The organism is Planctomonas psychrotolerans, from assembly GCF_008642235.1.
GTDB classification, from domain to species: domain Bacteria; phylum Actinomycetota; class Actinomycetes; order Actinomycetales; family Microbacteriaceae; genus Planctomonas; species Planctomonas psychrotolerans.
In genome coordinates this window covers 1-57,671 of the sequence record NZ_SJEV01000002.1, presented here as the reverse complement: position 1 = coordinate 57,671, position 57,671 = coordinate 1, and the positions used below count along the sequence as shown (strand labels likewise).

General features: G+C 69.4%; 50 protein-coding genes (1 of these 50 running past the window's edge). 6 read left to right on the top strand and 44 right to left on the bottom strand.

Annotated elements, in window-relative coordinates; genetic code table 11:
• The 10 genes from EY822_RS13545 to dusB all read right to left on the bottom strand — a co-directional run.
• A protein-coding gene (locus EY822_RS13545) for a D-isomer specific 2-hydroxyacid dehydrogenase family protein (protein ID WP_406610355.1) crosses the window boundary here: on the bottom strand, positions 1-111 show its 5' portion. It extends 927 nt beyond the left edge of the window; the window shows 111 of its 1,038 coding nt (coding positions 1-111); it begins with the start codon at positions 109-111; its stop codon lies beyond the left edge, outside the window.
• Positions 108-479, bottom strand: coding sequence for a TfoX/Sxy family protein (locus tag EY822_RS13540; RefSeq protein ID WP_227497345.1), 372 nt, complete (start codon positions 477-479; stop codon positions 108-110). Before EY822_RS13540 ends, EY822_RS13545 begins: the two co-directional genes overlap by 4 nt.
• On the bottom strand, positions 469-1,455 hold the full coding sequence (locus EY822_RS13535) for an ATP-binding cassette domain-containing protein (RefSeq protein WP_227497344.1): 987 nt from the start codon (positions 1,453-1,455) through the stop codon (positions 469-471). The genes EY822_RS13540 and EY822_RS13535 overlap by 11 nt, the downstream gene beginning before the upstream one ends.
• A gap of 48 nt (positions 1,456-1,503) precedes the next feature.
• The gene (locus EY822_RS13530; protein WP_150308999.1) at positions 1,504-3,180 is read right to left on the bottom strand and encodes a dipeptide ABC transporter ATP-binding protein; all 1,677 of its coding nucleotides are present in this window, start codon (positions 3,178-3,180) and stop codon (positions 1,504-1,506) included.
• Positions 3,177-4,157 (bottom strand): ABC transporter permease, encoded by a 981-nt coding sequence (locus EY822_RS13525; RefSeq protein WP_150308998.1) that lies wholly within the window; start codon positions 4,155-4,157, stop codon positions 3,177-3,179. Before EY822_RS13525 ends, EY822_RS13530 begins: the two co-directional genes overlap by 4 nt.
• 1 nt (position 4,158) lies before the next feature.
• On the bottom strand, positions 4,159-5,178 hold the full coding sequence (locus tag EY822_RS13520; RefSeq protein WP_227497387.1) for an ABC transporter permease: 1,020 nt from the start codon (positions 5,176-5,178) through the stop codon (positions 4,159-4,161).
• Between the two features lie 183 nt (positions 5,179-5,361).
• Positions 5,362-6,996 (bottom strand): ABC transporter substrate-binding protein, encoded by a 1,635-nt coding sequence (locus EY822_RS13515; protein WP_150308996.1) that lies wholly within the window; start codon positions 6,994-6,996, stop codon positions 5,362-5,364.
• A gap of 174 nt (positions 6,997-7,170) precedes the next feature.
• Positions 7,171-9,120 (bottom strand): DNA primase, encoded by a 1,950-nt coding sequence (dnaG, locus tag EY822_RS13510; RefSeq protein WP_150308995.1) that lies wholly within the window; start codon positions 9,118-9,120, stop codon positions 7,171-7,173.
• 96 nt (positions 9,121-9,216) lie between these two features.
• The gene (locus tag EY822_RS13505) at positions 9,217-10,476 is read right to left on the bottom strand and encodes a deoxyguanosinetriphosphate triphosphohydrolase (protein ID WP_150308994.1); all 1,260 of its coding nucleotides are present in this window, start codon (positions 10,474-10,476) and stop codon (positions 9,217-9,219) included.
• Positions 10,466-11,644 carry a tRNA dihydrouridine synthase DusB gene (dusB, locus tag EY822_RS13500; RefSeq protein WP_150308993.1) on the bottom strand — a complete coding sequence of 393 codons (1,179 nt, stop codon included), beginning with the start codon at positions 11,642-11,644 and terminating at the stop codon, positions 10,466-10,468. The genes EY822_RS13505 and dusB overlap by 11 nt, the downstream gene beginning before the upstream one ends.
• 122 nt (positions 11,645-11,766) lie before the next feature.
• On the opposite strand from dusB, the gene EY822_RS13495 reads away from it, so the two are divergent.
• Positions 11,767-12,216 (top strand): aminoacyl-tRNA deacylase, encoded by a 450-nt coding sequence (locus EY822_RS13495; RefSeq protein WP_150308992.1) that lies wholly within the window; start codon positions 11,767-11,769, stop codon positions 12,214-12,216.
• A 4-nt stretch (positions 12,217-12,220) separates the two neighbouring features.
• Here EY822_RS13495 and EY822_RS13490 read toward each other — a convergent pair whose 3' ends face one another.
• The 9 genes from EY822_RS13490 to leuA all read right to left on the bottom strand — a co-directional run bounded on the left by EY822_RS13490 (position 12,221) and on the right by leuA (position 23,939).
• Positions 12,221-13,681: a UDP-glucose dehydrogenase family protein gene (locus tag EY822_RS13490; RefSeq protein WP_150308991.1), complete on the bottom strand. Its 1,461-nt coding sequence runs from the start codon at positions 13,679-13,681 to the stop codon at positions 12,221-12,223.
• A gap of 121 nt (positions 13,682-13,802) precedes the next feature.
• Positions 13,803-14,915: a right-handed parallel beta-helix repeat-containing protein gene (locus EY822_RS13485; protein WP_227497343.1), complete on the bottom strand. Its 1,113-nt coding sequence runs from the start codon at positions 14,913-14,915 to the stop codon at positions 13,803-13,805.
• 2 nt (positions 14,916-14,917) lie between these two features.
• On the bottom strand, positions 14,918-16,849 hold the full coding sequence (locus EY822_RS13480) for a right-handed parallel beta-helix repeat-containing protein (RefSeq protein WP_150308989.1): 1,932 nt from the start codon (positions 16,847-16,849) through the stop codon (positions 14,918-14,920).
• On the bottom strand, positions 16,849-18,126 hold the full coding sequence (locus tag EY822_RS13475; RefSeq protein WP_150308988.1) for a glycosyltransferase: 1,278 nt from the start codon (positions 18,124-18,126) through the stop codon (positions 16,849-16,851). The genes EY822_RS13480 and EY822_RS13475 overlap by 1 nt, the downstream gene beginning before the upstream one ends.
• A 280-nt stretch (positions 18,127-18,406) precedes the next feature.
• Positions 18,407-19,789 carry a glycine--tRNA ligase gene (locus EY822_RS13470; protein WP_150308987.1) on the bottom strand — a complete coding sequence of 461 codons (1,383 nt, stop codon included), beginning with the start codon at positions 19,787-19,789 and terminating at the stop codon, positions 18,407-18,409.
• 262 nt (positions 19,790-20,051) lie between these two features.
• Positions 20,052-20,858, bottom strand: coding sequence for an isoprenyl transferase (locus EY822_RS13465; RefSeq protein ID WP_150308986.1), 807 nt, complete (start codon positions 20,856-20,858; stop codon positions 20,052-20,054).
• Positions 20,855-21,619 carry a DNA repair protein RecO gene (recO, locus tag EY822_RS13460; protein ID WP_150308985.1) on the bottom strand — a complete coding sequence of 255 codons (765 nt, stop codon included), beginning with the start codon at positions 21,617-21,619 and terminating at the stop codon, positions 20,855-20,857. The genes EY822_RS13465 and recO overlap by 4 nt, the downstream gene beginning before the upstream one ends.
• 50 nt (positions 21,620-21,669) lie before the next feature.
• The gene (locus EY822_RS13455) at positions 21,670-22,029 is read right to left on the bottom strand and encodes a hypothetical protein (RefSeq protein ID WP_150308984.1); all 360 of its coding nucleotides are present in this window, start codon (positions 22,027-22,029) and stop codon (positions 21,670-21,672) included.
• A 131-nt stretch (positions 22,030-22,160) separates the two neighbouring features.
• Entirely contained in the window at positions 22,161-23,939 is a 1,779-nt protein-coding gene (leuA, locus tag EY822_RS13450; protein WP_150308983.1) for a 2-isopropylmalate synthase, read from the bottom strand.
• A gap of 256 nt (positions 23,940-24,195) precedes the next feature.
• Here leuA and EY822_RS13445 point away from each other — a divergent pair, with 256 nt between their 5' ends.
• Positions 24,196-24,834: a hypothetical protein gene (locus EY822_RS13445; protein WP_150308982.1), complete on the top strand. Its 639-nt coding sequence runs from the start codon at positions 24,196-24,198 to the stop codon at positions 24,832-24,834.
• A gap of 50 nt (positions 24,835-24,884) precedes the next feature.
• On the opposite strand, the gene EY822_RS13440 is transcribed toward EY822_RS13445, so the two are convergent.
• The 12 genes from EY822_RS13440 to hrcA form a co-directional block, all read right to left on the bottom strand.
• A complete protein-coding gene (locus tag EY822_RS13440) occupies positions 24,885-26,276 on the bottom strand; it encodes an ABC transporter permease (protein ID WP_150308981.1) in 1,392 nt (463 codons plus the stop codon).
• Positions 26,273-27,034, bottom strand: a complete 762-nt coding sequence (locus tag EY822_RS13435; protein WP_150308980.1) for an ABC transporter ATP-binding protein — start codon at positions 27,032-27,034, stop codon at positions 26,273-26,275. The genes EY822_RS13440 and EY822_RS13435 overlap by 4 nt, the downstream gene beginning before the upstream one ends.
• A gap of 110 nt (positions 27,035-27,144) precedes the next feature.
• Positions 27,145-27,825 carry a response regulator gene (locus EY822_RS13430; protein WP_150308979.1) on the bottom strand — a complete coding sequence of 227 codons (681 nt, stop codon included), beginning with the start codon at positions 27,823-27,825 and terminating at the stop codon, positions 27,145-27,147.
• Positions 27,822-29,081 (bottom strand): sensor histidine kinase, encoded by a 1,260-nt coding sequence (locus tag EY822_RS13425; RefSeq protein ID WP_150308978.1) that lies wholly within the window; start codon positions 29,079-29,081, stop codon positions 27,822-27,824. Before EY822_RS13425 ends, EY822_RS13430 begins: the two co-directional genes overlap by 4 nt.
• Before the next feature lie 109 nt (positions 29,082-29,190).
• Positions 29,191-30,117 carry a GTPase Era gene (gene era, locus EY822_RS13420; protein ID WP_150308977.1) on the bottom strand — a complete coding sequence of 309 codons (927 nt, stop codon included), beginning with the start codon at positions 30,115-30,117 and terminating at the stop codon, positions 29,191-29,193.
• The gene (locus EY822_RS13415; RefSeq protein ID WP_150308976.1) at positions 30,107-31,426 is read right to left on the bottom strand and encodes a hemolysin family protein; all 1,320 of its coding nucleotides are present in this window, start codon (positions 31,424-31,426) and stop codon (positions 30,107-30,109) included. The genes era and EY822_RS13415 overlap by 11 nt, the downstream gene beginning before the upstream one ends.
• A gap of 4 nt (positions 31,427-31,430) precedes the next feature.
• Positions 31,431-31,892, bottom strand: a complete 462-nt coding sequence (gene ybeY / locus EY822_RS13410; protein WP_150308975.1) for an rRNA maturation RNase YbeY — start codon at positions 31,890-31,892, stop codon at positions 31,431-31,433.
• Between the two features lie 9 nt (positions 31,893-31,901).
• Positions 31,902-32,966, bottom strand: coding sequence for a PhoH family protein (locus tag EY822_RS13405; RefSeq protein WP_406610438.1), 1,065 nt, complete (start codon positions 32,964-32,966; stop codon positions 31,902-31,904).
• Positions 32,967-33,042: 76 nt separating this feature from the next.
• On the bottom strand, positions 33,043-33,402 hold the full coding sequence (locus EY822_RS13400; RefSeq protein ID WP_150308974.1) for a histidine triad nucleotide-binding protein: 360 nt from the start codon (positions 33,400-33,402) through the stop codon (positions 33,043-33,045).
• Between the two features lie 299 nt (positions 33,403-33,701).
• A complete protein-coding gene (locus EY822_RS13395; protein WP_150308973.1) occupies positions 33,702-34,454 on the bottom strand; it encodes a 16S rRNA (uracil(1498)-N(3))-methyltransferase in 753 nt (250 codons plus the stop codon).
• 3 nt (positions 34,455-34,457) lie between these two features.
• On the bottom strand, positions 34,458-35,570 hold the full coding sequence (gene dnaJ / locus EY822_RS13390; protein WP_150308972.1) for a molecular chaperone DnaJ: 1,113 nt from the start codon (positions 35,568-35,570) through the stop codon (positions 34,458-34,460).
• Positions 35,571-35,592: 22 nt separating this feature from the next.
• Positions 35,593-36,615, bottom strand: a complete 1,023-nt coding sequence (gene hrcA, locus EY822_RS13385; protein ID WP_150308971.1) for a heat-inducible transcriptional repressor HrcA — start codon at positions 36,613-36,615, stop codon at positions 35,593-35,595.
• Positions 36,616-36,813: 198 nt separating this feature from the next.
• On the opposite strand from hrcA, the gene EY822_RS13380 reads away from it, so the two are divergent.
• Positions 36,814-37,236, top strand: a complete 423-nt coding sequence (locus tag EY822_RS13380) for a DUF4870 domain-containing protein (protein WP_150308970.1) — start codon at positions 36,814-36,816, stop codon at positions 37,234-37,236.
• 4 nt (positions 37,237-37,240) lie between these two features.
• On the opposite strand, the gene hemW is transcribed toward EY822_RS13380, so the two are convergent.
• From hemW to EY822_RS13340, 8 genes are all read right to left on the bottom strand, one after another.
• Positions 37,241-38,464 carry a radical SAM family heme chaperone HemW gene (gene hemW / locus EY822_RS13375; protein WP_150308969.1) on the bottom strand — a complete coding sequence of 408 codons (1,224 nt, stop codon included), beginning with the start codon at positions 38,462-38,464 and terminating at the stop codon, positions 37,241-37,243.
• Positions 38,465-38,467: 3 nt separating this feature from the next.
• Entirely contained in the window at positions 38,468-39,118 is a 651-nt protein-coding gene (locus EY822_RS13370; RefSeq protein ID WP_150308968.1) for a DUF1990 family protein, read from the bottom strand.
• 2 nt (positions 39,119-39,120) lie between these two features.
• Positions 39,121-40,971 (bottom strand): translation elongation factor 4, encoded by a 1,851-nt coding sequence (gene lepA / locus EY822_RS13365; RefSeq protein ID WP_150308967.1) that lies wholly within the window; start codon positions 40,969-40,971, stop codon positions 39,121-39,123.
• Positions 40,972-41,070: 99 nt separating this feature from the next.
• Complete coding sequence (locus EY822_RS13360; protein WP_150308966.1) at positions 41,071-41,763, bottom strand: hypothetical protein; 693 nt, start codon at positions 41,761-41,763, stop codon at positions 41,071-41,073.
• A gap of 178 nt (positions 41,764-41,941) precedes the next feature.
• Entirely contained in the window at positions 41,942-42,907 is a 966-nt protein-coding gene (locus tag EY822_RS13355; RefSeq protein ID WP_150308965.1) for an epimerase, read from the bottom strand.
• Positions 42,904-44,184 carry an amidohydrolase gene (locus EY822_RS13350; protein ID WP_150308964.1) on the bottom strand — a complete coding sequence of 427 codons (1,281 nt, stop codon included), beginning with the start codon at positions 44,182-44,184 and terminating at the stop codon, positions 42,904-42,906. The genes EY822_RS13355 and EY822_RS13350 overlap by 4 nt, the downstream gene beginning before the upstream one ends.
• Positions 44,185-44,273: 89 nt before the next feature.
• Positions 44,274-44,681 carry a DUF4190 domain-containing protein gene (locus tag EY822_RS13345; RefSeq protein ID WP_227497341.1) on the bottom strand — a complete coding sequence of 136 codons (408 nt, stop codon included), beginning with the start codon at positions 44,679-44,681 and terminating at the stop codon, positions 44,274-44,276.
• 160 nt (positions 44,682-44,841) lie between these two features.
• Positions 44,842-45,993 carry a pyridoxal phosphate-dependent aminotransferase gene (locus EY822_RS13340; protein ID WP_150308963.1) on the bottom strand — a complete coding sequence of 384 codons (1,152 nt, stop codon included), beginning with the start codon at positions 45,991-45,993 and terminating at the stop codon, positions 44,842-44,844.
• Positions 45,994-46,036: 43 nt separating this feature from the next.
• On the opposite strand from EY822_RS13340, the gene EY822_RS13335 reads away from it, so the two are divergent.
• The 3 genes from EY822_RS13335 to rpsT all read left to right on the top strand — a co-directional run bounded on the left by EY822_RS13335 (position 46,037) and on the right by rpsT (position 47,677).
• On the top strand, positions 46,037-46,753 hold the full coding sequence (locus EY822_RS13335; RefSeq protein ID WP_150308962.1) for an alpha/beta fold hydrolase: 717 nt from the start codon (positions 46,037-46,039) through the stop codon (positions 46,751-46,753).
• On the top strand, positions 46,753-47,220 hold the full coding sequence (locus EY822_RS13330) for an NUDIX hydrolase (RefSeq protein WP_150308961.1): 468 nt from the start codon (positions 46,753-46,755) through the stop codon (positions 47,218-47,220). The genes EY822_RS13335 and EY822_RS13330 overlap by 1 nt, the downstream gene beginning before the upstream one ends.
• A 190-nt stretch (positions 47,221-47,410) precedes the next feature.
• Positions 47,411-47,677 carry a 30S ribosomal protein S20 gene (gene rpsT / locus EY822_RS13325; protein WP_150308960.1) on the top strand — a complete coding sequence of 89 codons (267 nt, stop codon included), beginning with the start codon at positions 47,411-47,413 and terminating at the stop codon, positions 47,675-47,677.
• 103 nt (positions 47,678-47,780) lie between these two features.
• Here rpsT and holA read toward each other — a convergent pair whose 3' ends face one another.
• The 5 genes from holA to EY822_RS13295 form a co-directional block, all read right to left on the bottom strand.
• Positions 47,781-48,797, bottom strand: a complete 1,017-nt coding sequence (gene holA / locus EY822_RS13320; RefSeq protein ID WP_150308959.1) for a DNA polymerase III subunit delta — start codon at positions 48,795-48,797, stop codon at positions 47,781-47,783.
• A 128-nt stretch (positions 48,798-48,925) separates the two neighbouring features.
• The gene (locus tag EY822_RS13315; protein ID WP_150308958.1) at positions 48,926-51,589 is read right to left on the bottom strand and encodes a ComEC/Rec2 family competence protein; all 2,664 of its coding nucleotides are present in this window, start codon (positions 51,587-51,589) and stop codon (positions 48,926-48,928) included.
• A gap of 35 nt (positions 51,590-51,624) precedes the next feature.
• On the bottom strand, positions 51,625-52,428 hold the full coding sequence (locus EY822_RS13310; RefSeq protein WP_319803496.1) for a helix-hairpin-helix domain-containing protein: 804 nt from the start codon (positions 52,426-52,428) through the stop codon (positions 51,625-51,627).
• 164 nt (positions 52,429-52,592) lie between these two features.
• Positions 52,593-55,199 carry a leucine--tRNA ligase gene (leuS, locus tag EY822_RS13305; RefSeq protein ID WP_150308957.1) on the bottom strand — a complete coding sequence of 869 codons (2,607 nt, stop codon included), beginning with the start codon at positions 55,197-55,199 and terminating at the stop codon, positions 52,593-52,595.
• A gap of 565 nt (positions 55,200-55,764) precedes the next feature.
• The gene (locus EY822_RS13295) at positions 55,765-57,213 is read right to left on the bottom strand and encodes an HNH endonuclease signature motif containing protein (RefSeq protein ID WP_150308956.1); all 1,449 of its coding nucleotides are present in this window, start codon (positions 57,211-57,213) and stop codon (positions 55,765-55,767) included.
• Between the last annotated feature and the right edge of the window lie 458 nt (positions 57,214-57,671).

The following is a 57,671-nucleotide window of genomic DNA, read 5'->3' as shown; positions in this document are numbered from 1 at the left end:
GCGCCGATCCTCCGGCAGGGCGTCGCCCATCACGGCCAGCACGGCCGAATGCTGGCCGGCACGCCGGGTGCGGTCGGGCGGGGTGGACGCGGTCGTCGTCGAATCGGTCATCTGGTGGGTCTCCTCGGATGCGGTACTCGTTCGGGCGGGGTGGGACGTGGCGTGCGGGGCTCGGGCGGCGGAAGCGCGTTCGCCGTGGCCTGCACGACCCGCTTCAGCCACTCGAGGTCTTCGAGCGCATACCCGGGAACGCGGTGATAGTCCCGGCGGGCACGACCGGGCGGCGGCGCGGGCTCGGTGGGCGCGAGGAGTTCCGCATCGAGTCCCACGGGCGCGAGATACAGCGTGTCGTCGCAGATCAGACCGATCACCTTGTCGTCGCAGTACAGCGCGTACTCGCCGAACAGGGCGGCGGAGTGAACGGCGAGCGGGACCAGCCGGTCGGTCAGGAGCGCGACGGTCGCCGGATCACTGGACATCGACGCCATTCGCCTGGGTGCCATCCGCCCGGGTGAAATCGGCCTGGGTGCCATTCTCCTGCGTGCCATTCGCCTGCGTGCCATTCGCCTGCGTGCCATTCGCCTGCGTGCCACCCGCCTGGGTGCTGCCCGCGCGTCCCGGGCCCGCCCGTCCTCGCTCGGCGTCGGCCAGGCTGGCTTTGAGTCCCGCGACGTAGGGATGATCCGGCGCGGTCAGCAGGTCGTCGATGGTGCCGAGGCCCACCATCACTCCCCGATTGAGCAGCACCAGCCGGGAGCTGAGGCGGGAGGCGACGGCGATGTCGTGGCTGCCGATCACGGCGGAGAACCCCGCCCGCTGCTGCAGGCCGCGGAGCAGGTCGAGCACCGCATCCCGCCCCAGCACATCGATTCCCGCGGTCGGCTCATCCGCGACCCAGAGGCGCGGTCCGAGCACGAGCGACCGGGCGATGGCCACCCGTTGCCGCTGACCGCTGCTCAGCTCGTGCGGGAACAGCGCCAGCACCGAGCTGGGTAGCGCCACCGCATCGACCAGCGTGAACACGCGCCGACCGGCCTCGCGCTCGTCGAAGCGGCGATCCCGGGCGAAGATCGGCGACGCGATGTTCTCGCCGACGGTGAGCTGAGGGTCGAGTGCCGATCCGGCGTTCTGCGCGAGATACCCGACCGTCGCGGACAGCCGGGTGCGACGGCGGCGGCTCGCGCGACGCATCCGCGTGCCGAGGACGGTGACGTCGCCACCCGTGATCGAGGGCACGCCGGCCGCCGACGGCCCGGTCTCTCCGGCGAGCACCCGGAGGAACGTCGACTTGCCGGAACCGCTCTCCCCCACGATGCCGAGAGTGGAACCCTCGGCGACGTCGAACGTGAGCCCGTTGAGGGCGAGGAAGGCGTCCCGGCCACCGCCGCCCGGATAGGTGACGCTGAGATCCGAGGCCGACACCGCGGCGGCTCCCGATTCGGTTCGCCTGTTCACGCGACCCCCCTTCCTCGTCCTCATTCTGCCGGTCGTTCGATGCCGACCCTATTCGGTGCTGCGGAGGCGGTGCAGTTCCGCCCGACGCGCACGCTGCTCCACGGGATCCGGAACGGGCAGGGATGCCAGCAGTCTGCGGGTGTACGGGTGTCGGGGGGCGCCGAGCACGTCCGCGCCGGCACCCACCTCGATGAGCTGGCCCTTCAGCAGCACCGCGATGCGGTCGGCCAGCATGTCGACGACGGCGAGGTCGTGACTGATGAACAGCGCGGCGAATCCGAACTGCTGCTGCAGTTCGCGGAAGAGCTCGAGCACCCGCGCCTGCACCGACACGTCGAGCGCGGATGTGGGCTCATCGGCGATGAGCAACGTCGGCTCCAGGGCGAGTGCGCGGGCGAGGCTCGCTCGTTGCCGCTGGCCGCCGCTCAGTTCGTGCGGGAAGCGGCTGCCGAAGGCCTTCGGCAGGTGCACCGCCTCGAGCAGTTCGTCCACGCGGGACCGCGCCGCGCCGGCATCCTTCGCCCTGCCGTGCACGACGAGCGGTTCGGCCACACACTCGGCGATCGTCAGCCGCGGGTTGAAGCTCGTCGCGGGGTCCTGGAAGACGAAGCCGATCTCGCTCCGCACCGGACGGAAGTCGGACTCCCGGATGCCGAGCATCTCGTGGCCGAGCACGGAGAGCGATCCGCCGGTGACGGGCGTGAGGCCCGCGATCGCCCGTCCGATGGTCGTCTTGCCCGACCCGGACTCTCCGACGAGGCCGAGCACCTCGCCCGGCGCCACGGTGAACGTCACGCCCTGCACGGCGCGGAACGCCGGAACGCCGAGCCGTCCGGGGTATTCGATCTGCAGGTCCCGCGCCTCGACGACCGGTGTCCCCAGCTCGGAGTGCGGCGCGGGAGCCGGGCCGCGGTCCGCACCGTTCCCGAGCCTCGGCACCGAGCCGAGCAGGGTGCGGGTGTACTCCTCGCGGGGGGACGAGAACAGCGTCTCGACGTCGGCCTGTTCGACGAGCTTGCTCTGGTACATCACGACCACGCGGTCGGCGAGATCGGCGACGACGCCCATGTTGTGGGTGATCAGCACGATGGCCGTGCCGAACTCGTCCCGGCAGCGCCGGAGCAGATCGAGGATCTCGGCTTGCACCGTCACATCGAGCGCGGTGGTCGGTTCGTCGGCCACGATGAGGCCCGGGTTCAGCACCAGCGCCATCGCGATGACCACCCGCTGCTTCTGGCCGCCGGAGAACTGGTGCGGGTAGTAGTCGACCCGCTTCTCCGGGTCGGGGATACCGACCCGGCGCAGGATGTCGACGGCCATGTTCTTCGCCTGGCGGCGTCCGATCCTGCCGTGCGCCCGGATGCCCTCGGCGATCTGCCAGCCGACCGTGTAGACGGGATTCAGCGCTGTCGACGGCTCCTGGAAGACCATCGCGACGTCGCGGCCGCGCACCTCGCGGAGGCGCTCGCCGGTGAGCTGCACGACGTCGTGGGTGTCCTGGCCCTCGCGGTTGCTGAGCAGCACGGCGCCGGACGTGAGCGCGGTGTCGGGCAGGAGTCCGAGGATGGTTTTCGCGGTGACCGACTTGCCCGATCCGCTCTCGCCGACGATGGCGAGGATCTCGCCCGGCGCCACGGTGAGGTTCATGCCGTCGACGGCGGTGACCCGCCCGGCGTCGGTGGCGAACTCGACGCCGAGATTCCGGATGTCCACGACGGTGCTCATGCGGACACGTCCTTCTTCTTCTTCAGGCGCTTGCGTGCGCGCAGACGGGGGTCCGAGATGTCGTTCACGCTCTCCCCGACGAGGGTGAGCCCGAGCACGAACAGCACGATGGCGACGCCTGGGAAGACGCCCGTCCACCAGATACCGCTCGCGGTGTCGGCGAGCGCGCGGTTGAGGTCGTAACCCCATTCCGCGGCGGACGTCGGGGCGATGCCGAAGCCGAGGAACCCGAGTCCCGCGAGCGTGAGAATGGCCTCGGAGGCGTTGAGCGTGACGATGAGCGGCAGCGTGCGCGTGGCGTTCCGCAGCACGTGCAGGAACATGATGCGTCGGGTGCTCGCGCCGATCACCTTCGCCGATTCGACGAATGCCTCCGCCTTCAGTCGCACGACCTCGGACCGCACCACCCGGAAGTACTGCGGGATGAAGATGACGGTGATGGAGATCGCCGCGGAGAGGATGCCGCCGATCAGGCTGGACTGACCACCCGTGATGACGATGGACATCACGATGGCGAGCAGGAGGGTCGGGAACGGGTAGATCGCATCGGCGATGACGACGAGGATGCGGTCGAGCCAGCCGCCGAGGTACCCCGACACGAGTCCGAGGATCACACCGAGGAAGATCGACAGCACCACCGCGATGACGACGACCGCGAGAGCCGTCTGGGTGCCCCAGATCACCCGGGAGAAGACGTCGTAGCCGCCGACGGTGGTGCCCCAGATGTTCTCCGCGGACGGCGGCTCCTGCCGGCCGAACGCGACGCCGTCCACCCGGGACTGCGCGAAGCCGTAGGGAGCGATGAGCGGGGCGAGCAGTGCGCACAGCACGAACATGCCGGTGAGCACCACCCCGGCGATGAGCATGCCACGCTGCAGTCCGACGCTCTGCCGGAGTTGGGCCACGACGGGAAGCCGGCTGAACAGGGAGGGCTTTCGCGGCGTCTGCTGTTCGGCGGTGGCCGAGCGGAACACCATCTCAGTACCTCACCCTCGGGTCGATGAGTGCCGCGATGACGTCCACGGCGAAGTTCGTCAGCGCCACGATCACGGCGAGCAGTGCGACGATCCCCTGCACGGCGACGAAGTCCCTCGAGGCGAGGTACTGCGCCAGCTGGAAGCCGAGTCCGCGCCACCCGAAGGTGGTCTCGGTGAGCACTGCGCCACCCAGGAGCAGGGCGATCTGCAATCCCATGACGGTGATGATGGGGATCAGGGCGGGCTTGTAGGCGTGCTTGGTGACGAGCCGGAACTCGCTCACACCGCGGGAGCGTGCGGCGCTCACGTAGTCGTTCGACAGCGTGGAGATGACGTTGGTGCGCACCAGACGCAGGAACACTCCGGCGGTGAGGAGACCGAGCGCGAGGGACGGCAGCACCGCGTGCTCGAGCACGTCGCCGATCGCCACCGGGCTGCCCAGGCGGATGGCGTCGATCAGATAGATGCCGGTGGGATTGTCGATGCGGCCGAGGGCGAGCGCCACGCGCGTGTCCGCACGGCCCCCGAGCGGCAGTATGCCGAGCCACACGCTGAAGACCAGCTTCAGCAGCAGACCGGCGAAGAAGACCGGCGTCGCGTAGGCGAGGATCGCGAGGATGCGCAGCAGCGCATCCGGGGCGCGATCCTTCCGGTACGCCGCGACGAGACCGAGCGGGATGCCGATCGCGAACGCGACGATGAGCGAGTAGAGAACGAGTTCCAGCGTGGCGCTGCCGTACTGCAGCAGAACGTCGGTGATCTCCCGGTTGTCGGTGAGCGTGCGGCCGAAGTTGCCGGTGAAGACCTGCCCGAGGTACTCGAGGTACTGCACGTAGATGGGCCGGTCGTACCCGGCCTCCGCGAGCCGTTCCTGCAGCTGTTCCGCGGTGAGCCGATCACCGACGCCCGCCGAGATGGGGTCGCCCACCACCCGCATCAGGAAGAAGACGAGCGTCACGAGGATGAACACGGTGGGAACGATGAGGATCGCCCGAATGACGATGTACTGGCCGAGCCCGATGCCCTGGGTGCGCTTCTTCGGCGCGGGCGCTGTCGAGACGGGCGAGGGACCGGAAACCGGGTCCCCGGGCGGAACGGTGGTCACATCCAACTCTTTCTGCCGGAATGCGGCCGGTGGGTCGCATCGTGCGATGCGGCCCACCGGCCGGGGCACCGGATTCCGAGGAACCCGGATTCGTGCGGACTAGTTCGTCGAGAGCGGTGCGTAACGGAACTTGAAGGACGCGTCGAGCGTCACGCCCTCGACGTCCACGCCAGACACGGCAACCTGCGCGCCCTGCAGCAGCGGCACGGTGGACAGGTCCTCCGCCACCAGGTTCTGGATCTCGCCGAGGATCTCGGCACGGGCGGCGGGGTCCTCCTCCGACAGCTGCTCCGCGAGCAGCTGGTTGACCTCGGGGTCGCTGTAGTGGTTGCCGAGGAACCCGCCGTCGAGGAAGAACGGGGTGAGGTAGTTGTCGGCGTCCGAGTAGTCCGGGAACCAGCCGAGCTGGTACGACGGGTAGCTGTCGTTGCGGCGCTCGCTGCTGTAGACGTCCCACAGGGTCGACTCGAGGTTGACCGTGAACAGACCGGACTCCTCGAGCTGCTCCTTGATCAGCGCGTACTCGTCGCCGGAGGACGCCCCGTAGTGGTCCGGGCTGAACTGCAGGTCGAGCGTCACCGGGGTCTGCACACCGGCGTCGGCGAGCACCTGTGCGGCGTTCTCCGCGTCGGGGCCGCCCTGGCCGTCGCCGTACAGGCCCTGCAGGGCCTCGTTGGCACCGGTGAGTCCTTCGGGCACGTAGGAGTAGAGCGGCGTGTAGGTGCCGTTGTAGACGTCCTCCGCGAGTGCGTCCCGGTCGATGAGGTTGGCCACGGCCTGACGCACGGCCAGTGCCTTCGCCTCGTCGGCCTCGGCGGTGGTCGCTCCGAACGGCTGCGTGTTGAAGTTGAAGACGATGTACCGGATCTCGCCGCCGGGACCCTCGTGCACCACCACGTTGTCGTCCTCCTTGAGGTCGGCGATGGCGGTCGGGCTGAGTGAACGCGTGGCCACGTCGATCTCGCCCTCCTGCACGGCGAGCTGCATGCTGGTCTCGTCGGCGAAGTACTGGGCGGTGACGCCGTCGTTCTCCGGCGCGGGAAGCGTGCCCCCGTAGCTCTCGTTGGGCTCGTACCGGATGATCTCGTTCGCGGTGTAGTCGGTGATGACGTACTGCCCGGCGAAGGCGTTCCCGTCCACGATCGTCTCGGGGTCGGTCAGGGCGTCGGCGGAGAACACCTCCTCGTCGACGATGGGCCCGGCGGGGCTCGACAGCACCTGTTCGAACGTCTGGTCGTTCGGGGACTTCAGGGTGAATACGACGGTCTGGTCATCGGGCGCCTCGACGCCGACCACGTTGGCGAGCAACGAGCTCGGACCGTTCGGGTCGGCGATCGACAGCACGCGGTCGAAGGAGAACTTGACGTCGCTCGCCGTGAGTTCGTTGCCGTTGGCGAACTGGAGACCCTCCTTGAGGGTGATCTCGAACTCGGTGGGCGAGGTGAACTCGCCGGACTCCGCGATGTCGGGCTCCACGTCGGGCGACCCGTACGGGCTGTTGTAGAGGAAGGGGAAGACCTGGTTCTGCACCGCGAACGATCCGGCGTCGTAGGATCCGGCGGGGTCGAGGGAGGTGATGGTGTCGGTGGTGCCGACGATGAGGCTGCCGCCCTCGGCGAGGGGGTCGGTACTCTCCCCATCGTCGCTGGCGCAGCCGGCGAGCACGAGAGCCGCGGCGGAGATGCCGGCTGTCGCGACGAGCACGCGCCGGCGGCGCGAAAAGCTGGAAGTCATGAGCGTCTACCTCTTTCAGGGGTGCGAGGGATTTCTTCGGGGGTGCGAGTGTGCGGGCGGGACGCGCCCGGAGCATTGCTGTGGCTCATTACTAACACAGGTCGAGAAAGGCCCCGGGCATTGACCCGGAATCGTCATCAGGCGCTCAGAGTGGTCGGGGTCCTCCTCGGCGGGTCAATCGCCGCGGAGGGCGCGCCGTTCCGTCTCGACCGACATCAACTCCCGGGAGACCTCCCGGTAGCGGTCGGGGTCGGACCGGGCGTCGGTGCGCTGCAGTCGGCCCAGCAGTTCCGACTTGCGGGCGAGGAGGTCGCGGTCGATGAGGGACACCGTGATGCCCCGCACGTAGGCGGCGAGTTTCTCCTCCGCACCCCGGTTGGGGATCGGTGCCACTCCGAGCTGCTTCACCAGGGTGGCGAACGGCTCAGGCACCTCGAGGGCCACGCGGGAGAGCCACTCCGCGCCGCTGGCGGAGTCGATGCTGCCGACGATCCCGTCCCGCACGACCGCGAGCGACGGGTTGGAGAAGCGAACCTGGGATGCCCGGGTGAGGAGATCCGCGCCGATGATGTCGGGGTACTGCAGCATCGCCATGAGCGCGTCCCGTTCGAGACGGGTCGCGATATCGGTGGGGAGCTGCATCAGCGACATGTCGGGCGCGGCGAATCCGCTGTCGAGGTCGTCGGCGGGTGCGTAGTCGTCGCCGCCGCGGTGATCCGGACCGCTCGGGCCCCCTGCACCGCCCTGGTACCCCGCGCCACCGGAGCCGTGCCCGGTGCGTCCCGCGCTGCCCGTGTTCCCGGTGCCGCGTCGGCCCGCGGCGGTGACGGCGCGGCCCACCTCGGTGAGGTCCATGCCGAGCCAGCCGGCCAGTTCGCGCGCGTAGCCCGGTCGAAGAGCGGGGTCGCGGATCTCGGCGACCACGGGTGCGGCGGCGCGGAGGGCGCTCACGCGGCCCTCCACGGTCTCCAGGTTGTGCGCGGCAAGCAGTTGCTTGATGACGAACTCGAACATCGGCTTCTTGGTACTGATCAGGCGTCGCACCGCGTCGTCGCCCCGGCGGAGACGCAGATCGCAGGGGTCGAGTCCCTCCGGGGCCACGGCGACGTAAGTCTGCGCCGCGAAGCGCTGCTCCTCGGTGAACGCCCGCATGGCGGCCTTCTGGCCGGCGGCATCCGGGTCGAAGGTGAAGATCACCTCGCCGAGTCCGCTGTCGTCGCCGAGCACGCGCCGGAGCACCTTGATGTGGTCGACGCCGAACGAGGTGCCGGAGGTGGCGATGGCGGTGGTCACCCCGGCGAGGTGGCACGCCATCACGTCGGTGTAGCCCTCGACCACCACGACCTGGCGGCTGCGCCCGATGTCCCGCTTGGCGAGGTCGAGGCCGTAGAGCACCTGCGACTTGTGGTAGATCGGGGTCTCGGGAGTGTTGAGGTACTTCGGGCCCTTGTCGTCGTCGAAGAGTTTGCGGGCACCGAACCCGACGGTGGCGCCCGTGAGATCGCGGATCGGCCAGACGAGCCGGCCGCGGAACCTGTCGTACACGCCCCGGTCACCGGAGCTCACCAGGCCGGCGGCGACGAGTTCGGCTTCGGTGAAGCCCTTGCCGCGGAGGTGCCTGGTCAGCGCGTCCCAGCTCTTCGGGGCGAATCCGACGCCGAAGCGCGCGGCGGCGCCCGCGTCGAAACCACGTTCACCGAGGAAGGTGCGGCCCACTTCTGCTTCGGCGCTCCCGAGCTGCTGGATGAAGTACTCGGCGGCCGCGGCGTTCGCACCGAGCAGGCGCGCGCGGTTGCCCTGATCGGTGGCCTCGGCGCCGCCCTCGTAATGCAGCTGGTAGCCGATACGCGCGGCCATGCGCTCGACGGCATCCGCAAAGGTGACGTGGTCCATCTTCTGCAGGAAGGTGTACAGGTCGCCCCCCTCCCCGCACCCGAAGCAGTGGTAGAAGCCGACCTGCGGGCGCACGTGGAAGCTGGGGCTCCGCTCGTCGTGGAAGGGGCACAACCCCTTCATCGAGCCGACCCCGGCGCTCTTCAGCGTGACGTACTCGCCGACCACGTCGGCGAGGTTCACCCGGGCCCGCACCTCGTCGATGTCGCTCTTGCGAATGAGGCCCGCCATGAGTCGATTCTACGTTCGCGCCGCCCGACCCCCGACCGCGTCGGTGCTCTGTGTGAACGACGCGGCTGCGGAGGGGCGGGCGTGCGGGACGGCTCGCTACAGCGGGGTGCCGGGGACGAGGCGCTCGTACCAGAGCAGGGCGGACTGGTCGGTCAGGCTGGCCACCTGGTCCACTACGACCCGTTTCCGCGCGGCGTCATCCGCTGCGGCGTGCCAATCGGCGGTGAATCCCGGATCGAGTTCGTCGGGGCCTCGGTAGTAGAGCATCCCGGCCAACGCGGTGAGGATCTCGCGCTGCTGCAGGTAGATCGGCTGCCGAGTCGTCTTCGACATGACGAAGGCGGCCACGATGCCCTTCAACACGGCGATCTCCGCCTGAACCTCGCGCGGAACGATCACCTCCGCCCCGAATCTGCGGAGGTCGTCGCCGGGGTACGCGTCACGGGTGGCTCGCGTGGCGGCGCCGGCGAATCGGCCGATCAACTGACTCGTGAGGTTCTTCAGCATCGCCTGATCGTGCCGTCCGCCATCCCACCGGTCTATCCACACGTCGAGGGAATCGAGCCGGTCGAACGCCGCGATGAGTTCGTCATGCGAGATCTCGCCGCCCACCCAGGTGTGCATGGCGCTCACGAGTTCGTCATGGTCCACGCGAGCGCTGAGCGAGCGGACGTCGATGTAGCCGCCGAACACGGCGTCCTCGAAGTCGTGCACCGAGTAGGCGATGTCGTCGGACAGGTCCATCACCTGGGCTTCGACGCAGCGTCGACGGTCGGGGGCACCCGACCGCACCCACTCGAAGGCGGCACGGTCGTCGTCGTAGAAGCCGAACTTCTGCCGGCCGCTGGGGTCGGGCACGCCCGTGCGTGCGGGCCATGGGTACTTGCAGCTCGCATCGAGGCTCGCCCGGGTGAGATTCAGCCCGTACACGCTGCCGTCGGGACCGAACACCTTCGGTTCGAGCCGGGTCAGCAGGCGGAGGGTCTGGGCGTTGCCCTCGAAGCCGCCGATACCCGACGCCCACTCGTTCAGCGCCCGTTCCCCGTTGTGGCCGAACGGCGGATGCCCGAGGTCGTGAGCGAGGCACGCGGTGTCCACGACATCCGGATCGAGCCCGAGACTCGTCGCGAGTTCGCGGCCCACCTGAGCCACTTCGAGGGAATGCGTCAGTCGGTTACGCGCGAAGTCGAGCCCCGCCGAGGGGCTGAGCACCTGCGTCTTCGCGGCCAGTCGGCGGAGCGCGCTCGAGTGCAGCAGGCGCGCGCGGTCGCGGGCGAAGTCGCTGCGGCGGGAGCTGTGCACCTCGGGGAGCCAGCGCTCCCGATCCGCACCGGTGTACCCGCCGCTATCCCCCACTGTGGCTCAGCTCGGCCATCGCCAGCTCTCCGCGCGAGTGCTCGCCGAGCTCGCGGGACTCCAGCCAGCGGTCGGGCAGGGCGGGTCGCTTGGGCGAGCCGGCACGGCCGCGGGCGCCCTCGGCGTCCTCGCCGGGGTAGGGCAGGTCGGGGTCGAGGGTTCCGAGCAGGTCGTCGAGCAACTGGAGGCTGGTCACGGTGGCAAGGCTCGCGCGCAGGTCGCCGCCCACCGGGTACCCCTTGAAGTACCAGGCGACGTGCTTGCGGATGTCGCGGCAGCCCCGGTCCTCGTCCCCGAAGAACTCGACCAGCAGTTCCGCGTGCCGGCGGAAGGTGGCGGCCACCTGGCCGAGGTCGGGGCGATAGGTGTCGACGGTCGTTCCCGTTCCGCCGGCGGCGAGATCCCGGAATGCCGCCGCCAGGTCGCCGAAGAGCCAGGGACGCCCGAGGCACCCGCGTCCGACGACGACTCCGTCGCATCCGGTGGTTTCGACCATGCGGATGGCGTCGGCGGCCGACCAGATGTCGCCGTTGCCGAGCACCGGCACGCCGGTCACGGTCTGCTTGAGCTTCTCGATGGCGGACCAGTCGGCGGTTCCGGAGTAGAACTCGGCGGCCGTGCGGGCGTGCAGGGCGATCGACGCGACGCCCGCCCCCTCGGCGGCCTTACCGGCTTCCAGGTAGGTGAGGTGGTCGCTGTCGATGCCCTTGCGCATCTTCACGGTAAGCGGCACGTCACCGGCCGCGGACACCGCGCGCTCGACGATCTCGCGGAAAAGCCCGAGCTTCCAGGGCAGGGCGGCCCCGCCGCCCTTGCGGGTGACCTTGGGCACCGGGCAGCCGAAGTTGAGGTCGATGTGGTCGGCGCGGTCTTCGGCGACGAGCATCGTCACCGCCTCGGACACCGTCTTCGGGTCGACACCGTAGAGCTGGATCGAGCGCGGCGTCTCGGATGGGTGGTGGGTGATGAGCCGCATGGACTCCGGCGTCCGCTCGACGAGTGCGCGACTCGTGATCATCTCGCTCACGTACAGGCCGGCGCCGAATTCGCGGCACAACCGGCGGAACGCGGTGTTCGTGATGCCGGCCATCGGCGCCAGCACGACCGGCACATCGAGGGCGAGCGGGCCGATCGACAGGCTGGGGGCGGGAGCGTATAGCGTTGACACCGCTTCATTCTCCCAGAGACCGGCAGCCGCATCGAACGAGGAGGCCCGCCATCGCGCCCGACCACGACTCGACCTCCGCGGATACGCCCGACGGGGATTCCTCGGCGCCCGGCCTCGGCCGGGTGCGGGAAGATGCCGCGGCGCGCGGGCTCGCGATCGAGGTGGTGCACCGCCCGGCCGCCGACAGCCTCGGCGCGGCGGCGGCCCTCCTCGGGATCACGCCCGCCGACGTGGTGAAGTCGCTCGTGGTGCGTCGGCACGACGGGCAGTACCTTTTCGCGCTGGTGCCGGGCGATCGCCAACTGTCGTGGCCGAAGCTCCGAGCCGTGGTCGGAGTGAACAAGCTTCGTCTGCCGGAGGCGTCCCTCGCGCTCGAGGCGACCGGCTACGAGCGGGGCACGATCACCCCGCTCGGCAGCTCGACGGCCTGGCCGGTGTTCGCCGACGGATCGATGGTCGGGAGCCGCATCGCCATGGGTGCGGGTGCGCACGGGTACAGCCTGTTCGTGCAGGCCGACGACCTGCTGGTCTCCCTCGACGCGACGATCGCCGACATCAGCGACCCCGGTTGAACGACTACACCGGCTGGGACTCGGGCGCGGCGACGTGCTCCTCCCGCGCCACGTCGTCCCGCGAGTCCGTGTCGAGGGCGACCGTGCCGGACTGCGCTGGGCGTCCGAGGGCGCGGTACTCCCATCCGGCGGCGCGGTAAGCATCGGCGTCCAAGGCGTGCCGGCCGTCGACGATGCGGCGGCTCCGCACCAGCGCGGCGAGGTCCGACGGGTCGGCGTCACGGAACTCCTGCCACTCGGTGAGGAGCGCGACCACGTCGGCATCCGCCACCACCTCGGCAAGCGAATCGACGTAGTTCAGGTCGGGGTAGAGCCGGTGCGCGTTCGTGTTCGCCTCCGGGTCGTACACCGTGACGGTCGCGCCCTCCAGGTAGAGCATGCGTGCCACGTCGAGGGCGGGGGCGTCGCGGATGTCGTCGGAGTTCGGCTTGAATGCCGCGCCGAGTGCGGCGACCCGCACGCCGTCGAGCGACCCGCCCGCGAGATCGCGGATGATGTCCACCGTACGGACGCGCCGACGGTTGTTGATGTCGTCGACCTCGCCGAGGAAGGCGACGGCGGACCCGACACCCAGCTCCTCCGCGCGGTACTTGAACGCGCGGATGTCCTTCGGCAGGCAGCCGCCGCCGAAGCCGAGGCCGGGCTTCAGGAACCGTGCCCCGATGCGGTCGTCGAGCCCGAGCGCCGTGGCGAGGAGGTTCACGTCGGCTCCCGTCGCCTCGCACACCTCGGCCATGGCGTTGATGTAGGAGATCTTGGTGGCGAGGAACGAGTTGGCGGCGACCTTGACGAGTTCCGCCGTGGCCAGATCCGCGATGACGACGGGGGTGCCCTCCTCGAGGATCGGCCGGAACGCCGTGCGGAGCTCCCGCTCCGCCCACTCCGAGGCCACCCCGAACACGAGGCGGTCGGGGTGCAGCGTGTCCTGCACCGCGAAGCCCTCGCGCAGGAACTCCGGGTTCCAGGCGACTTCGAGTTCGGCTCCGATGGGTGAGGCCTGCTGCACCAGCGCGGTGAGGCGGGCGGCGGTGCCGATCGGCACGGTCGACTTGCCGACGAGAAGCGCCTTGCGGGTGATCCGGCTGGCGAGGGCGACGAACGCGGAGTCGACATAGGTCAGGTCGGCCGCGGGCGAGTCCTTGGCCTGCGGGGTCCCGACGCAGACGAAGTGCACGTCGCCGAACTCGGCGGCCTCGTCGAAGCTGGTGGTGAAGCGGAGCCGTCCGGTGTCGAGCGCCTCGGCGAGCTTCTCGGGCAGCCCGGGCTCGTAGAACGGCACGCGCCCGGCGCGGAGCGCCTCGACCTTGCCCGGGTCGACGTCGAGGCCGAGCACCTCGTAGCCGAGGGTGGCCATGCAGATCGCGTGGGTGGCGCCGAGGTAGCCGGTGCCGATGACGGTGATCCTCGGTAGGGGCGTCGTTCGAGGGGACGAGGAAGCGGCAGGGGCGGTGGGTGTGTGGGACATGGGTCCTCCTGGGATGGGAATGGGGTGAAGGAGTTCGGGTGGGAACGCACGGGTGGGAACGCGCGGGTGGAGACAAGCGCGGGTGGAGAGAGGAAGGTGGACAAGAGGGGGTCGGGGCGGTCTAGCGGCGGGTGCACTCCACGTTGGCGACGCCCTCGGCTGCGGCGGTGGCGGTGTTGTCGCACTCCACCACGTTGTCGAGCACGGGCGTGAGCGAGTACCCGAATCCGGGTCCGTTCACCTCGGCGGTATTGGAGCGGAAGACGTTGTCGGTGCCCCATCCGCTTCGGATTTCGTGCGTCTGGAATCCGTCGAGCGGTGAGTTCGTGCCGACGTTGTCCTCGATGAGGTAGCCGTTGCCCTTGATGTCGACCCAGGAGTCGGCGCCGGTGATGGCCGACCCCTCGAAGGTGTTGCCGCGCACGACGCCGCCGGTGGTGCCCTCCTTCACGTCGACGCTCTCGGATGTGGTGTCGAAGATCTCGTTGTCGCTCACCACGTTCCGGTCGCTGGTGTCCGGCTCGCAGTCGCTGATGTCGCACCAGTTGCTTTCGGCGGTTCCGATGTAGACGCCCTCACCGAACTTGGGCTTCCGCAGCCCCGTTTCGGAGATGGTGTTGCCGGTCACGAGGTTGTCGCTGCTGAAGGCGCGGAGGTGGATCGCCTCGTCACCGATCGTGTGCACGGTCAGTTCCCGCAGAACGGAGCCCACGGTGCCGTCGGCCATCACGCCCTTCTGGCCGTTGGTCACCGTGAAGCCCACCAGGTTCCAGTATTCGGCTCCGTCGAGGTGGAAGACGTAGCCGTCTTCCGGGTCGTCGCCATCGAGCACCGCGTCCGTCGAGCCGCACAGGAAGATCGGCTCGGCGGCGGTGCCGGAGGTGGCCGCGACGAAGTTGCCGACGTACCGTCCCGGGTCGAGACCGATGACGTCGCCCGGGTTCACCTCGGTGAGGGCATCCTCCAGCTCGTCGGCGGTGGCTACCTCCACGGTCGGTTCCGGGCACTCCGCACTCACGGCGGCGGTACCCGTGCCCGGGGACGGCTCACCGCTGTCCGTCGGTTCCGGTTCGGGAGCCGGTGCGGGACCGGGCGGGGTTTCCGACGAGGTGCCGCCGGATCCCTGCGCCGCCGGACCGGCCGCTCCGGCGATCGTGGCCCAGAGCACGCCCACGGCGAGAGCACCGGCGACGAAGGACGCGAGGATGACGACCCAGAACCGTCTCAGGGGCACGTTCATACGGTCCGTCCGGTTTCGTCGCTGCCGTGAGGGCGGGAGTCGGGGAACATCTGGGTGAGGCGGTGCCGTCCCGCACCGGCCTCCTCGGGCAGCACCACTCCCTTGCTGAAGGACGCGAGCGGGGCGAGATTGGCGTAGGGGTGCACGATACCGCTCCTCTTCCGTCGCACGCTGGTGATCGCCGAGACCACCACCAGCAGTCCGAGACTCAGCCACATGACCGTGAGGGGCTGGAAGATGCTGCGCAGCACCACGTCGAGCGGCTTGGTGCTGCGCCAGCCCGTGAGATCGTTCGTGCGCACCACGGCCGTGTCGGCGGCCCGCTTGACGTCGATGGCGCTCGGTCCGCTTCCCGATGCGGTGTTGCCCTGCACGGTGGAGGTGGCCGCGGTGCCGATGAGGGTGATGGCGTGGTTGGTGACGTCTTCGACCTCGTTGCGCGCGATGACGCCGTAGGCGTCGCGCAGGTAGATCCCGATGTCCCCGCCCACGACGGTGTTGCCCTGCACGGTGGCGTCGGTGACGTCCTCCCGCAACGCCACTCCCTGCAGGTCCGAGTCCTCGACGAGGTTGTCGGTGATCGTCACCGAGTCCACGCCGTCGCTGACGACGATGCCGATCTCGTTGTTCCGCACCGCGTTGTTGTCGACGATCAGGTTCGTGCCGCCGGCGATCTCGATGCCGTACCGGCCGTTGTCCGTGGCCGTGGAGTTGGTCACCTCGTTGTTGCCGTACACGCCGATCGGCAGCCCGGTGGGGCTGGGTCCCTCGGTGAGCGGGCGACCGTCGATGGAGATCCCGTTGCGTCCGTTGTCCGTCGCCGTGACCCGTTCGAGCGTGACGCCCGAGGTGGCTCGCGCGAGGCTGATGCCGTCGACCGCGTTGTTCCGGGCGGTCACGCGCGACACCCGGCTGTTGGTGACGTTCCGGTGGAAGGTCATCCCGTCGACAAGGCTGTTCTCCACCACCGCGTCGCGCACGTCGACGTTGTCGGCGCTCGTGACGAACAGGCCGAAGGCGTTGTCGGAGAACCTGGCGTTGGCGATCGTCGCGGACACGTAGCTGTAACCGGTGAGGTCCGGTTCCAGCGCCAGGGTCGACGGCTCGCCCTCGACGGGTTCGGCGGGGATCAGTTCCGTGCCGTAGACGGTCGGCTTCAGGGCGTCGCCCGCCGCGGCTTCGGCGGCTTCCTCCTGGTCCTTCGGGAGCTCGGCCGGCAACTCGGTGCCGGTGAGCGAGACACCACCGGTCATGCCCGACCAGAATCCGAGGTCGTGGAACTCCGCGTAGGAGAAAGCGGCGTGGCCGCCGACGACCCGGACGTAGGAGCGCCCGTCGGAGGTGTCCCTGTCCGGTTCCCCCGAGTGGATGTCCCAGCTGGTCACCTCGACCGGCTCCTCCGCCGTACCGGCGAGCACCAGCGACCCGCCCATCGTGACGATGGACACGAAGTAGTCCTCGTTGCTCGCCAGCCGCAGCTCGAGGCCGTCGTCGTCGCGCAGGTTGAGGGTGGCACCCTCCTCCACGACGATGTTCTCGGTGAGCAGATACGAGCCGTCGGGTTGACGCACCAGCGACCGCGGTGACAGCGCGAGCAGGTTGTCGAAGCTGTACTCCGCATCGCGTTCCGTGAGCACGAGCGTGTACGTGTTGCCGGTGACGAGCCGGTACGGCTTGTACTGGCTGGCACCGGTCCACTTGGCGGCGTTGGCCACGGCCCGTACGTCGATGATGCGGCGATCCTCCGCGGCGACCATGAGAGCTTCGGCGCTCGGGTCGCCCGTGTACCGCTCCCCGGTGATCGAGGCGTCGGAGGCGCGGGGCGCGGACGCGTCGGGTTTTTCGGCCGCGGTCGCCGAGCCGACGGGGACAGCGACGAGCGCGGGTACGAGCAAGGCCGACGCGATGCCGGTGACGAGAGCGCGCATCAGGCGGCGACCTCGGTCACGAGAGTGCGGGCGTTCTGGCCGTCGCCACCGACGGTGTCCGCGTGCCGGGTGAGCCAGCCCTGCTTGTTCATCGTGGCGAAGGCGTACACCTTGATGGGCAGGGAGATGAAGATGACCGTCAGGGCGAGAAGGGGCAGCAGCACGATGTCGCCGGGGTGCCGGACGAGGTGCGAGATGCCCCGGATGCCGCGGCCGAGCAGCAGCCACCCCACGGTCGCGGCGATGCCCAGTGTGCTGAGCTCCAGTCGGCTGAACAGCAGGTAGAAGATCGTCAGACCCATGGTCACCGGGGTGAGCAGGATTTGCAGCACGGTGATCTTCGTGACGAACGGCGTGCGCCACAACCACCCCTTGGCGATGGCGGTGAGGTAGCAGCGGTAGGAGTTCCTGCTCCATCGCACCCGCTGCTTGACGAAGGCGCGGAAGGTCGACGGGAACATCGAGATGGCCAGTGCCGAGGACTGGTGCACGGTGCGGTAGCCGGAGGCGAGAACGAGCCAGGTCAGCCGACCGTCGTCGCCCGAGACGCACCGACGCCCCAGGAAGAACTCGTTCTCGAGGTTCTCCAGCACCGGCAGCACGGCCGAGCGGCGGTAGACGGCGGTACGGCCGGACAGGCACGGCACCGCACCCGCCTTCCCCATCGCCGGCACGTAGTCGTAGTAGCGGAGGTTGACGAGCCAGTCGGCGATCCGCCGCCACACGCTCGTCTCCCGCTGGTACACGTTCTGCTGCGTGCCCACACCACCGACCATCGGATCGGCGAACGGCTTCTGCACGTTCTCGAGCAGCCCCGGCTTCCAGGAGGTATCGGAGTCGGTGAGCACGAGTAACTCCGACGTGGCCATGCGGATGCCGACCCCCAGCGCGGAGCGCTTGCCGGCGTGGTGGAAGAGCACGGGGGTGACCCTGCGGTCGCCGAGCGCGCTGATGCGCTCGTACGCCTCGGTGTCCCCCACGTCGAGCACGACGATGATCTCGGTCGGGTTGTGCGAGCGCCAGCTGTCGAGGCAACGCAGAAGGATGTCCGGATCCTCGCGGTAGGAGGGCACGATCACCGAGGTCGTGGTGCGGAAGTCGCTCTCGATCGGCGTCGCACGCCGTGACAGGATGACGCGGTAGAGCCAGAGGGCCCACACCACGGTGCCGGCGATGGCGATGGGGAAGAACGGAGCGAGCGCGGCGAAGAAGTCGCCGATGCTGGACCAGCTGAACTGAATGGAGGAGGGGTCGACGAACGTCGGGATGGGCGCCATGGAATCGGGGGTTTCCTTGTCTCGGCGAGGCGGGCGGGTAGCCGAATGAGGCGCGCCGGGGCGCGCTCACGATCACGAGGATCAGGGGCCAGCCAGGAAGTTCGCGTCAGATTCGGGTGTGACGCGGCTTCCGGCCCCTAGGGTCGAGGAAACATTACCGAGCGCCATCTCGGCGAAAAGTGGTTCGCGGCGACATTCACCCCTCGTTCACCGACTCTTCGCCCCGCCGCCCCCCGCAGTAGGAGAACGGGGGCGCGACGCGCCCCCGTTCCTGGCGGGCTCAGGCGAGCAGTTGCCCCGCGAGGTGCCCCTTCAGCCGGTCGAGCGACACGCGCTCCTGTCCCATGGAGTCGCGCTCGCGCACCGTGACGGCGCGGTCGTCGAGGGAGTCGAAGTCGATGGTCACGCAGAACGGCGTGCCGATCTCGTCCTGACGGCGGTACCGGCGGCCGATGGCGCCCGCGTCGTCGAACTCGATGTTCCAGTTCTTGCGCAGGTCGGCGGCCACCTCCCGGGCGAGCGGCGACAGCCGCTCGTTGCGGGAGAGCGGCAGCACGGCCGCCTTGATCGGGGACAGCCGACGGTCGAGGCGCAGCACCGTGCGCTTGTCGACGCCGCCCTTGGCGTTCGGCGCCTCGTCCTCGGAGTACGCGTCGACGAGGAACGCCATCAGCGACCGCGTGAGGCCGGCTGCGGGCTCGATCACGTACGGCGTCCACCGCTCGTTCTTGGTCTGGTCGAAGTACGACAGGTCGGTGCCGGACGCCGCGGAGTGCGTCTTGAGGTCGAAGTCGGTGCGGTTCGCGATGCCTTCGAGCTCGCCCCATTCACTGCCCTGGAAACCGAAGCGGTACTCGATGTCGACCGTGCGTGTGGAGTAGTGCGACAGCTTCTCGGCCGGGTGCTCGAACATCCGCAGGTTCTCGGGGTCGATGCCGAGGTCGGTGTACCAGGCGAATCGCTGATCGATCCAGTACTGGTGCCATTCGGCATCCGTGCCCGGTTCGACGAAGAACTCCATTTCCATCTGCTCGAACTCGCGCGTGCGGAAGATGAAGTTTCCCGGTGTGATCTCGTTGCGGAAGCTCTTGCCGATCTGGCCGATGCCGAACGGCGGCTTCATGCGAGCGGCCCCGAGCACGTTCGCGAAGTTGACGAAGATCCCCTGTGCGGTTTCGGGACGCAGGTAGGCCATGCCCTGCTCGTTGTCGACCGGGCCGAGGAAGGTCTTCAGCAGTCCGGAGAAGTTCTGCGGTTCGGTCCAGTTGCCGGGCTGACCGGTGTCGGGGTCGCGGATGTCGGCGAGGCCGTTCGCCGGCGGGTGGCCGTGCTTCTCCTCATAGGCCTCGAGGAGGTGGTCGGCCCGGTACCGCTTGTGGGTGTGCAGCGATTCGACCAGCGGGTCGCTGAAGACCTCGACGTGACCGGACGCCTCCCACACCTGGCGCGGCAGGATGACGGACGAGTCGAGTCCCACCACGTCGTCCCGTCCGCTGACCATCGACTGCCACCACTGGCGCTTGATGTTCTCCTTGAGCTCGACGCCGAGCGGCCCGTAGTCCCACGCGGACCGCGATCCGCCGTAGATCTCACCCGCCTGGAAGACGAATCCGCGCCGCTTGGCGAGGTTGATGACGGGGTCGAGGCGGGATGCGTTAGCCACGGATATAGAGCTCCTGGTTGTTTCTCCCGGGCTGGGTGCCGGGGCGGAAAAGTCTCGGCCAAGTCTAGAGGGGGCGCTCAGGGACCGTGGACGGGAACGTCCCTTCGACAGGCTCAGAGACCGTGCGTCCATTCGACAGGCTCAGAGACCGTGCGTCCCTTCGACAGGCTCAGGGACCGTGCGTCCCTTCGACAGGCTCAGGGACCGTGCGTCCCTTCGACGAGCTCGGGTACCGTGGGCGGCCGCAGGCCGCGCGGCGTGGTCAGGAGGCGGAGGGGGCATCGACCGCTCCGCCGAAACGGCGACTGCGGCTGGCATAGAGGGTGATCGCATCCCACAGCTGCTGGCGCGTGAAGTCGGGCCACAGGGTGTCGAGGAACACCATCTCGGCGTAGGCGCTCTGCCAGAGCAGGAAGTTGCTGGTGCGCTGCTCCCCCGAACTTCGCACGAACAGGTCGACGTCGGGCAGATCCCCGGTGTACAGGCGGTTCTGGATGGTGCGCTCGGTGATGCCGGACGGTCGAAGGCGGCCGGCCGCAACATCCTCCGCAATGGTCCGCACCGCGTCCGCGATCTCGGTTCGTCCGCCGTAGTTCACGCACATCGTGAGGGTGAGCACGTCGTTGCCCGCCGTGAGCTGTTCGGCGAACTGCAGCTCCTTGATCACCGACGACCACAGCCGCGGCTTGCGCCCGGCCCAGCGCACTCGCACACCCCACTCATTCAGCTGGTCCCGGCGGCGATGCAGCACGTCACGGTTGAATCCCATGAGGAACCGCACCTCGTCCGGCGAGCGCTTCCAGTTCTCGGTGGAGAACGCGTACACGCTGAGGTGCTTCACGCCGATCTGGATCGCGCCGGCGACCACGTCGAGGAGCGACGCCTCCCCTGCACGATGCCCCTCGATCCTCGTGAGGCCGCGCCCGTTCGCCCACCGACCGTTGCCGTCCATCACGATCGCGACGTGCTCGGGCACCGCCCCCTTGGGCAACTCCGGCGGATGGATGCCCGTCCAGTCGAGGGGTCGGAAGTCGACCGCGTCCCGATGCGTCTTGCGTACGGGGCTCACGACAGGGGTCCCCGAGCCGGAAGCGGAAGCGGCGGCGTCGTGCGGTCCACGTACCCGAGCGAGCGCAGGCCGCGTTCGAGGTGCCACTGGGTGTACGCCGACACCACGCCGCTCGCCTTCGAGCGGGTGTCGTCGGTCGCCGCCTCGACGATCTCCCAGTTGCCGCTGAGCAGCGCGGACAGCTGATCGATGGTGGCGAGGTCGGGTCGCGGCGATCCGATCGGCGCGCACGCGTCGCACACGACCCCGCCGAGCTGCACCACGATCGCGCGGTGCGGGCCAGGTGCCCCGCAGCGGGAGCAGTCCGAGAAGCTGGGCGCCCACCCGGCGAGCGACAGCGCCCGAAGAAGGTAGGAGTCGAGGGTCGCGCTCGCCCCGTGTTCGCCGCGGGACAGCGACCGGAGCGCACCGACGAGCAGGAGGTATTGCTGCAGCGAACCCTCGTCCTCGGTCACCCGGTCCGCGGTCTCCACCATGGCACTTGCCGCCGTGTAGCTCGCGTAGTCGGCCGTGATCAGGGCGCCGTACGAGCCGATCGATTCGGCCTGGGTGATGATGTCGAGGCTGCGCCCCTCGTAGAACTGCGCATCCGCCACCATGAACGGTTCGAGCCGGGCGCCGAACTTCGACGCCGTGCGCCGCACGCCCTTGGCCACCGCACGGATCTTGCCGTGCGACCGGCTGAGCATGGTGACGATGCGGTCGGCCTCACCCAGCTTGTGGGTGCGCAGCACGACGACGTCATCTCGGTAGAGCGGCACCTGTCAATTATCGTCGCCGGGCGACGGGTCGCCGCCAGGCGCGCGTGCGCTCAGAGCGCATCGGCCAGTTTCTCGACGATGGCGTGGAGTTCGGCGAGGTGGTCGACGGTGCGACCGGGGTCACGGGATATGTCCGTGTTCAGCCGCATCAGGCGTTGGGTGACGTCGTTGCCCGTCTCCCACGGCAGGTCGGCCTCGTCCACGAGGTCGTCCAGGGCGTCTATGGTGCCCTCGATCTCGTCCGCGAGGTCCGGTGTCGCCTCGGTGAGGGCCCGGGCATACCCGATGCCTTCCTCGAGCGTGTCGATGTCCGCCGGCGTCGTGAGGGCTGACGGCGGTGCCGCCATCGGGGACTCGAGCACGGACAGGTCCGGTGGGGTGCCCGAACAGGCCGTCAGGGCGAGCACCATCACGCCGACCGTGGACAGCCGCAGCGCCCGGATCGCGACGACCGACGGGAACGCGACCTGTCGCAGCCCTGCGGGCCCCCGCGAGGTGGCGGGGCCCCGCTCGGACTGCGACCGCCCGGAACCGGATCGGATCAGGCGGACACCGCGGGGGCGACCAGCTCCCGCTCCCCCGCCTCCGTGCGGATCGCGCGGTTCACCGCTGACACGACCGCCTTCAGCGACGCGGTCGAGATGTCGGCGTCGATGCCCACGCCCCACAGCCGTCGTCCGTTCACCTGCAGCTCCACGTAGGAGGCGGCGAGCGCGTCGCCGCTGGCGCTGAGAGCATGTTCCACGTAGTCGAAGAGCTTGACCTCGACCCCGTGGTCCGCCAGCACGTGCAGGAAGGCGTCGATCGGACCGTTGCCGGTGGCGGTCGCGAGCTGCACGTCGTCGCCGTCGCGGAGCTCGACCTCGAGTGACACCGTGCCGGCCAGGTCGCTGGCCGTTCGCGTGCGGGTGAGCTCGAAGCGTCCCCACTTGATGTCGGCCTTCTCGGCGGGCGCGGGCAGGTACTCGTCCTGGAAGATGTCCCAGATCTGGGCGCTGGTGACCTCGCCGCCCTCGGCGTCCGTCTTGGTCTGCACCACGCCGGAGAACTCGATCTGCAGCTTGCGCGGCAGGTCGAGGGCGTGATCGCTCTTGAGCAGGTACGCGACCCCACCCTTGCCCGACTGCGAGTTCACCCGGATGACCGCCTCGTAGCTGCGGCCCAGGTCCTTCGGGTCGACGGGCAGGTAGGGCACGGCCCACACCATGTCCTCCACGGGTACATCGGCGGCCGCCGCGTCGAACGCCATGCGCTCGAAGCCCTTCTTGATGGCGTCCTGGTGCGATCCGCTGAACGCGGTGTAGACCAGGTCGCCCGCCCACGGACTGCGCTCGTGCACCGGCAGCTGGTTGCAGTACTCGGCGGTGCGCTTGACCTCGTCGAGGTCGGAGAAGTCGATCTGCGGGTCGATGCCCTGGGTGAACAGGTTGATGCCGAGGGCCACCAGGTCCACGTTGCCGGTGCGTTCCCCGTTGCCGAACAGGCACCCCTCGATACGGTCGGCTCCGGCGAGGTACCCGAGCTCCGCCGCGGCGACGGCGGTGCCGCGGTCGTTGTGCGGGTGCAGCGACAGGATGACGTTCTCGCGGGGAACCAGCCGGCGCGACATCCACTCGATGGAGTCGGCGTACACGTTCGGCGTCGCCATCTCGACCGTGGCCGGGAGGTTGATGATCACCTTGCGATCGGGCGTCGGCTCGAAGACGGCGATGACCTGATTGCAGATGTCGAGCGCGAACTCGAGCTCGGTTCCCGTGTAGCTCTCCGGCGAGTACTCGTAGTAGACCTCGGTCTCGGGGATGGCCTTCTCGAACTCGCGGCAGAGGCGGGCGCCGTCGAGGGCGATATCGATGATGCCCTGCTTGTCGGTGCGGAAGACGACGTCGCGCTGCAGCACGCTGGTCGAGTTGTACAGGTGCACGATCGCCTGCTTCGCTCCGGCGATCGACTCGTAGGTGCGGCGGATGAGGTGCTCGCGCGCCTGCGTCAGCACCTGAATGGTGACGTCGTCGGGGATCGCCTTCTCGTCGATGAGGGAGCGCACGAAATCGAAGTCGGTCTGGCTGGCGCTCGGGAAGCCGACCTCGATCTCCTTGTAGCCCATCTTCACGAGCAGATCGAACATGATCCGCTTGCGCTCGGGACTCATCGGGTCGATGAGGGCCTGGTTGCCGTCACGAAGGTCCACGGCGCACCAGCGGGGGGCGACGGTGATGCGCTTCGTGGGCCAGGTGCGGTCGGGCAGATCCACCGGAATCTGCTCGGAGTACGGGCGGTACCGGTGAATCGGCATCCCCGAGGACGTCTGGTTGTTCTTCATGATGTCAGCTCCTGCTTTGAGCGAGTTCCCGCCATCGGCGGTACCCGCTGTTCGTCTGGTCGGCCACGACGAACTCCGCGACGAGGGAGGCCTTGGTTAGGACTCGTCGCGGCAGCTAAGAAGGAGCACACCGAACAGCACGCTCCGAGGGTATCACTTGACGAACGCTCGAACCGAAGAGGGTGAGCGATGGTGACGAACGAGAGGCCGGGAATGTTGGGTGGTGCCGGGAGGCGTCGAGTCGGAGACTGGAAGAGTGAATCGACGGAGAATCTGGATCGCTGCCTCGGCGGCTCTCGTGTTGACGCTGACCGGGTGCGGCAGCTCAGCGGACCCCGCGCAGCCGGTGGACGGACCCGCCAGCGCCCCCGTGCAGTCGGACTCCTCCGCGTCGGGTGAGGTGATCGGGCAGGGCACGGTGCTGCAGTCCGGCGATGGTGCCCCCGAGTTGTGCCTCGGGCCGGTGGCCGAGTCTTTCCCGCCGCAGTGCAGCGGTGTTCCGCTCGTCGGCTGGGACTGGGACGCGGCGGAGCAGGAGGAGACCGCGAGCGGTGTGACCTGGGGAACCTACGCCGTGCAGGGCACCTGGGACGGCACCACCCTCACCCTGACCCAGCCCGCCATTCCGCTCTCCCTGTACGACCCGATGGCCGACATCGACCCGCGCATGGACGAGAGCAACCCCGGCCCGTCGGACGAGGCCGAACTGGCCGGGGTGCAGGCCGATGTGGACTCGCTCGACATCGACGGCTATCTCGGGTCGTATGTGACCAACGGGTATCTGTGGGTGCAGGTGGTTCACGACGACGGCGAACTGCAGGACTTCCTCGACGCGCGGTACGGGGCGGACGTGGTGGTCGTGCAGTCGGCCCTGCGTCCCGTTCCCTCCGGTTGACCGCTCTCCGGCTGACCGGCCCTCCGGCTGACCGAGACCTCGCCCCCGGGTCAGGTGGCGGCGAGGGCGGTGAGCGGCGACACGGAGGTCGCGCGTCGGGACGGCGCGATCGACGCGATCCAGGCCAGTGCCGCGGTGCCCACGATGAGCATGGCGACGAGCGGCCACGGGACGAGGGGCAGGACGAGGGTCGCACCGGCCAGCGAACCCAGGAGCGCCTGGGCGCCGGCCCAGCCGTAGCCGATCCCGAGGAGAACGCCGAGTCCCGCGGCGGCGATGGTCATCTGCGCGCTCTCGGCGAGGATCATCCGTCGCACCTGCGGGCTCGTGAATCCGAGGGCGCGGAGCAGTCCGAGTTCCCGCGTGCGTTGCAGCACGCTGAGGGACAGGTTGTTCACCATGCCGACCGCCGCGATGATGGCCGAGAAGCCGATCAGGCCGCCCAGTACGGCGATGGTGATGGTCAGGGACGGGTCGCCGGCACTGTCGGGGTACTCGGAGAAGAGGAAGGACTCGTAGCTGGTCATCGCGACCGCGAAGGTCGTGACGAGCGTCACGCCGATGACGAGACCCACGGTGGTGCGGGTGCTCCGCTCCGGGTACCGCACCGCGTTGGCGGCGGCGAGGGTGACGGGCGACGACCGGCCGAACAGGCGACCGACGAGGCGAAGGGTGGCGGGGAGGATCCATCGGGCACCGAGCACGACGCCGCTGAACGACGCGATACCGCCGAAGAACGCGACGATGATGCCCGCGGGGCTGACCAGTCCGAGCAGAATGCCGAGGGCGAGCATGCCGGTGCCGCCGGCGACCAGGAGGATGGCGAAGACGAGGCGGACGACGTGCCGGTTCTCGTCGCCCGGAGCGGGCTCCTCCGCGGCACCGGTCGCCTGCAGCGGGGAGACCCCGAGCACCGCCCGTGATCCCACGTGCGACGCCAGCCAGGTGGTCAGCACGACCATGGCCACGGGCAGCACGATGAGCGGATCGATCGCGCGATAGGCGACGTCGGGCAGCGTGCCCGTCGCTATCCCGATACGGAGGGCGGTGTGGCTGATCGCCAGCCCGGCGACGGCACCGATAGCCGCGCCGACGGCACCTACCCGCAACCCCTCGCGGGCGACCGACCGCCGCAGGGTGTGCGCGCTCGCGCCCACCAGGCGGAGCAGTGCGATCGATCTGGCACGCCCCGCCACGATGGTGCCGAACGTATTCGCGGTGACGATGGCCGCCACGTACAGGGCGAGGAGGATGAACACGAGGGCGACGGACGCCAGTGCCACCTGAAGCGTTCCGCCGCCACCGGTGTCGAACAGGTCGGTGAGGAATCCGGTGGCCTGCAGCAGACCGACGCCGAATGTCGAACCGAGTGCCGCGACGAGGATGCCCGACGCGTGTTCGCGAGACGAGGAGTATCTCGGGAGCTCGTTCCCGCGGCTCATGCCGCGCGCTCCATGCTCAGCATGAATCGCGAGATGTCCTCGGCGCTCGAACGGGCGCGATCGTCGACGATCCGGCCATCGGCCAGGAAGATCACCCGGTCGGCACTGCTCGCGGCGATCGGGTCGTGCGTGACCATCGCGATGCTCTGGCCGTATTCCCGGGCTGCGGTGGCGAGGAGCGCGAGCACTTCCCGGCCGGTGCGCGAGTCGAGGTTTCCGGTCGGCTCGTCGGCGAACACGAGATCCGGGCGGGTGCCGAGCGCCCGGGCGATGGCCACCCGCTGCTGCTGGCCACCGGAGAGCTGGTGCGGGCGGTGTCCGAGCCTGTCCCGCAGGCCCAGGCTGGTGAGGAGCAGGTCGATCCAGGCGCTCTCGTCGGGCGTGGGCGCGCGGCCGTCGAGCTGGAACGGCAGCAGCACGTTGCCGCGCACGTCGAGGGTGGGGACGAGATTGAAGGACTGGAAGACGAAGCCGATGCGTCGGCGGCGCAGCAGGGTCAGTTCGGTGTCGCCCAGGTTAGTGATGTCCGTGTCGCCGAGCCAGGCGCGACCCTCGGTGGGTGAATCGAGCCCCGCCATGATGTGCATCAGTGTGGACTTGCCGGATCCGCTCGGACCCATGATGGCGGTGAACTCGCCGCGGCGGATGCCGAGCGAGACCCGGTCGAGGGCGGGGACGGTGGTGGAACCGATGCCGAAGTACTTGGAGACGGTTTCGAGTCGCGCGATCGGCGACGAGTCGGAAGCTGGTGTGTGCATGCTGCCCACGCTAGAAGCGGCTGCACCCCCGTCGCGTCCGGCGTTCGGAGTGCACCCATCCCTCGCAGTGTGTATCCCGGGAACCGCCGACTACACACCGAGGACCATGCTCACTCCACCAGGCGGTGCTCGAAGGCGAAGACGACCAACTGCACGCGGTCCCGGAGACCGAGCTTCGCCAGAACGCGGCTCACGTGCGTCTTCACCGTCGCCTCGCTGAGGAACTCCCCCGCCGCGATCTCGGCATTGCTGAGTCCGCGGGCGGCGAGCTGGAAGATGTCCCGCTCCCTCGCGGTCAGCGAGCCGAACGACTCCGGTTCGCTGCGCGGCGCCGACCTGCTGTCGAAGTGCTCGAGGAGTTCCTTGGTAGCCGACGCGGCGATGACGGAGTTACCGGCGTGCACCGTGCGGATGGCGGCGAGCAGGAACTCCGGATCCGCGTCCTTCAGCACGAAGCCGCTCGCGCCGCTGCGGATGGCCCGCGCCGCGCTCTCGTCGAGATCGAAGGTGGTCAGCACGAGGATCCGGGGCGGTGCCGTGCCCGTGCGATCGGCGGAGGCGACGATCTCGGCCGTGGCGGCGATGCCGTCCATGCCGGGCATGCGGATGTCCATCAGGATGACGTCGGGACGGGCGGAGGCGGCCATGAGCACCCCGTCGGCGCCGTTGCCGGCCTCGCCCACGAACTCGAGGTCGGGCTGCGACGACACCAGCATGCGGATGCCGGTGCGGAACAGCGCCTGGTCGTCGACGAGGCCGACGCGGATGGTCGAGGTTGTGGTCGGTGTCACGAGGGAAGCTCCTGAAGGGGGATCGGTGCGGTGGACGCGGAGGACGGGATCCAGGCGGTGACGACCCAGCCGCCGGCGGTGGGACTGGCGTCGAAGGAACCGGCGGCGAGCGTGGCGCGTTCCCGCATCCCCGCCAGCCCGTGCCCGGCAGGTGCGTGCCCGGCCTGCCCGGCCTGCACCTGGGCGGGCAGCGACGTGCCCGGCGTCGACACCGGGATGGGACCGCTCGACGGCGCGAGGGGGCGGATGCCGTTGCTGACCGTGATCCGCACACCGTCGGTGCTCCAGCGCAGGCCGACCTGCACTGCCTGCTCGGGGTCGCCGTGCCGGAGGGCGTTGGTGAGCGCCTCCTGCACGATGCGGTACACGGCGAGCTGCTGTCCCGTGCCGAGGTGAATCGGGCCGCCGGTCTGCTCGTAGCGCACGGTCAGCCCGGCGGAGCGGAGCTGGTCGACGAGCCGGTCGATGTCCTGCACCTCCGGGGCGGGGGCCGCGCCCTGGCTGTGCCGAAGTTGCCCGAGCAGGATGCGCACGTCGCCGAGCGCTTCGCGGGCGATGCCGGAGATGGCGCGGAGCGCCTGGTCGACGGCGTCGGGGTCGACGGTCTTCGCGTACCGTGCTCCATCGGCCTGGGCGATGACCACCGCGAGCGAGTGCGCCACGACGTCGTGCATGTCGCGGGCGATGCGGTTGCGTTCCTGTTCGATGGCCACATCCGCGAGCGCCCGCGACTGCTCGATCTCGGCCAGTGCCTGTGCACGTCGGCTCTCCGCGGCGTCCCGTCTGGTGCGCACGAGTTGGCCGAGCGTCCAGGAGATGCCGAGCACACCCCAGGACGCGATCAGGAGGAACGCGAGCCACAGGACCATCTCGACGCCGAAACCGCGCATGACGATGAACTCCTGGGCGGTCAGGTAGATGGCGGCGACCAGTCCGCCGACGCCGGCCGAGGCGAGGCCCACCCACTTGACGACGACGGACCCGTACGCGGCCGCCGTGTAGAGCACGGCGAGCACGGCGAGGTCGAAGGCGAGCACCGTCAGGCCACCGGCCATCTGCACGACGGATGCCGTCCAGGCAAGGCCGAGGGCAAGGCCGGGCGAGATTCGCCGGAAGGCCATCGCCCCGGTGAAACCGAGCAGGGCGGGGATGCTGGTCGCACCGACTCCGACGACGAACGGCGACAGCAGCACGAGGAACAGCAGGGCGACGACCAGGTCGACGACGAGCGAGAACTTCTCGATCCTGCGGGGCATCACACCACCGTAATGCGGCGACCGTTCCACCGACCCTCGTCGGAGCGGAAGATCACCCGCAGGACCGACCCGGTCATCCTGCCGATGGAGGCGCCGTGCGCCCCGGTCCTCAGAAGCCGAGGCGGCCAAGCTGCTTGGCGTCGCGCTGCCAGTCCTTCGCAACCTTCACCCGAATGGAGAGGAACACCCGTTTGCCCACGAGAGGCTCGATCTGCGCACGCGCTCGAGCGCCCACGTCTTTGAGGCGGGATCCGGCGTGGCCGATGATGATCCCCTTCTGGCTGTCGCGCTCGACGAAGAGGTTGGCATAGACCTCGACGAGGTCGCGGTCGTCGCGCTCCACGATGTCGTCGATCGTCACGGCGAGGGAGTGCGGCAGCTCGTCGGTCACCCCCTCGAGGGCGGCTTCGCGGATGAACTCGGCGATGCGCGACTCGAGCCCCTCGTCGGTTACGGCGTCGGCCGGATAGAGCGGCGGGGACTCCGGAAGGAGTTTCAGCAGCTCGGAGACGAGCGTGTCGAGCTGGATGGAACTGGTGGCGGAGAGCGGCACGATGGCTTCCCAGTCGTCGCGGAGTGCCGACACGGCGAGCAGTTGCTCGGCGATGGCGGTGCGGCTCGCGACGTCCACCTTGGTGACGATGGCCACCTTCTTCGCCCGAGGGAAGGCGTCGAGCTGCTCGCTGATGAAGCGATCGCCCGGACCGATCTTCTCGTTCGCCGGGATGCACAGTCCGATCACGTCGACGTCGCCGAGGGTCGACTGCACCAGACTGTTCAGCCGCTCACCGAGGAGGGTGCGGGGCCGATGGATGCCCGGCGTGTCCACGAGGATCAGCTGACCGTTCTTCTGGTGCAGGATGCCCCTGATCGCCCGTCGCGTGGTTTGCGGCTTGGAACTGGTGATCGCCACCTTCTCGCCGACGAGGGCGTTGGTGAGCGTCGACTTGCCGACGTTGGGACGGCCGACGAAGGAGACGAATCCGGCGCGATGCTCGGGACCGGTCGATGCGGCCTGCGGGGAATCAGTGGTCATGGTGCGCCCGTTCCTGTCCGTTGCCCGCGTCCGCGAATGCGTCCTCGGCTTCCTGCAGTGCGGCGTTCCGCTCCACCAGCACGGTGCTGATGCGCTTGCGGCGGCCCTCGATGCGTTCGGCGGTGAGCACCAGTCCGGACACGTCCGCCACCGATCCCCGGTCGGGCAGGCGGCCGAGCGTCTTCGTGAGCAGCCCGCCCACCGAGTCGACGTCGTCGTCGTCGAGCTCGATGCCGAAGAGGTCGCCCAGTTCGTCCACGGGGAGCCGGGCGCTCACCCGGAACACGCCGTTCTCGAGCTCCTCGAACTCCGCCACATCGCGGTCGTACTCGTCGGAGATGTCACCGACGAGCTCCTCGATGAGGTCCTCGAGGGTGACGAGCCCGGCGATGCCGCCGTACTCGTCCACCACCATGGCCAGGTGGTTGGACTCGGCCTGCATCTGACGCAGGAGGGCATCGGCCTTCTGCGACTCGGGCACGAACAGGGCGGGTCGCGCCAGCGGGCCGACCGTGCTGTCGGTGTCCCTCGCCCGCTCGTAGACCAGGCGGGCGAGGTCGCGGAGGTAGAGGATCCCCTCGATCTCGTCGGAGTCCCGCCCGGTGACCGGGGCGCGGGAGATGCCCTTGCTGAGGAAGAGGCCCATGCCCTCGCCGATGGTGGCCGACGCTTCGATGGTCACCATGTCGGTGCGGGGCACCATGACCTCGCGCACGACGGTGTCGTTGAACTCGAAGATCGAGTGGATGAGTTCGCGGTCGTCCACGTCGAGCACGTCGAGTTCGGTGGCCTCGTCCACCATGCTGAGGAGCTGCTCCTCGCTGGTGAAGGTGGCGACGGTCTTGGGGCGCCCCGGGGTGACCCGGTTGCCCAGGGCGACGAGGGCGTTCGCGATGGGGCCGATCAGCACCCGGATCCCGTGCACGAGAGCGGCGGTGGTGCGGAGCAGCGGCCGGGAGTGCTCGCGACCGACGCTGCGGGGGCTCGCCCCGACGAGCACGAACGACACCGCGGTCATGATGAGCGCCGCGAGGATGAGCGTCAGCCACCAGTCCTCGAGCACCGAGGCGAGGGCGAGCGTGACGAGCACAGCGGAGGTCGTCTCCGCGATGATCCGCATGAAGCTGAGGGCGTTGACGTGCGCGCCGGGGTCGTCCGCGATCGCGCGAAGCGACCGCCTCGCCCGGGCGCCCTCGGAGAGCTCCTGAATGTCGGCCCGGGACAGCGCGGAGATCGCCGACTCGCTGGCGGCGAACAGCCCGCCGAACGCGACGAGAATGACGGCCGCGCTGAGGAAGAGAGCGATCATCCGCCTACGACCGTCGCTCGCGCATGGCGTTGCCGATGAGGATGTCCCGCTGCAGGGCGAACATCTCCTTCTCTTCGTCGGGCTCGGCGTGGTCGAAGCCCAGCAGGTGCAGGATGCCGTGGGCGGTCAGCAGGCGGAGCTCGTCGATGGTGCTGTGACCGGCGGTCTCGGCCTGGGCCGCGGCGACCTGCGGGCACAGCACGATGTCGCCGAGCAGGCCGGCCGGAGTCTCCTCGTCCTCGGTTCCCGGTCGGAGTTCGTCCATCGGGAAGCTCAGCACGTCGGTGGGTCCCGGTTCGTCCATCCACTGCACGTGCAACTGCTCCATGGCGCCCTCGTCGACGAGCACGATGGCGAGGTCGGCGTCGGGGTGCACGTGCAGCGTGTCGAGCGCGTAGCTCGCCAGTCGCTGGATCGCCGCCTCGTCCACGGGGATGGCCGACTCGTTGTTGATCTCGATGCTCACGCGGGGGTCCTAACGGCTTCTCGAGCGACCGTCGCCGAATCGGCCGGACGAGTCCTGCGCGCGCCGCTCGGCTCGGTTCTGCGGGGGTCGGTAGTCGGTGGGCGCACGGGTCCCCTCGGGCTCCGGGGTGCGATCGTCCCGGCGCGCGAGGGCGCGTGCCTGCCGTTCGGCGTCGAACTTGGTGTACGCGTCCACGATCTGACCGACGAGGGTGTGCCGCACGACGTCGTCGCTGCTCAATCGTGCGAAGTGGATGTCGTCGATCTCGTTCAGTACGCGAGTCACGAGTTGCAGCCCGCTGGTGCCGATCGGCAGGTCGACCTGGGTGATGTCGCCGGTGACCACCATCTTCGATCCGAAGCCGAGCCGGGTGAGGAACATCTTCATCTGTTCCGGCGTGGTGTTCTGCGCCTCGTCGAGCACGACGAACGAGTTGTTGAGGGTGCGCCCGCGCATGTAGGCCAGCGGAGCCACCTCGATGGTCGACGACGCCATGAGCTTCGGCACGAGCTCGGGGTCCATCATCTCGTTCAGCGCGTCGTACAGCGGCCGCAGGTACGGATCGATCTTGTCGGTGAGCGACCCGGGCAGGTAGCCGAGACGCTCTCCGGCCTCCACCGCCGGGCGGGTGAGGATGATGCGTTCCACCTCCTTGCGCTGCAGCGCCTGAACGGCCTTCGCCATGGCGAGGTAGGTCTTGCCCGTTCCGGCGGGACCGATGCCGAACACGATGGTGTGGTCGTCGATGGCGTCGACGTACTGCTTCTGACCGAGCGTCTTCGGACGGATGCTCTTGCCCTTGGCGGTGAGGATGGCCTGGCTGAGCACGTCGGCGGGATGCGAGGAGCTGTTCGCCCCGAGCATGCGCACGCTCGTGTTCACCTCCGCCGGTCCGAGGTCGTGACCGTTGCGCACGATCTGCAGCAGCTCCTCGACCAGCCGGCGGGCGGCGTGCACCTCGTCCGGCGAACCGGCGAGGGTGATTTCGTTTCCGCGCACGTGCACCGAGGTTCGGGGGAACTGGTTCTCGATCTGCTTGAGGAGACGATCCTGCGGTCCGAGGAGGCGGACCATGGCCACCCCGTCGACCTGGATCTTGACCTCGATCGCGTCGCCATCGAGGCCGGCGCCGGCCGGCGGGAACTGGTTGTCAGTGGGCAAGTGAGCCTTCCTCGAGCGATCCGGCGAGCACGTGGGCGTGCACGTGGAATACGGTTTGTCCGGCGCCTTCGCCGGTGTTGAACACGAGTCGGAACGATCCGTCGGCACGGTCGGCGGCGATCCGGCCGGCCGTGTCGATCAGTTCCGCCAGCAGTGCGGGGTCGCCCGCCGCGAGCTCGACCACGGTGGCGTAGCGGGCGGTCTTCGGAACGACGAGGATGTGCACCGGAGCCTGCGGCGCGACATCCTCGAACGCGATCACGGTGTCGGTCTCGTGCACGATCGTGGCCGGGATCTCGCGCGCGATGATCCGCGAGAAGATCGACGGCTCGCGCGGGGATTCGGTCATGCCGCCATTCTACCGGCGGTCACCGACGCTGGCAGTGCTGGTGCGGGTACGGTCGCTGAGCCTGTCGAAGCGACGTCCCGTGAGTTGGGTCTGCGGGTAACGGTCGCTGAGCCTGTCGAAGCGACGTCCCATGCGGTGCGTCCCTTCGACAAGCTCAGGGACCGCGGGGCTGCGTCCCGCAGGTACGGTCGCTGAGCCTGTCGAAGCGACGTTCCGTCTGGTGCGTCCCTTCGACAAGTCAGGACCGTGGGGTGACGAGCTCAGGGACCGTGGGGGCGACAGGCGCAGGACGCGTCGGGCTACCAGCGGCGGAGGGCGACGTTGAGCACGGCGAGTGCCGCCGGACCCGCCGTCGACGTGCGCAGCACTTCCGTCCCGAGCCGGATGGGCGTCGCACCGGCCGTCCGCAGCGTCTCGGTCTCCCCCGGTGTCAGCCCACCCTCCGGGCCCACGACCAGCACGATGTCGGCGCCGCCGTCGAGCGGCACGTCGGCGATGCGCAGGTCCGCCTCCGGATCGAGCACCAGCATGGTCGTGGACGGCGCGAGCGCGGCCAGTCCTCGGGTGTCGACGAGGTCGGCCACCACGGGCACGCGGGCGCGGATCGACTGCTTGCTCGCCTCGCGCACGATGGACGACCAGCGTTCCCTGCCCTTCGCGACCTTGTCCCCCTGCCAGCGGGACACCGAACGCGCCGCGGACCACGGCATCACACCGTCCACGCCGAGTTCGGTGGCGGCCTGCACCGCGAGCTCGTCACGATCACCCTTGGCGAGCGCCTGGGCGAGAAGGATGCGGCGAGCCGGCTCCGGCACACGCCGGACGTGCTCCACCTCCAGGACGAGCCGGGACCCGGTCGCCTCCGCGACTGCGCCCGTCGCGATTGTGCCCGCGCCATCGCCGACCATCAGCCGGTCCCCCACCCGGACGCGGCTCACGGTCACGGCGTGCTTCGCCTCTGCCCCGGAGAGCTCGACCCTCGACCCCGCCGCCCAGTCGCCTCCGGCGGGCTCCGCCGCGGACGACGGGGCGGCGAGGTAGAAGTGCGCCACCGATCAGACGTTCAGGAAGCGATCGCGGAGCTTCGCGAAGAGGCCCTGCTGGAACTGGCCGAGCGTCGGCGACGGGTGCTTGTGCGCCTTCGCGAACTGCTTGATGAGGTCGCGCTCCTTCGAGTCCAGCCGCGACGGCGTGACCACGTGCACGCCGATCTTGAGGTCGCCCCGCCCGCTCCCGCGAAGCCGGGACACACCGCGGCCTTTCACCGTGAGGATCTCGGAGCTCTGGGTTCCCGGCTTCAGTTCGAGTTCCACGTCACCGTCGAGCGTCTTGAGGGTGGTGGTCGTGCCGAGGATGGCGTCGGTCATCGCGACCTCGAGTGTGGCGAGCAGGTCGTCGCCGTTGCGGCTGAACACCTCGTGCGTGCGCACCTTGATCTCGAGATAGAGGTCGCCGTTCGGCCCACCGGCGGGTCCGACCTCGCCGGAGCCGGGCATCTGCAGGCGGAGGCCGGTGTCGACGCCGGCCGGGATGTCCACGGGAACGGATCGGCGCGCACGCACCCGCCCCTGGCCCTGGCAGGTGGCGCACGGCGTGGCGATGACGGTGCCGTAGCCGCGGCAGGTGCCGCAGGGGGTCGACGTCATGACGTTGCCGAGCAGTGACCGCACCGCGCGCTGGAGGGACCCGGTGCCGTGACAGATGTCGCAGGTCACCGGAGCGGTGCCGGGCTGGCAGCAGGACCCGTCGCAGGTCTCGCACAGAACGGCCGTGTCGACTTCGAGATCGCGGTGGGTGCCGAAGATCACCTCGTCGAGGTCGATCTCGACCCGCAGCAGCGCGTCCTGACCGCGCTCACGGCGCGAACGGGGCCCGCGCCCGCCGCCGGCGCCGCCCGCGGCACCGCCGAAGAAGGTCTCGAAGATGTCGCCGAAGCCGCCGAAGTTCTGCCCGCCGAAGCCGGCCTGCGGACCGAGGTCGTACTGCTCCCGCTGGCGCGGGTCGGACAGCACGTCGTAGGCGTGGGTGACGAGCTTGAACCGGTCCGACGCGTCGGCACCGTGGTTCACATCCGGGTGGAGTTCGCGTGCGAGGCGTCGATACGCCTTCTTGATCTCGTCGGCACTGGCGTCCCGGCTCACGCCGAGGACTTCGTAATGATCAGCCACTCTGGCCTTTCGGTTGGGGGGTCTACTGGTCGCCGAAGAGGCGGGAAAGGTAACGGGCGACGGCGCGAACCGCCGCCATGTTGTTGGAATAGTCCATGCGGGTGGGGCCCAGCACACCGAGCCGGGCGAGCCCGCCGCCCGAAGAACTGTAACCGCTCGTCAGCACGGATGTTTCCCCGAGCCCGAACTGTGCATTCTCCCGGCCGATGCTCGCCGTCACGCCGCGGGAGTCCGCGGACATCTCGCCGAACAGTTTGAGCAGAGCGACCTGCTCCTCGATGGCCTCGAGCACGGGGAAGATGGTGCCCGGGAAGTCCTGCTCGGTGCGCGCGAGATTGGCCGCCCCGGCCATGACGAGCCGTTCCTGCCGGTTGGCGAACACCTGCTCGATCAGGGTGTCGGCCACGGGGCGCACGAGGTCCTCACGGTCGGCGGGGAAGGCGTCGGTCGCGGTCTTCAGCGCGGTCGCGGCATCCGCCATGCCGAGGCCCCCGATGCTGGCGTTGAGGCGCCCGCGCAATTCGCCGAGGAACTCGGCATCGAGTTCGGCGGACGTCTCCACCACCCGCTGCTCGACCCGGCCGGAGTCGGTGATCAGCACGGTGAGGAGCCGGTTGGCGGCGAGCGGCACCAGCTCGATGTGCCGCACGCGCGCGGTGGACAGCGAGGGGTATTGCACGAGCGCCACCTGGTTGGTGAGCTGCGAGAGCAGGCGCACCGTGCGGGCGAGCACGTCGTCGAGGTCGACGGACTGGCCGAGGAAGGTCTCGATGGCCTGGCGCTGCGCCGGGGTGAGCGGCTGCAGGTCGGCGAGGTGATCGACGAAGAGCCGGTAGCCCTTGTCGGTGGGCACCCGCCCCGACGACGTGTGCGGCGCGACGATCAGTTCCTCGTCCTCGAGCAACGCCATGTCGTTGCGGATCGTCGCCGCCGAGACGCCGAACTCGTACCGCTCGACGATCGACTTCGAGCCGACCGGCTCCCGCGACTCGACGTAGTCGTGCACGATCACGCGGAGCACTGCGAGACTTCGTTCGGATACCATTCCCACACCGCCTTTCGACCGGATCGATCCATCGGCGCCGGGTGCTGGCACTCGGAAGCCGCGACTGCCAATTGTACCGCGGAGTGCCCGGGCGAGTGCATTGCACCCGGCGCTCGCGGCGCAGTAGCGTTGACGCATATGCCCGCCGGCCAGCGGGAGGCGCCACCCGAGTGGGCGCCCGTGTCGAAAGGGACTCTCATGACGGATCCGAACGCCTCCTACCCGAATCCGCAGCAGTACCCGAGTCCCCAGCCCGCCGGTCCGCTGAGCCCGGATGACGACAAGCTCTGGGCGTCGCTCTGCCACTTCGGCAACATCCTCAGCGTGCTCGCTCCGCTCATCATCTGGCTCGTGCTGAAGGACCGGGGCGTGCGGGTGCTGCACGAGGGCCGGGAAGCGGTCAACTGGGGCATCAACGTGGCCGGCTTCATGTTCGCCTGCGTCGTTCTGACCGCGTTCGTCGGCTGGATCCCCATCTTCGGCTGGATCGTCTCCGGCCTGCTCTGGCTCGCCATGTTCGCCGTCGGCGTGCTCAACCTGGTGTTCGCGATCATCGGCGGGGTGAAGGTGTCGAACGGCGGCGCGTACCTCTACCCGGTCAACATCCGCTGGATCAAGTAACGGCTCAGTAGTCGAGCAGGCGGCGGACGACCGCGTCGGCCAGCAACCTGCCCCGCAGCGTGAGGTCGAGGGTGCCGTGCACGGCTGCGGAGCCGTCGACGAGACCGTCGGCGATCAGCCCTGCGACTGCGGCGCGGGCCGGCGCGGCCAGCGTGTCGATGGCGAGACCCCCGCGCACGCGGGTGCCGAGCAGGACCCGCTCCACCTCTCGAGTGTCGTCGTCGAGCGTCTCCCGCCCGACCGCCGGTGAGACTCCGGCGTGCATGCGATCCGCGTACGCCGCCGGATGCTTCACGTTCCACCAGCGCACACCGCCGACGTGGCTGTGCGCTCCGGGTCCGACGCCCCACCAGTCGTGTCCCTGCCAATAGGCGAGGTTGTGCCGCGAGACCCGGTCGCCGCGGGCCCAGTTGCTCACCTCGTACCACCCGTAGCCCGCCTCGGCGAGCATCGCGTCGGCCAGCTCGTACATGTCGGCCTGCAGGTCCTCGTCGGGTTCCGTCACCTGGCCGCGGGCGATCTGCCGGGCCATCTTGGTGCCGACCTCCACGATGAGGGAGTAGGCCGAGATGTGATCGGGCTCCTCGGCGACCGCGGCGGCGAGGGAGGTTCGCCAGTTCTCCAGTGACTCCCCTGGAGTGCCGTAGATGAGGTCGAGGCTCACCTGCAGACCCGCCTCGCGTGCCGCGCGCACCACGAGCGGCACCCGTGCGGGGTCGTGCGTGCGTTCGAGGGTGGCGAGCACGTGCGGCACGGCCGACTGCATCCCGAACGAGACACGGGTGAAGCCCGCCCGTGCGAGCTGGGCCAGGTACTCGGCGTCCACCGAGTCCGGGTTCGCCTCGGTCGTCACCTCCGCGCCGGGGAGCAGGCCGAAATCGTCCCGCACGGCATCGAGCATGGACACCAGATCGGCTGCGGGGAGAAGGGTCGGGGTGCCCCCGCCGAAGAAGACGGTCGAGATCGGCCGCGGGGCGATCCCCGCCGCGTCGAGCGTCCGCCGGGCGAAACGCACCTCGGCGATCGCCTCGTCGGCGTAGTCGCTCTGTTTGACGCCGCGCACCTCACTCGCGGTGTAGGTGTTGAAGTCGCAGTAGCCGCAGCGCACCCGGCAGAACGGCACGTGCAGGTACATACCGAGGTTGCGATCGGACGAGCCGGCGGCGGCCGTCGCCGGAAGCGCCCCGTCGAGCGGGGCCGGATCGGCGAGGGGCAGTGCGCTCGGCACCGGTCAGTTGCCGCGCGCCGGGTGCAGCACGCGGAGGTAGCGCTTCGTGTAGATGCTTTGCAGGAGCACCAGCACCGGGTAGCCGAGGCGCCACACGGGCGAACTCGGCCGCCAGAAGCGGCGGATGGTGAGCCAGACACTCCCGTCGTCCTGCCGCGACACGATGAAGCTCTCCTCGCCGCTCTGCGGATGACCGGCGAGCGTGCCGTAGGCGAAGCCCACCCGGTCCGGTTCGTCGACCACGTAGATCACGCGCGTCGGTGCCTTCACCGCCACGGGACCGACCGGGATGCGCAGCACAACGCTCGTGCCCGACGTGATGTACGGCGTGCCGTCGTCGGTGTAAACGGCCTCCCGGGGCCGGCCGGGGGGCGGAACCGGCATACCCGCGTGATCGAACAGCGCGCCGCGGTAGTCGGTCACGTCCGTCGGCGCGGGGTCGATGTCGGTGACCCGGATGCCGCTGGCCCGCTGCATCCCCCACGTCATGAGCGTGGTCGCCGCGGCCTCGAAGCGGTCATTCCCGCTGCCCAGCCGGGCGGCGAACTCGTCGGGGATGTAGCCCTTCGGCGGGAACGCCAGCAGGTCCGGGTCCTTCGTGGCGCCCACGGAGGCGTAGTTCACCGGCACGGGCCGGTGGGTGCTCTGCCGCATCCCTACTTCTTGTCCTTGGTTTCGGTGTCGCCGGATAGCGCGGCGATGAACGCCTCCTGCGGCACCTCCACGCGGCCCACCATCTTCATGCGCTTCTTGCCCTCCTTCTGCTTCTCGAGGAGCTTGCGCTTGCGGCTGATGTCACCGCCGTAGCACTTGGCGAGCACGTCCTTGCGCATGGCGCGAATCGACTCCCGCGCGATGATCCGCGCGCCGATGGCGGCCTGGATGGGCACTTCGAACTGCTGACGCGGGATGAGCTTCCGCAGCCGCTCGGTCATCAGGGTGCCGTAGGCGTACGCCTTCTCGCGGTGCACGATGGCGCTGAACGCGTCCACCTGCTCACCCTGCAGCAGGATGTCGACCTTCACGAGGTCCGCGTCCTGATCCCCGACGGGCTCGTAGTCGAGCGACGCGTAGCCCTGCGTGCGGCTCTTCAGCTGGTCGAAGAAGTCGAACACGATCTCGCCGAGCGGCATCGTGTACTTGATCTCCACCCGGTCCTCGCCGAGGTACTCCATGCCGATCAGAGTGCCGCGGCGGCCCTGGCAGAGCTCCATGATGGTGCCCACGTAGTCCTTCGGCGACAGGATGGCGGCGCGCACGATCGGCTCGCTCACGCTGGCGATCTTGCCGCCGGGAAACTCGCTGGGGTTGGTGACCGTGATGCGCTTCTTGTCATCCGTGGTCACCTCGTAGATCACCGACGGCGCCGTGGCGATCAGATCGAGGTTGAACTCGCGCTCGAGACGCTCGGTGATGATCTCGAGGTGCAGCAAGCCGAGGAAGCCGCAGCGGAAGCCGAAGCCGAGGGCCACCGACGTCTCGGGCTCGTAGACGAGTGCCGCGTCGCTGAGCTTCAGCTTGTCGAGGGCCTCGCGCAGCACCGGGTAGTCGGAGCCGTCGATCGGGTAGAGGCCCGAGAACACCATGGGCTTCGGCTCCGAGTACCCCTTCAGGGCGATGGAGGCCGGCTTGGCGGCGCTCGTGACGGTGTCGCCCACCTTCGAGAGGCGCACATCCTTGACGCCGGTGATGAGATAGCCGACCTCGCCCACGCCGAGACCGGCGGAGGCCACCGGCTCGGGCGAGCTCGCGCCGATCTCGAGCAACTCGTGCGTGCTCTTGGTGCTCATCATCATGACCTTCTCCCGCGGGGAGAAGGAGCCGTCGATCATGCGCACGTAGGTGACGACACCGCGGTAGGCGTCGTAGACGGAGTCGAAGATCATCGCCCGGGCGGGCGCGTCGGCGTCGCCGACCGGGGCGGGTACGAGCTCGGTGATGCGGTCGAGTAGCTCCTCCACTCCCTGACCCGTCTTGCCCGACACCCGCAGCACGTCCTCCGGCTTGCCGCCGATGAGGCTCGCGAGCTCCTTGGCGTACTTCTCGGGGTCGGCGGCCGGCAGGTCGATCTTGTTGAGTACCGGGATGATCGTGAGGTCGTTGTCGAGGGCGAGGTAGAGGTTGGCGAGGGTCTGGGCCTCGATGCCCTGGGCCGCGTCGACGAGGAGGATCGCTCCCTCGCACGCGGCGAGGGACCGGCTGACCTCGTAGGTGAAGTCCACGTGGCCGGGGGTGTCGATCATGTTGAGGGCGACGGGGACACCATCGAGGCTCCACGGCATCCGCACCGCCTGGCTCTTGATGGTGATGCCGCGCTCGCGCTCGATGTCCATGCGGTCGAGGTACTGCGCGCGCATGGAGCGCTCATCGACCACTCCCGTGATCTGCAGCATCCGATCGGCGAGGGTCGACTTGCCGTGGTCGATGTGCGCAATGATGCAGAAATTGCGGATCGCCGAGGGCGGCGTGGAGGCAGGCTGAAGAACCGTGGTTGCGCGAGGTGACATCGTGCGGCAATTCTCCCATGCTTCGCGGTGCTCGCCGGGCACAGCGAAAGGGCCGGTCCCGCGGATGCGGAACCGGCCCTTCTTTCGGGTCGACCAGGATTAGGAGGCGGGCACCGCTGCGGTGATCTTCGCGATGCCGACCTTGAGGTCACCGGTGACTGCATCGGTGCCGTAGGTCTCGTTCAGAAGCGCTGCGGCCTCTTCGCTCACGTAGACGGTGGTGCCCTCGAGAACAGCGTTGCCGTTCTCGTCCATCTCGAGCGGGTTCAGCGTGGTTCCGTCGAGGCGGAACAGGGGCGCGTCCTCGACGACGACCTCGCCGTTGGCGCTGACGTCACCGAACAGGGTGGAGTTGTTGCCCGGGTCGATGTCGAAGTTGCTCAGCTCGACCAGCGTGGTGCCGTTGGTGAGGGAGATGCCGGAACCCTCGTGCAGGATCTCGCCCTGCACGTAGGGGCGGTAGTCCTCTTCGGGGTCGTAGTAGTCGACGTTGCCGCCGGTGATCGGGAACGCGAAGACGCCGTCCGTGAAGGTCGCCGTTCCGACCACGCCGGGGGTGAGGCCGAGTCCGGTGATGGCGTCGACGAAGCCCTGGTCGACCGTCACCTGGGTGTCGACACCGGTGAGGGTGGGGATCGAGGCCAGCGGCTCGGGCTCGGCCATGGTCTCCGTGTCGGACACCTCGGTGGAGGAGGTGGGCTCCTCTTCGGCCGGCGTGGAGCAGGCGGCGAGCGAGAAGGCCATCAGACCGGCGGCGGCGACTCCGAAAGTGCTCTTGTAGATCTTGCGCATGATGATTTCATCCCTTGTGTTGTTCTGACGTTGTGGTTGTCGTGCGGCCGTGACAAGGGTTCGGCGACACCGTCGAAACGGTTTGGAACGGGATTGCTTCGTGATCCGGCCGTTACCGGAACGGCGTGGGAGCCCGTGTTTCCGGGGATCGCCGGCTGGGAGCACGCTGAAAACGGGGCTATTGCCCGACGATCGATCGGATGGCGGGCTCCAGCTGTGGGTGCCGGAAGACGTAGCCGGCGGCCGACAATCGCTCGGGCAGCACCCACCGGCTCTTGAGCACCAGTTCTGTCTCCGTGCGCAGCACGATCGATCCGAGCTCGAGCATCCAGCGATACGCGGGCAGGCCGATCCGTCGTCCGACCGCCGTGCGCAGCAGCGCCATCAGGGTGCGGTTGTCGGATGGCTCGGGCGCGGCCACATTGAGCGGCCCGGTGATGGTGGGGGTGTCCCGCACGAATCGGATCACCCCGACGACGTCGTCGATGTGCACCCAGCTGAACTTCTGACGTCCCCGCGACGGGGCGTACTCGTGGAAGGTCCCGGCGAGCCTGCGCCGCCGGGTGGCGACCCAGGGCCCGTCGATCTGCGGCCCGCCGAGTCCGATCCGGGCGAGGCGGAGCAGCATCCGGAACGCTGGCCCTTCGCCGAGCACGATCGCCATGCGGAGCGCGACCCGGCGCGTGTGCGGCAGGTCGGGTTCGAAGAACGCCCGCTCCCACGCGGTCGCCACATCGACCGAGAAGCCCCGTCCGAGCTCGCCCGACGACTCGGTCATCGGCCTGTCCTCGGCGTGCCGGTAGATCGTGGCCGTGCTCGCGTTGATCCACAGTGCCGGCGGCGCGGAACTGGCGGCGACCGCATCGGCCAGCGCACGGGTGGTGTCGAGGCGCGAGCGCAGGATCTCGGCGCGGTTGCGCGCCGTGTACCGGCAGTTCACGCTCTTCCCGGCGAGGTTGATCACCAGGTCGGCGCCGTCGACGACCCGGCGGACCGCCGCCTCGTCGTCCCAGCGCGCGTCCGGACCGGCACGGCCGATGCGCAGCACCTCGTACCCGTCGGCGGTCAGCGCCCGGAAGAGGTGATCGCCGATGAAGCCCGAGGCGCCTGCCAGCGCGATCCGAGGGCGACCCGGTACGGTCACTCGGCTGCGGAGCCGGAGGCGAAGCGCTCGGAACGCTCGACCACCCGGCCGCGACCGTCGGACCAGCGGTACACCTCCACGCCCTCGATGAACACGCGCTCGGCGCGCGAGCCGGTGTCGAGCGGGTCGCCCGACCAGACCACCACATCGGCGTCCAGACCGACGGTGAGCGATCCGATCCGGTCGTCCAGCCGGAGGAAGGACGCGGGATTGGCCGTGAGCGCCTCGAGCGCGGTGTCGTGCGGGAGGCCCTCCTTCACGGCGAACGTGGCCTGGTGCACGAGAAACTCGATGGGCACGACCGGAGCGTCGGTGGTGATGGCGACGCGCACACCGGCGCGGGCGAGCGCCGCGAGGTTGGCGATGTCGCGGTCGCGCAGCTCGACCTTCGACCGCGACGTGATCATGGGCCCGAAGATCACCGGGATGTCCCGCTCGGCGAGGAGATCGGCGAGCTTGTGACCATCGGTTCCGTGGTTGATCACGAGCCGGTAGCCGAACTCGTCGGCCAGCCGGATCGCGGTGGCGATGTCGTCGTGACGGTGCGTGTGCTGATCCCAGGCAAGTTCACCCTCGAGCACGCGCACGAGGGTCTCCTTCGCGAGGTCACGGGCGAATGGCTTGTTCTCCCGCTTCGCGTACTCGCGGGCCTCGCGGTAGTCCTGAGCGGCGATGAACGCCTCGCGCAGCACGAAGGCGACCCCGAGCCGCGTGCTGGGCGTCTGCTTCTTCTCGCCGTACACGCGCTTGGGGTTCTCCCCCAGGGCCGACTTGACGCTCACCGAGTCGCTGATCAGCTGCTCGTCGATGGTGCGGCCGCCCCAGGTCTTGATCGCCACGGTCTGCCCGCCGATCACGTTGCCGCTGCCCGGCTTCACGACGATCGAGGTGATGCCGCCGGAGAGAGCATCGCGGAAGCCCTCGTCGTCGATGTCGATGGCGTCGAGGGCCCGCACACCCGCAGTGTTCGGGTTGGTCATCTCGTTGGTGTCGTTCCCGGCGACGCCGTTCGCTTCCTCGTGGATGCCCACGTGGCCGTGCGCCTCCACGAAGCCGGGGAGCACCCACTTGCCCGTCGCATCGATGACCGTGGCGCCATCCGGCGCCACGACATCGCTGCCGACCGCCGTGATCACGCCCCCGGAGATGAGCACGGTGCCGCCCTCGATCGGCGGTCCGATGACCGGAACGACGTAGCCGTTCACTACTGCGGTGACGGACGAGGCCTCGGCGGGTCGGGAGTCGTGACGGGACGAGGACGAAGAAGGAGTGGTCATCCCCCGAGGCTAATCCGCCCGGGCGGTGCAGGCCGGATTCTGCGTCCGACGGATGGGGAGCCGGGTCGAGCCGACGTCCCCCGAGCCGCTCAGAGGAACGCGATGAAGGGAAGGGTCGCGAGCGCGAGCCCACCGGCGGCGATCAGCGCGAGCGCCCAGCCGATGGCCATGACGAAACCGAGGACGATGCCCCAGATCGCATAGACCTGACCGGAGGGCTCCCGGGTCCGCGCGAGGAAGCCGAGCACGATCGCGGCGATCGGCACGAACAGGGTGAAGCTGAAGACGACGGAGGCGATCCCCAGCCAGAAGCTGGTGAGGCTGAGCGGCTTCGGGTCGAGCGCACCGACCGATGCCGGTCCCGAGTACGCGGTGGCGTAGGCGGAGCCGGGACCGTAGGGGTCGGAGGAGTCGAACGGGGGTGCGGAGGGGTGGTCGGCGCGGGGGCCGGACGGGGACGAGGGATCGAAGGTCGGGATTCCGGAGGTGGTGGTCATGCATCAAGGCTAGGAATCGTCGGAGTGACGGGCGATGGGGCTATCCCCCGCCGCCGCCGCGGCAGCCCCACGGTTCCGGCCCGGGTTCACCGCCCAGCCGTCGGACCGGTCGAGCCGTCGGACCGGTCGAGCCGTCGGACCGGTCGAGCCGTCGGACCGGTCAGGCGTCGGCGGGCGGCGCGGGAAGGCGCCGCAGCCCCTCGAGCAACTGCGCGAGGTCGGACGCGAGACTCACCCGGATCCACCCCTCCCCCGTGCGTCCGAACGCCCGTCCCGGCGCGACCGCGACGCGGTCGGTGAGCAGGAACCGTTCGGCCCAGTCCGCCACGTCACCGCCCGCGGCGTGTGACAGGTCGATCCACAGGTAGAAGGCGCCCCGCGGCTCGAGGTAGCGCAGGCCTCGCTCGTCGAGCAGGGCGAGGGCCTGCCGCAGATTGTCGCCGTAGTGCAGGCGCGCATCCTCCACGCAGTCCTGACTACCGATCAGTGCGGCCACGGCGGCGTGCTGTTCCGGCGTGCTCACGCAGCTGATGGCGGCCTCCTGCACGGTGCGCATGGTGGGGGCGAGTCCTGGCGGCGTGACGAGATATCCGACGCGGGCCCCGGTGAGGGCGTACGTCTTCGACAGGGAGAACACCGAGAACACCCGGTCGTCGGTGTCGAGGGACGCCATGCTCACATGCGGTTCGCCGTAGGTGAAGTACTCGTAGACCTCGTCGCTCAGTACCCAGAGGTCGTGCTCGCGGGCGAACTCCAGCAGCTGTTCGAGCACCGGCCGCGGGAAGACGGTGCCGAGCGGATTGGACGGCGAGTTCACGATGAGCACCCGGGTGCGCGGGGACACGAGGCGGTGCAGTTCGGCGAGATCCGGGAGGAAGCCGTTCTCGGGCCGCAGGGAGTAGTACGTGGGGACGGCCTGCAGCATCCGGGCGTTCATGCTGAACGTGGTGTAGCCCGGATCGGGAATCAGCACCTCGTCGCCCGCCGCGAGGGTGAGCGTCATCGCCTGGTAGAGCGCCTGAGTCGCGCCAACCGTCACCCACACCTGCTCCGTGTCGACCGAGACCGCGTTGTCCCGTTTCAGCTTGTCGACGATGGCGGCGCGGAGCGGAGCGATGCCGCCGTTCGGCCCGTAGTCGGTCTCGTTGCGCTCCCACGCCTCGATGGCGGCCCGGGTGATGTGCGGGGCGACGGGCACGTCGGGCTCGCCGACGCTGAGGGAGAGCACGTCGTCAAGGGCGAAGGACAACTCGAGGATGTGGCGGATGCCCGACGGGGGCACCGAGGCGATGTGGGGAGCGAGTTCCGGCATGAGACGTTCAGGCTAGCGGCGGGCGCTGGCTACGATCGACAGCATGGCCGCATCCGTCGTTCTCGTCCACGGTTTGCGCACCTCCCGCACGATGTGGCGGCACCAGGTGGAGCGACTCGAGTCCGTCGGCCATGCCGTGTATCCGGTCGACCTGCCCGGCCACGGCGGACGGATGGGTGAGCGCTTCACCCTCGACGCCGCGGTGGACACCATCGGCTCCGCCGTGACCCGGGCGGCCGAGGAGTCGGGCGCACCGGCCTTCCTCGCCGGGTTTTCGCTCGGGGCGTACCTCGCCCTCGAGTACGCCGGTCGTGGCGATGCGCCGATCCGGGGCGTTCTCGCCGCCAGCTGCGGCACCGTGCCATACCGCTGGATCCTGGCTCCCTACCGCGCGGGAGCGAACGTCATCGCGCGCCTGCCCGACCGAGGGCGGTCGATGAACGAGTTCTTCGTGCGGAGGTTCGTTCCCGCGCCCGGTGCGGATGACGTGCTCGCGGGCGGTGCGCCGCTCGACGTGATGGACGACGTGCTGCGGGAGCTCCGCCGGCTCACGCCGCTCGAGAGCGTGCGCCGCATCGACGTGCCGATCTGGTTCGTCAACGGCAGGTTCGACCACTTCCGACTGCAGGAGCGGGCCTTCCTCCGCGCCGCGCCGAACGGCAGGCTCGTGCACGTGCCGAACGCGAACCACATGGTGAGCGTGACTAATCCGGACGCCTTCACCGGCATCCTCCTCGACGCCCTCACGGAGACCGCCTGATGCCCGTTCCCTCCTTCATCGTCGAACTGCGCAAGCACGTCGGCACCGCCCCGCTCTGGCTCTCCGGCGCGACCGCGGTCATCCTCGACGGAAGACGGGTTCTGCTGGTGCGACGGGCGGATTCAGGCGACTGGTCGCCGGTGAGCGGCATCATCGAGCCGGGCGAGGAGCCCGGGGTATCCGCCCGCCGGGAGGCACTCGAGGAGGCGGGCGTGCACGTGCGCGTCGACAGCCTCGCCGAGGTGAACGTGACCGACACGTACACCTATCCGAACGGCGACATCGCGCAGTACCTCAACTTCACCTTCCGCTGCACGTATCTCTCCGGCGACGCCGCCGTGGGCGATGACGAGTCGCTCGAGGTTGCCTGGTTCGATCTCGACGACCTGCCGGACCTGCGGGCGGACTATCGCGCCCGCATCGCGATCGCGATCGCCGGGGACGTGAAGACGCGCTTCGTGCGCTGAGCGGACGGCGCCGGAGGGATTCGGCGCGTCGAAACACCCCCGTGTCGATTCCCCGTTCGGCGGCGAGACTGGTAACGTTGCTGGTTGGCTTGCGTGTGGATGAATTCATCCCACGATCTCGCCGCGAGGCGCCCTCTTCGCCGGACGGCACGGTAATTCTTCACTCACACGAACGAAAGACGATATACACGTGGCAAACATCAAGTCGCAGATCAAGCGCATCGGCACCAACAAGAAGTCGCAGGAGCGCAACAAGGCGGTCAAGAGCCAGCTCAAGACGGTCATCCGCTCCACCCGCGAGGCCATCAGCTCCGGTGACACCGACAAGGCCGCCAAGGCGCTGAGCGTCGCGTCGCGTCGCCTCGACAAGGCCGCCAGCAAGGGCGTCATCCACAAGAACCAGGCCGCGAACCGCAAGTCGGCTCTCGCCAAGCAGTTCGGCAGCCTCATCAAGTAGCCTGCACCCGCAGTCGAGAACGGCCCCGCTTCGGCGGGGCCGTTCTCGTTTGCCGGCGACGGTCGCTCAGGCTTCGTCGTCGTCGTGAGGCGAGGCGAGGCGTCTAGAGGGCGCCGCGGTGGGCGACCACGCCGACCATGCGCTCCAGCGCGAAGACCGGGTCGCGCCCCGCGCCCTTCACGCTCGCGTCGGTCTCCGCGAGCACCTCGATCGTGCGCCCGAGACCCTCGTCGGTCCAGCCCGCGAGGTCGCGCTGGGCTCGCTCCACCTGCCACGGGGCGAGCCCGAGCGCACCGGCGATCTGACCCGATCCGCCCCGCGCACCCGACACCCGCGCCATCGCGCGCATCTTCATGGCGAAGGCGGCGACCACCGGCACAGGGTCGGCGCCCGTGGAGAGCGCGTGTCGGAGGAGGGTGAGGGCTTCGCCGTGCCGCCCGGCGATGGCGGCGTCGGCCACCTTGAAGGCATTCGTCTCCACGCGCCCGCCGTAGTACTTCTCCACGGTGGCCTCGGTGATCTCCGCCGACGAGTCGGAGATCAGCTGCTGACAGGCGTTGGCGAGTTCGCTGAGATCGTCCTGGAACGCGGCGACGACGGCGCGCAGTGCTCCGTTCGTGATGCGCCGACCGGCCATCGTGAACTCCGCAACCGCGAAGGCGTACTTGTCGCTGTCCTTCTTGAGTTCGGCGCAGACGATCTCGATGCCGCCTCCGGTTCCCGCGCGCACGGCATCGAGGAGCTTCTTGCCGCGCACTCCCCCGTTGTGACGGAGCACGACGTAGGTGTCGTCGGCCGGCGAGGACAGGTAGGCCAGCATCTCCTCGAGGAAGACGTCGGTGCACTTCTCCACGTTCGACACACGGATGAGTCTCGGTTCGTCGAACAGCGACGGGCTCGCGAGCGTCAGCAACTCGCCGGGCGCGTACCCGTCCGCTTCGATGTCGCTCACCTCGAGGCTCGGGTCCTCCGTCTTCAGGGTGTCGCGCAGCATGCGGATGGCGCGGTCGGCCAAGATCACCTCGGTGCCGGATACCAGCACGATCGCTGCCGGGCGCACGTCGCTCCAGGCGAGCTGGGGTATCGCCACCGACGTCCTGCCGGATGTTCTCGCTGCCACGACGCTCCCTGCCGATCCGCTCTAGCCGGGCGATGCCGCCTCGCCCGGATACAAGAGTGCCATGCCGCCCCGACATCGCCGGACCGAGGTCGGTTCCGCCGCGTGTCCGCCGCCTGTGCGCTGACGGGTCACTCCCCGGATCGCTCGCGCCACACCGCCAACTCGCCCGGTCGCTCCCCCGCGCTCACGGCAATGGCCCCCGACGAGTCCGTGCGGGCCACGGCGGTGCCCGCCGAGGCGAGCATGTGCAGGAGCGCGTCGGTGGGGTGGCCGTACGTGTTGTCGGCTCCGACGGGGATCAGGCCGACGGACGCGCCGAGCAACCGATACAGCCGCGCGCTCTGGTCGGCCGATCCGTGGTGCGCCACCTTCACGACATCGACCTCCGGCGGCTCGGACTGCGCGGCCATCCGCACCTGCGCCTCCTCGCCGAGGTCGCCGAGGAACATCGACGACACGCATCGGGAAACGCACCGACCCTCCCCTTCGAAGGACAGCACCACACTCGCGTCGTTCGTGCCGGCATCGGCGCCGATCGCTCCGATCGTCGGCGCGGCGCGCGGCCAGTGGACGCGCCAGGCGAGCGTGCCGAGCGACCCCGTCATCCCGCGGTGGGCGTGGACGACCTCGGTGCCGGTGTCGACCAGTCGGTCGAGCGTGGCCCGGTCGGCCGCTGTTCCGGGTGGGCTCACCAGTGCCCGGTCGGCCCGGCCGATCACCGCGTCGATGCCGCCGATGTGGTCGAGGTCGTAGTGGCTGAGGATGAGCAGATCGATGCGGTGGATGCCGAATCGCTGCAGGCAGCGCTCGAGCGGTTCCGGTGCGGGCCCGACATCGACGAGGGCGGTGGCCGTACCCCCGCGGACGAGCACCGCATCGCCCTGGCCCACGTCGCAGACCGCATACTGCCAGTCCGTCGGCACGGACAGTCGCTCCCGGATGTGCGCACCGGTGAGCCCTCCCGCGTAGCCGCCCATGAGCACGAGCAGTGCCACCGTCGCTCCACGACGCCACGCGCGGTAGCGGTCGCGATCGCGGTCGCCCCGGAGGACGGCGAGGAGAAGCACGGCCGTTCCCCCCGCCACCGACGCCATGCCGAGTACGCCATCGAGCCACGGCAGACGACTGAGCGGAAGCATCGCGGTGAACGACGCCACGGCGGCGATCCAGGACGACGGGAGCCACGCCAGCGCCACGACGCCCGCGCCGACGATCGGCAGCACCGGGAGCACCAGGCATGCGACGAGCCCGAGCATCGTCGCGACCGGAGCGGCCGGCGCCGCGAGGAGGTTGGCCGGAACGCCGTAGAGCGGGAGAGTTGGAGCGAGCAGGATCAGCACGGGCTGGCAGGCGAGTTGCGCGGCCGTGGGCAGCGCGAGCGCGGCGGCGAGCCACCGCGGCAGCACACGCGAGAACGCGGCGGCGAGCGGGCGGGCGAGCAGGAGCAGTCCCGTCGTGGCGAGCACCGAGAGCACGAACCCGTAGTCGCGGCTGAGCCACGGGTCGCTCAGAACGAGCACGATCACCGCGAGCGCGAGCGACGGGATACCACGGGCGGGCCGACCGGACGCCAGCGCCGCAAGCACGATCGTCGCCATGAGCGCTGCCCGGAGCACGCTCGGCTGCGGTGTCACCAGCAGCACGAAACCGACGAGGGCCACGAGGGCGAGGGCGACGCGGAGACGTCGCGGCGCACCGAGGGCCGCCCCGATGCCGAGCACTCCCGCCACCACCACGGCGCAGTTCGCCCCGGACACGGCCGTGAGGTGACTCAGGGAGCTCGCCTTCATCGCCTCGTCGAGCGACTCGGGCACGGCGGTCGTGTCGCCGATGGCCAGCCCGGGGAGCAGGGCACCACCGTCGCCCGGCAGCCGGATCGCTGCCGCCCGGAAGTTCGTGCGGAGCGCGTCCGCCCGCTCGGCGAGCCAGCCGGGGGAGGCGACGAGTTCGGGTACACCGCGAGCGAAGAGCAGGAAAGCGACATCGTCCTCCGGCGCGGTGGCCGTCACCGATCCACTCACGCGGATCGTTGCTCCGATGGCGATCTCGTCGGCGGGAGACGCGCGGGCTGGTGCGCCCTCGGCCGCCCGGCCGTCCGTTCCCTCGCCGCCCATTCCCCCGACGGGCGCGAACACGAGCACCGGCACCGCGAGTCCGCTGATCGTCGACGTGCCGACGTCGGACCCCGGATGCAGTTCGGTCACGGTTGCCCGGATCCGCAGGCGAACCCCCGGTTCGCCGAACGTGAGCCCACGCCGCCCGGGAGCCGGCATTTCGGTCACCACGAGGGTGGCGGCCACCTGCTGTTTCGTCGCTGCGGAGTCGAGAAGGGGCGCCGGTTGACGCGACGCACCCGATGTTGCGGTGACCGTGGCCACTCCCGCCGCCGCCATCACCGCGAGCAGCCCGACGGACAGGGCGGACAGAGCCGGCGCTGTCCGCGGATCTCGCGCTGTCTGTGGTGTATGCGGAGTCCGAGCCGCGTCTTTCTCCCTGCCGAAGTGCCGCCCACCCGAGGGAGTGCGGTACCGCAGAACCAGCAGCCCCACCGACACCCCGGCGAACAACCACAGCCCTATTGCGGCGGGCCATCTCGCGACCGGCGCGGCGACCAGGACGAAAGCCGCGAACCACGCCGCGAACGCGGGCGGAACCAATCGCCAGTCCACGGTGCGGCGTGCTTTGGTCGCAGTACCGACCGCACCCGCCGCGCCTGTACCCGCCTCGCCCACGCCCACCGTGCCCGCCGCGCTCGGGCCCGCCGCCCCCGCACCACCTGCAACACCTGCCACGCCCGCACCCGAGCCCGCACCCAGGTCGCCGCCGGTCACACCGTCGCCGCCGGTCGCAGCCCGTCGACGATCTTCTCGCCGATGCCCGGCACGCCCAGTAGATCGTCGACCGAGGCGAACCGGCCATTCGCCTCCCTCCACTCGAGTATTCGTTGCGCCAGGGCCGGCCCGATGCGGGGCAAGGTGTCGAGTTCCGCCACCGTGGCGGAATTGAGGTTCACCAGCCCCGGCGGTCCGCCGGATGCGGCGCCCGGGGTGCTCCGGGTCACCGCGGGAGGCGGCTGGAGCTCGGGTGGGACCTCCTCCCCCATGGCTGGCACGTACAACTGCTCGCCGTCACCGATCCGGCGAGCGAGGTTCACCCGGGCCGGGTCGGCGGCATCCGTCAGTCCGCCGGCGGCGGCGATGGCGTCGATCACGCGTGCCGAGTCCGCCACATCGTAGAGACCGGGCCGGGTGACGGCTCCCAGCACGTGCACGAAGAAGGTCGCGGGTGGGGCGGCCGCGGGCGCGGCGGCATCCGTTTCGACCAAGCCGGGCGCGCTACCTGACCCGCTCGGTGCTCCGGCGGCGTTCCCGGATCCGCTCGATGTCGGCATTCCCGACGGGTCGGTGCCGGGCGTGCCATCCGCCCCGCTGGGCACCTGGTGATCACCACTCGACCCGGGAGCGATGATGCTCGTCGAGCCCGCCGGGCTCAGCGCCGAAACGAGCGTGGCGCCCGCGAGGGCGAGGAGCAGCAGAACCACGAGCGCGCCGGCACCGACGCGCATGCGCGGGATGCGGCCCTCGTGCGCAGCCGTGAGGGCCCGCAGCGGCTCCGAGATTCCCGTGTCCATGAGGGCACGGTAGGAGTGTTCAGACCGAGAGCGGCGGCGTGCTGATGGAAATGTGGAGGGACACCGTCGAAACCCCCCGGTGAGTGAGCGCGGCCGACCGCTCGAGGGACCCGGGATCGCTCGAAGTCCGCTGGGGAAGCGGCGATCTCGGGCACCTCACGCAGTCACTCGCTCGGCGCGGCCGGCTTCGTCGCGATATTCACCAGGCGCGGCGCACGCACGATCACGTTGACGATCTGCCGATCGGCCACGCTGCGCACGACCGCGGCGGATGCCCGCGCCAGCGCCTCGAGCTCCTCCGGTGCCACCTTCGGGCTGACCTCGAGCCGGTCCCGCACCTTGCCGTCGACCTGCACGACCGCGGTGACGCTCGACTCGATGAGCAGATCAGGATCGGCCTTGCGCCAGCCGGCGAAGGCGACGAGACCGTCGTGGCCCAGCCGCGACCACATGTCCTCGGCGGTGTACGGCGCGAACAGGCTGAGGGCGATGGTGACCACCTCGGTCGCCTCCCGCACCGACGGGTCCGCGCCCCCCACGCCCGTGTCGATCGTCTTCCGCACCGCGTTGACGAGCTCCATGGTGCGGGCCACCACCACGTTGAACTTGAACGACTCGATCAGCCCCGGGGTGTCGGCGAGGAACCGGTGGGTGACGCGCCGCAGTGCGGCGTCCCCGGTGTCGGGGTCGACGTCGGGCGCGCTGGTCACATCGCCGGTGAGCCGCCAGGCGCGGGCGAGGAAGCGTGCGGATGCGGCGGGCGAGACGTCGGCCCAGTCGATGTCATCCTCCGGCGGTCCCGCGAACGCCATGGTGAGGCGCACCGCGTCGACCCCGTGCTCATCGAGCTGCTCCGACAAGCGCACGATGTTGCCCTTGCTCTTCGACATGGCGGAGCCCTCCATGAGCACCATGCCCTGGTTGAGGAGCGCCCGGAACGGCTCGGTGAAGGTGACGTAGCCGAGGTCGAAGAGCACCTTCGTGATGAAGCGCGCGTACAGCAGGTGCAGGATGGCGTGCGTGACGCCGCCGACGTACTGGTCGACGGGCGCCCACGACTCCGCGTCCTTCGGGTCGAACGCCTTGGTGCCGTCGGTCGGGTTGAGGAAGCGGAGGAAGTACCACGAGCTGTCGACGAACGTGTCCATCGTGTCGGGATCCCGCCGCACGGGGGCGCCGTCGATCGGGCTCTGCACGTTCACCCAGTCCTCCGCCGCACCGAGCGGCGACGATCCGCGCGGGCGGAGATCCAGGCCCTCGGTGGGCGGGAGCACCACGGGGAGCTGATCCTCGGGCACCGGGATCTCTTCGCCGTTCTCGCCGTGCAGGATCGGGATGGGCGTGCCCCAGTAGCGCTGCCGTGAGATGAGCCAGTCGCGCAGCCGGTAGTTCTTCGCCGGGCGACCGGCGCCCTCGGCCTGCAACTGCTCGGTGATCCGCTTGATCGCGGTCTGCTTGCTGAGCCCGTTGAGCGCCCCGGAGTTGATCACGCGACCCTCGCCCGCGAGGGCGATCCCGGTGTTCGCCGGGTTCTGCTCGTCGAGGGCGGCGGCGTCCGCGCCGTCCTCCGGAATGATCCGAATGGCGCCGGTCACCGGCTGAGTCGTGTCCACGACCACCCGCACGGGCAGGTCGAATGCCCGCGCGAAGTCGAGGTCGCGCTGGTCGTGCGCGGGCACGGCCATGATGGCGCCCGTGCCGTAGTCCGCGAGCACGTAGTCGGCGGCCCAGATCGGGATGCGCTCCCCGTTCGCCGGATTGGTGGCGTAGCGCTCCAGCGGGATACCGGTCTTCTCCCGGTCGGCGGTGAGCCGCTCGATCTCGTTCGACTTCTGCACGCGCTGCAGATACTCGGCGAAGGCGGACTGGACCTCGGGCGTCGAGCCGGCCACGAGCTCCGCGGCCAGGTCGGAATCCGGAGCGACCACCATGAAGGTCGCACCGTGCAGGGTGTCAGGGCGGGTGGTGAACACGGTGATCGGTTCGTCGCGCCCCTCGATGCGGAAGTCGACATCCGCACCGATGGATCGACCGATCCAGTTGCGCTGCATGGTGAGCACCTTCGACGGCCAGGTGCCTTCGAGCTGCTTGAGGTCGTCGAGCAGGCGGTCGGCGTAGTCGGTGATCTTCAGGTACCACTGAGTCAGCTTCTTCTTGACCACCACGGCGCCGGATCGCTCCGACGTGCCGTCGGGCAGCACCTGCTCGTTCGCCAGCACGGTCTGGTCCACGGGGTCCCAGTTGACCCAGCTGTCCTTGCGGTAGGCGAGGCCTTTCTCGTACATCTTGAGGAACAGCCACTGGTTCCACTGGTAGTACTCGGGGTCGCTGGTGTGCAGTACGCGGTCCCAGTCGAAGGACGCCGCGTAGCGCTTCATCGTTCGCTTCTGCTGCTCGATGTTGTCGTACGTCCAGCCGCGGGGGTCGATGCCGCGCTTGATCGCCGCGTTCTCCGCGGGCAGGCCAAAGGAGTCCCAGCCGATCGGGTGGAGCACGTTGAAGCCCTGCTGGCGCCAGTACCGGGCGATCACGTCACCGAGCGCGTACGCCTCGGCGTGACCCATGTGCAGGTCCCCCGACGGGTACGGGAACATGTCGAGGATGTACTTGCGCGGACGAGTGTCACCGTCGAGCGACGTGGAGAACGGCTTCTTCTCCTCCCACACCGGAAGCCACTTGGCCTCGATGGAGCGGATGTCGTACTCGTTCGTGCCGGGCTGCACGGTCGTTCCGGGCTGCTCGTTCGTACCGGTGTTCTGGGAAGTCGTCACAGGGCTCGCATCTCGTCCGGGGGGTTGCCGCCCGCGGCCGAGGAAGTCGGCTCGGATCCGCGGCGGTTCGACTATCCAGAGTACCGACAGCGCGGCACCCGCGGTGCCCGGGTGAGGTGCGCGGATTCGCCCCCGTACCAACCCCGAACGGACGCGCGCTCATGCGGTCCCTCAGCCTGCTGCGGTCCCTGAGACTGCTGCGGTCCCTGAGACTGCTGCGGTCCCTGAGACTGCTGCGGTCCCTGAGCCTGTCGAAGGGGCGCGACCTTCACGGTCCCTGGGCCTGTCGAAGGGACGCAACGGGTTGCGGTCGTGTGGGGGTGCGGAGGTGGCGTGCTGGGGCTCCGCCCATAGATGCCCACCGACCCCCACCGCGCCACCTCCGCCCCCGACTTTCCGGACCTCTTCCGGTTCCGGAGGTGGAAGGCGCGCCCGAGAGAACAGGGCCTCGAACCAGCCACAAGGTCCCTGAGCTTGTCGAAGGGACACTGGCCGCACCGGTCCCGTCGCTTCGACAGGCTCAGCGACCGTGGCTAGCGGTCGAGGTGACTCCCCCGGCGCGGGACTAGTCGGGTGGGGTGTGGAGTCGGTCGAGGAGTCGGGTGCGGGATTTGGTGGCGGGTCGCCACGTGCCGAAGTACTCGATCCACGGCGGTGGTTTCACCTCGGGGACCCCGTGTCGCATGCGAATCTGCCACTGCGACGTGTCGATGGTGCGGTGGTGGAACCAGCACAACAGCACACCGTTATCCGGATGCGTGGGCCCGCCATCCTTATCAGGGATCACGTGGTGGATCTCGCACCACCCGGCGGGGATGGTGCAGCCAGGGATGATGCAGCCGCCGTCTCGGAGGGAGATCGCGCGTCGTTGTTGTGGGGTGAAGCACCGCTCCGGTGAACCCAGGCGCACGATCCGCCCTTCCCGGGTGAGGACGACCTTTTGGATGCCGCCGGTGCATACCATCTGCCGCACCGTCCGCATCGACACCGGACCCTCCACCCGATCCGACCAACCAACACCCCGGTTCGCTCCGAGGTCCTCCGCGCGGACCGATACGAGCACCGTGGGTGCGGCACCACCGATGGTAGGTGCCTGGCCGCTTCTCGCCATGGCGTCGATGATCGCGACGAAGATGTCATGCCGCTGCTGAGCCGGCGTCCGTAGGTCTTTGCCGCCTTCCGCTTCTGCGGCTGCCCGTTCTTCGTCGGTCATGAACGCGGGCGCGGTGGTCGGGGCCAGGTACGCATCGAACAGGGCCTTCACCCGTCCTCCGGCTTCCGCCATGAGCCGGAACGAGCCGTGCAGAAGCCCGTTGCGTTCCGGACCGAACCGGAAGTCCCGCACCGCCATCACCCTGTCCTCCGCCGGATCAAGGCCGTCGGGGTCGAGCTTCGCCTGCCACACCCCCACCATGACCCGCACCGAGTCCGCCGACGCTGGCACCGTCGAGTCAGGGCCGGTGCCGGTGGCAGCGGCGACCAACTCGACTTCCGCTTTCTTCAACTCGTCGAGAGAGCCGTGGGCGAGAAGCGGGGTGAGGCCCTTGGTGATCACCGTGGCCGCGTCGATACCCATGGTGCCGTCCTCGACGGCCTGAGCCACCAGATCGAATCGTGCTCTCGTGCGGTCGCCGCCCAGGAACGGGTCGCGACGCACATCACCGGCGAGTACTACTCGGCGGCGGGCCGTCGTCCCTGCGACCTGAGTGAGCTGCTCGATCAGATCCGCCGGGGTGCGGCACCCGCGGGACACAGCCAGCCCACGCGCGCCCCGGGACGGCCGGGAACGATCCGCAACCTCGCCAGCGAGAGCGACGCGCAATGCGTCGACGCGACGGCCGAGGCGCTCGACCTCGGTGACCAGCGCGAGAGTGTCGGCGTCGGTGAGGTCCGGAATGGTGGCGCACGAGAGAGCATCGGCGCACTCGGTGGCGAGTGCCCGGATGCGAGCGATCGCATGGCCGGCGCCATAGGGCTGCTGCTGGGCTGCGGCTTCGTCGTCCGGGGCTTTCATGCAGGTACTATCGCACACACCTACGGCATTCTCGCCCGAGGGTTTTCCCGGTCAGTGGCCGTTTCCCGGTCGAGCGTGTGGAGGAGAAGAGGGGGGCGGTCGACGGCGCTATATGTCCCTTCGACAGGCTCAGGGACCGTGAGGGTGGCGTCCCTTCGACGGGCTCATGGACCGTGGGGGTGGCGTCCCTTCGACGGGCTCAGGGACCGTGCGGGTGGCGTCCCTTCGACGGGCTCACGGACCGTGGGGGTGGCGTCCCGTCGACGGGCTCGGGGACCGTGTGGGTGCGTTCTTTCGATGGGCTCAGGGACTGTGGGGGTGGCGTCCCTTTGGTGGGCTCAGGGACTGTGGGGGTGGCGTCCCTTTGATGGGCTCAGGGACTGTGTGGGCTGCGTCCTTTCGATGGGCTCAGGGACCGTGGGGTGGCGTCCCTTCGACGGGCTCAGGGACCATGTGGG

Excerpts from the sequence above, each read along its gene's own strand:
- EY822_RS13490 (WP_150308991.1), bottom strand. The coding sequence starts at position 13,681 with ATGTCCCACACACCCACCGCCCCTGCCGCTTCCTCGTCCCCTCGAACG.
- EY822_RS13440 (WP_150308981.1), bottom strand. The coding sequence starts at position 26,276 with ATGAGCCGCGGGAACGAGCTCCCGAGATACTCCTCGTCTCGCGAACAC.
- EY822_RS13525 (WP_150308998.1), bottom strand. The coding sequence starts at position 4,157 with ATGGTGTTCCGCTCGGCCACCGCCGAACAGCAGACGCCGCGAAAGCCC.
- EY822_RS13425 (WP_150308978.1), bottom strand. The coding sequence starts at position 29,081 with ATGCCCCGCAGGATCGAGAAGTTCTCGCTCGTCGTCGACCTGGTCGTC.
- EY822_RS13475 (WP_150308988.1), bottom strand. The coding sequence starts at position 18,126 with ATGGCGCCCATCCCGACGTTCGTCGACCCCTCCTCCATTCAGTTCAGC.
- EY822_RS13400 (WP_150308974.1), bottom strand. The coding sequence starts at position 33,402 with ATGACCGAATCCCCGCGCGAGCCGTCGATCTTCTCGCGGATCATCGCG.
- EY822_RS13530 (WP_150308999.1), bottom strand. The coding sequence starts at position 3,180 with ATGAGCACCGTCGTGGACATCCGGAATCTCGGCGTCGAGTTCGCCACC.
- lepA (WP_150308967.1), bottom strand. The coding sequence starts at position 40,971 with ATGTCACCTCGCGCAACCACGGTTCTTCAGCCTGCCTCCACGCCGCCC.
- EY822_RS13310 (WP_319803496.1), bottom strand. The coding sequence starts at position 52,428 with ATGGACACGGGAATCTCGGAGCCGCTGCGGGCCCTCACGGCTGCGCAC.
- EY822_RS13455 (WP_150308984.1), bottom strand. The coding sequence starts at position 22,029 with ATGGTGCTCGCCCTGACGGCCTGTTCGGGCACCCCACCGGACCTGTCC.
- EY822_RS13380 (WP_150308970.1), top strand. The coding sequence starts at position 36,814 with ATGACGGATCCGAACGCCTCCTACCCGAATCCGCAGCAGTACCCGAGT.
- EY822_RS13330 (WP_150308961.1), top strand. The coding sequence starts at position 46,753 with ATGCCCGTTCCCTCCTTCATCGTCGAACTGCGCAAGCACGTCGGCACC.
- EY822_RS13295 (WP_150308956.1), bottom strand. The coding sequence starts at position 57,213 with ATGAAAGCCCCGGACGACGAAGCCGCAGCCCAGCAGCAGCCCTATGGC.
- EY822_RS13360 (WP_150308966.1), bottom strand. The coding sequence starts at position 41,763 with ATGCGCAAGATCTACAAGAGCACTTTCGGAGTCGCCGCCGCCGGTCTG.
- EY822_RS13480 (WP_150308989.1), bottom strand. The coding sequence starts at position 16,849 with ATGCGCGCTCTCGTCACCGGCATCGCGTCGGCCTTGCTCGTACCCGCG.
- hrcA (WP_150308971.1), bottom strand. The coding sequence starts at position 36,615 with ATGGTATCCGAACGAAGTCTCGCAGTGCTCCGCGTGATCGTGCACGAC.
- era (WP_150308977.1), bottom strand. The coding sequence starts at position 30,117 with ATGACCACTGATTCCCCGCAGGCCGCATCGACCGGTCCCGAGCATCGC.
- EY822_RS13435 (WP_150308980.1), bottom strand. The coding sequence starts at position 27,034 with ATGCACACACCAGCTTCCGACTCGTCGCCGATCGCGCGACTCGAAACC.
- EY822_RS13350 (WP_150308964.1), bottom strand. The coding sequence starts at position 44,184 with ATGACCACTCCTTCTTCGTCCTCGTCCCGTCACGACTCCCGACCCGCC.
- EY822_RS13335 (WP_150308962.1), top strand. The coding sequence starts at position 46,037 with ATGGCCGCATCCGTCGTTCTCGTCCACGGTTTGCGCACCTCCCGCACG.
- EY822_RS13345 (WP_227497341.1), bottom strand. The coding sequence starts at position 44,681 with ATGACCACCACCTCCGGAATCCCGACCTTCGATCCCTCGTCCCCGTCC.
- EY822_RS13540 (WP_227497345.1), bottom strand. The coding sequence starts at position 479 with ATGTCCAGTGATCCGGCGACCGTCGCGCTCCTGACCGACCGGCTGGTC.
- leuA (WP_150308983.1), bottom strand. The coding sequence starts at position 23,939 with ATGAAGAACAACCAGACGTCCTCGGGGATGCCGATTCACCGGTACCGC.
- dnaG (WP_150308995.1), bottom strand. The coding sequence starts at position 9,120 with ATGGCGGGCCTCATTCGCAAGAGCGACATCGACGAGGTGCGGGCCCGG.
- EY822_RS13405 (WP_406610438.1), bottom strand. The coding sequence starts at position 32,966 with ATGGTCCGCCTCCTCGGACCGCAGGATCGTCTCCTCAAGCAGATCGAG.
- EY822_RS13515 (WP_150308996.1), bottom strand. The coding sequence starts at position 6,996 with ATGACTTCCAGCTTTTCGCGCCGCCGGCGCGTGCTCGTCGCGACAGCC.
- EY822_RS13370 (WP_150308968.1), bottom strand. The coding sequence starts at position 39,118 with ATGCGGCAGAGCACCCACCGGCCCGTGCCGGTGAACTACGCCTCCGTG.
- EY822_RS13340 (WP_150308963.1), bottom strand. The coding sequence starts at position 45,993 with ATGCCGGAACTCGCTCCCCACATCGCCTCGGTGCCCCCGTCGGGCATC.
- EY822_RS13415 (WP_150308976.1), bottom strand. The coding sequence starts at position 31,426 with ATGATCGCTCTCTTCCTCAGCGCGGCCGTCATTCTCGTCGCGTTCGGC.